Source organism: Streptomyces sp. WMMC940, from assembly GCF_027460265.1.
Lineage (GTDB): Bacteria > Actinomycetota > Actinomycetes > Streptomycetales > Streptomycetaceae > Streptomyces.
Genome location: NZ_JAPZBC010000001.1, coordinates 3,300,344 through 3,358,014 on the forward strand (window position 1 = coordinate 3,300,344; position 57,671 = coordinate 3,358,014).

Annotated in this window: 34 protein-coding genes, 1 tRNA gene and 3 pseudogenes (2 of these 38 running past the window's edge); 14 read left to right on the forward strand and 24 right to left on the reverse strand. The window is 71.6% G+C overall.

The window, feature by feature from the left end:
- The 5 genes and pseudogenes from O7595_RS14465 to O7595_RS14485 all read left to right on the forward strand — a co-directional run.
- Positions 1-2,371, forward strand: a pseudogene (locus O7595_RS14465) (SDR family NAD(P)-dependent oxidoreductase) (its annotated part extends 3,302 nt beyond the left edge of the window); the annotation flags it as partial.
- A gap of 69 nt (positions 2,372-2,440) precedes the next feature.
- Positions 2,441-8,989, forward strand: a complete 6,549-nt coding sequence (locus O7595_RS14470; protein WP_269729098.1) for a type I polyketide synthase — start codon at positions 2,441-2,443, stop codon at positions 8,987-8,989.
- Positions 8,990-9,043: 54 nt separating this feature from the next.
- Entirely contained in the window at positions 9,044-10,390 is a 1,347-nt protein-coding gene (locus O7595_RS14475; protein ID WP_269729099.1) for an NAD(P)/FAD-dependent oxidoreductase, read from the forward strand.
- A 60-nt stretch (positions 10,391-10,450) separates the two neighbouring features.
- On the forward strand, positions 10,451-11,296 hold the full coding sequence (locus O7595_RS14480) for an NAD(P)H-binding protein (RefSeq protein WP_269729100.1): 846 nt from the start codon (positions 10,451-10,453) through the stop codon (positions 11,294-11,296).
- Between the two features lie 176 nt (positions 11,297-11,472).
- A complete protein-coding gene (locus O7595_RS14485) occupies positions 11,473-11,901 on the forward strand; it encodes a YybH family protein (protein ID WP_269729101.1) in 429 nt (142 codons plus the stop codon).
- Positions 11,902-11,945: 44 nt separating this feature from the next.
- Here the strand turns inward: O7595_RS14485 and O7595_RS14490 are convergent, their stop codons facing one another.
- Positions 11,946-12,965 (reverse strand): helix-turn-helix domain-containing protein, encoded by a 1,020-nt coding sequence (locus O7595_RS14490; protein ID WP_269729102.1) that lies wholly within the window; start codon positions 12,963-12,965, stop codon positions 11,946-11,948.
- 151 nt (positions 12,966-13,116) lie between these two features.
- Between O7595_RS14490 and O7595_RS14495 the strand changes: the two are divergent.
- The 3 genes and pseudogenes from O7595_RS14495 (at position 13,117) to O7595_RS14505 (ending at position 17,166) form a co-directional block, all read left to right on the forward strand.
- Positions 13,117-14,011: pseudogene (locus O7595_RS14495) on the forward strand (NAD(P)-dependent oxidoreductase).
- 248 nt (positions 14,012-14,259) lie between these two features.
- Positions 14,260-15,798 (forward strand): flavin monoamine oxidase family protein, encoded by a 1,539-nt coding sequence (locus O7595_RS14500; protein ID WP_269729103.1) that lies wholly within the window; start codon positions 14,260-14,262, stop codon positions 15,796-15,798.
- A 180-nt stretch (positions 15,799-15,978) separates the two neighbouring features.
- Complete coding sequence (locus O7595_RS14505; RefSeq protein ID WP_269729104.1) at positions 15,979-17,166, forward strand: cytochrome P450; 1,188 nt, start codon at positions 15,979-15,981, stop codon at positions 17,164-17,166.
- Here O7595_RS14505 and O7595_RS14510 read toward each other — a convergent pair.
- The 3 genes from O7595_RS14510 to O7595_RS14520 form a co-directional block, all read right to left on the reverse strand.
- Complete coding sequence (locus O7595_RS14510; RefSeq protein ID WP_332328161.1) at positions 17,143-19,542, reverse strand: BTAD domain-containing putative transcriptional regulator; 2,400 nt, start codon at positions 19,540-19,542, stop codon at positions 17,143-17,145. The two genes, O7595_RS14505 and O7595_RS14510, sit on opposite strands and share 24 nt — an antisense overlap.
- Positions 19,543-19,985: 443 nt before the next feature.
- The gene (locus O7595_RS14515; RefSeq protein WP_269729106.1) at positions 19,986-20,765 is read right to left on the reverse strand and encodes a thioesterase II family protein; all 780 of its coding nucleotides are present in this window, start codon (positions 20,763-20,765) and stop codon (positions 19,986-19,988) included.
- 314 nt (positions 20,766-21,079) lie between these two features.
- Complete coding sequence (locus O7595_RS14520) at positions 21,080-21,700, reverse strand: SMI1/KNR4 family protein (RefSeq protein WP_269729107.1); 621 nt, start codon at positions 21,698-21,700, stop codon at positions 21,080-21,082.
- A gap of 489 nt (positions 21,701-22,189) precedes the next feature.
- Between O7595_RS14520 and O7595_RS14525 the strand changes: the two genes are divergently transcribed.
- Positions 22,190-23,020 (forward strand): hypothetical protein, encoded by an 831-nt coding sequence (locus O7595_RS14525; protein WP_269729108.1) that lies wholly within the window; start codon positions 22,190-22,192, stop codon positions 23,018-23,020.
- Between the two features lie 652 nt (positions 23,021-23,672).
- Here O7595_RS14525 and O7595_RS14530 read toward each other — a convergent pair.
- The 11 genes from O7595_RS14530 to O7595_RS14580 form a co-directional block, all read right to left on the reverse strand.
- Positions 23,673-23,749, reverse strand: a tRNA-Thr gene (locus tag O7595_RS14530).
- 141 nt (positions 23,750-23,890) lie between these two features.
- Positions 23,891-25,453 (reverse strand): alpha/beta hydrolase, encoded by a 1,563-nt coding sequence (locus tag O7595_RS14535; RefSeq protein ID WP_269729109.1) that lies wholly within the window; start codon positions 25,451-25,453, stop codon positions 23,891-23,893.
- 183 nt (positions 25,454-25,636) lie between these two features.
- On the reverse strand, positions 25,637-26,842 hold the full coding sequence (locus tag O7595_RS14540) for a DNA polymerase III subunit delta' (RefSeq protein WP_269729110.1): 1,206 nt from the start codon (positions 26,840-26,842) through the stop codon (positions 25,637-25,639).
- A gap of 430 nt (positions 26,843-27,272) precedes the next feature.
- Complete coding sequence (gene tmk, locus O7595_RS14545; protein WP_269729111.1) at positions 27,273-30,347, reverse strand: dTMP kinase; 3,075 nt, start codon at positions 30,345-30,347, stop codon at positions 27,273-27,275.
- 160 nt (positions 30,348-30,507) lie between these two features.
- Entirely contained in the window at positions 30,508-33,363 is a 2,856-nt protein-coding gene (topA, locus tag O7595_RS14550) for a type I DNA topoisomerase (RefSeq protein ID WP_269729112.1), read from the reverse strand.
- 235 nt (positions 33,364-33,598) lie between these two features.
- Positions 33,599-33,796: a hypothetical protein gene (locus tag O7595_RS14555; RefSeq protein ID WP_269729113.1), complete on the reverse strand. Its 198-nt coding sequence runs from the start codon at positions 33,794-33,796 to the stop codon at positions 33,599-33,601.
- Positions 33,797-34,353: 557 nt separating this feature from the next.
- Complete coding sequence (locus O7595_RS14560) at positions 34,354-35,871, reverse strand: class I SAM-dependent methyltransferase (RefSeq protein WP_269729114.1); 1,518 nt, start codon at positions 35,869-35,871, stop codon at positions 34,354-34,356.
- A 327-nt stretch (positions 35,872-36,198) separates the two neighbouring features.
- On the reverse strand, positions 36,199-36,879 hold the full coding sequence (locus tag O7595_RS14565; RefSeq protein ID WP_269729115.1) for a small secreted protein: 681 nt from the start codon (positions 36,877-36,879) through the stop codon (positions 36,199-36,201).
- Between the two features lie 230 nt (positions 36,880-37,109).
- Positions 37,110-39,506: a sodium-translocating pyrophosphatase gene (locus tag O7595_RS14570; protein WP_269729116.1), complete on the reverse strand. Its 2,397-nt coding sequence runs from the start codon at positions 39,504-39,506 to the stop codon at positions 37,110-37,112.
- Positions 39,507-39,778: 272 nt separating this feature from the next.
- Positions 39,779-40,228 (reverse strand): ATP-binding protein, encoded by a 450-nt coding sequence (locus O7595_RS14575; protein WP_269729117.1) that lies wholly within the window; start codon positions 40,226-40,228, stop codon positions 39,779-39,781.
- A gap of 135 nt (positions 40,229-40,363) precedes the next feature.
- The gene (locus O7595_RS14580) at positions 40,364-40,717 is read right to left on the reverse strand and encodes an STAS domain-containing protein (protein WP_003967428.1); all 354 of its coding nucleotides are present in this window, start codon (positions 40,715-40,717) and stop codon (positions 40,364-40,366) included.
- Positions 40,718-40,795: 78 nt separating this feature from the next.
- Between O7595_RS14580 and O7595_RS14585 the strand changes: the two genes are divergently transcribed.
- Complete coding sequence (locus O7595_RS14585) at positions 40,796-43,393, forward strand: DEAD/DEAH box helicase (RefSeq protein ID WP_269729122.1); 2,598 nt, start codon at positions 40,796-40,798, stop codon at positions 43,391-43,393.
- Between the two features lie 161 nt (positions 43,394-43,554).
- Here the strand turns inward: O7595_RS14585 and O7595_RS14590 are convergent, their stop codons facing one another.
- From O7595_RS14590 to ssd, 7 genes are all read right to left on the reverse strand, one after another.
- Positions 43,555-43,932, reverse strand: coding sequence for an Rv3654c family TadE-like protein (locus O7595_RS14590; RefSeq protein ID WP_269729123.1), 378 nt, complete (start codon positions 43,930-43,932; stop codon positions 43,555-43,557).
- Entirely contained in the window at positions 43,929-44,345 is a 417-nt protein-coding gene (locus tag O7595_RS14595; protein ID WP_269729124.1) for a TadE family type IV pilus minor pilin, read from the reverse strand. Before O7595_RS14595 ends, O7595_RS14590 begins: the two co-directional genes overlap by 4 nt.
- Positions 44,332-44,622 (reverse strand): DUF4244 domain-containing protein, encoded by a 291-nt coding sequence (locus tag O7595_RS14600; protein WP_269729125.1) that lies wholly within the window; start codon positions 44,620-44,622, stop codon positions 44,332-44,334. Before O7595_RS14600 ends, O7595_RS14595 begins: the two co-directional genes overlap by 14 nt.
- Before the next feature lie 195 nt (positions 44,623-44,817).
- Positions 44,818-45,606 carry a type II secretion system F family protein gene (locus O7595_RS14605; RefSeq protein WP_269729126.1) on the reverse strand — a complete coding sequence of 263 codons (789 nt, stop codon included), beginning with the start codon at positions 45,604-45,606 and terminating at the stop codon, positions 44,818-44,820.
- Positions 45,599-46,450, reverse strand: coding sequence for a type II secretion system F family protein (locus O7595_RS14610; RefSeq protein WP_269729127.1), 852 nt, complete (start codon positions 46,448-46,450; stop codon positions 45,599-45,601). Before O7595_RS14610 ends, O7595_RS14605 begins: the two co-directional genes overlap by 8 nt.
- A complete protein-coding gene (locus O7595_RS14615) occupies positions 46,447-47,595 on the reverse strand; it encodes a TadA family conjugal transfer-associated ATPase (RefSeq protein ID WP_269729128.1) in 1,149 nt (382 codons plus the stop codon). The genes O7595_RS14610 and O7595_RS14615 overlap by 4 nt, the downstream gene beginning before the upstream one ends.
- Complete coding sequence (gene ssd / locus O7595_RS14620) at positions 47,592-48,644, reverse strand: septum site-determining protein Ssd (RefSeq protein ID WP_269729129.1); 1,053 nt, start codon at positions 48,642-48,644, stop codon at positions 47,592-47,594. The genes O7595_RS14615 and ssd overlap by 4 nt, the downstream gene beginning before the upstream one ends.
- A gap of 645 nt (positions 48,645-49,289) precedes the next feature.
- Between ssd and O7595_RS14625 the strand changes: the two genes are divergently transcribed.
- Positions 49,290-50,135, forward strand: coding sequence for an HAD family hydrolase (locus O7595_RS14625; RefSeq protein ID WP_269729130.1), 846 nt, complete (start codon positions 49,290-49,292; stop codon positions 50,133-50,135).
- 368 nt (positions 50,136-50,503) lie between these two features.
- Here the strand turns inward: O7595_RS14625 and O7595_RS14630 are convergent, their stop codons facing one another.
- Entirely contained in the window at positions 50,504-51,328 is an 825-nt protein-coding gene (locus tag O7595_RS14630; RefSeq protein ID WP_269729131.1) for an oxidoreductase, read from the reverse strand.
- Between the two features lie 103 nt (positions 51,329-51,431).
- Here O7595_RS14630 and O7595_RS14635 point away from each other — a divergent pair, with 103 nt between their 5' ends.
- Positions 51,432-52,427, forward strand: coding sequence for an ATP-binding protein (locus O7595_RS14635; RefSeq protein ID WP_269729132.1), 996 nt, complete (start codon positions 51,432-51,434; stop codon positions 52,425-52,427).
- A 250-nt stretch (positions 52,428-52,677) separates the two neighbouring features.
- On the opposite strand, the pseudogene O7595_RS14640 reads toward O7595_RS14635, so the two are convergent.
- Positions 52,678-53,946, reverse strand: a pseudogene (locus tag O7595_RS14640) (hypothetical protein); the annotation flags it as partial.
- 507 nt (positions 53,947-54,453) lie between these two features.
- On the opposite strand from O7595_RS14640, the gene acs reads away from it, so the two are divergent.
- Both acs and nhaA read left to right on the forward strand, forming a co-directional pair.
- Positions 54,454-56,409, forward strand: coding sequence for an acetate--CoA ligase (acs, locus tag O7595_RS14645; protein WP_269729134.1), 1,956 nt, complete (start codon positions 54,454-54,456; stop codon positions 56,407-56,409).
- A gap of 216 nt (positions 56,410-56,625) precedes the next feature.
- Positions 56,626-57,671 carry the 5' portion of a Na+/H+ antiporter NhaA gene (nhaA, locus tag O7595_RS14650; RefSeq protein WP_269729135.1) on the forward strand. It continues 352 nt past the right edge of the window, so only the first 1,046 of its 1,398 coding nucleotides appear in the window; it begins with the start codon at positions 56,626-56,628; its stop codon lies beyond the right edge, outside the window.

A 57,671-nucleotide genomic window follows, 5' to 3' on the forward strand; every position in this document is an offset into this window, starting at 1 on the left:
GTGGGCGGAGCTGGCCTCCGGGACCGTGCGCGCCGAGGACGGCACGGCCACCGGCCCGGCCGGCGGCACCGACGGCGTCGAAGTGCGGCTCCCGGAGGAGTACGCCGCGGACGCCGGCCGCCACGCTCTGCACCCGGCGCTGCTGGAGGCCGCCCTTGCCACGGCCGAGGGCGAGCCGTTCGCGGTCCGCTGGCGTGGGGTTCGGCTGCACGCCTCCGGCGCGACGGTCGTACGCGCCCGGCTCGCCCCGGCCGGGGAGAGCGCCGGGGAGGCGGGGGCCGTGTCCGTCGTGCTGACCGGCCCGGACGGGACGCCGGTCGCCACCGTCGACTCCGTCGTCCGGCGTTCCTTCGAGCCGTCGGAACTCGTGGGCGGCCCCGGCCCGCTGCGCGCCCTGCACCACGTCATCTGGACACCGCTCACCACCCGGCAGCCGGACCGATCCGTTTCCTGGGCGGCGCTGCGGCGCCTCCCGGACGAGGAGCCCGGTGTGTCGTACGCGGCGCACACGGCGTACGAGGGCGAGTCCGGCGTGCCCTACTACGACGACCTCGCCGCCCTCGGCTGTGCCGTCGACTCCGGTACGGCCGTCGACGCCCTCCTCGTCCATCTCCCGGCGGCCGGCAACGACACCGAGGTCGTCGACGGTGTGCACTCAGCGACCGGGAGGACGCTGGCCCTGCTCCAGACCTGGCTGGCCGACGAGCGGTTCACCGCGACCCGGCTCGTGCTGGTCACCAGGGGAGCCGTGGCCGCCACGGCCGGCGAGGTGCCCCACCTCGACGCGGCTGCGGTCCGGGGCCTGGTGCGCTCGGCGCAGTCGGAGAACCCGGACCGGATCGTCCTCGTGGACGCCCCTGACACGGGCGCGGACGCCGCGCACGTCCCACCGGCGCTCCTGGCCGCCCTGCTCGCCACGGACGAGCCGCAGGCCGCCGTGCGCGACGGCCGGCTCCTGGTGCCCCGGCTGCACCGGGTCGCACCGGCCGACGCGGGCGACGGAACGGCCCTCCGCCGGCTCCCGGAAGGCACCGTCCTCATCACCGGCGGCACAGGGGCGCTGGGCGCCGCCGTGGCCCGGCATCTCGTCGTCGCGCACGGCGTCCGGCAGCTGCTGCTGGCCTCCCGCCGGGGTGAAACAGCCCCCGGGGCGGCGGAGTTGCGTGCAGAGCTCACCGGGCTGGGTGCCGAGGTGCGGATCGCCGCGTGCGATGTCGCCGACCGTGACGCACTCAAGGCGCTGCTCTCCGAGATACCGGCCGAGCACGCACTGACCGGGGTCGTGCACGCGGCCGGGGTCCTCGACAACGGTCTGCTCCCGGCACTGACACCCGATCAGCTGGCAGCGGTGCTGGGACCGAAGGCGGACGCCGCCTGGCATCTGCACGAGCTGACCCATGGGGACGAGCTGGCGGCGTTCGTGCTGTTCTCGTCGGTCGTGGGCGCGTTCGGCGGTCCGGGCCAGGCCAACTACGCGGCCGCCGGGGCCTTCCTCGACGCGCTGGCCGAACGACGCCGGGCCGAGGGCCTGCCCGCCGGCTCGCCGGCCTGGGGGCTGTGGGAGGTCGAGGGCGGGATCAACGCGGGACTGACCCCGGCCGACCGGTCCCGTTTCGCCCGCGACGGCTTCGTGCCGACGAGCACGGCGGAGGGCCTCGCACTGTTCGACTCCGTGCTGACGTCCCGTCATGCAGCGCTCGTCGTGGTGCCGTTCGACCTCGCGGCGGTACGGGCGTCCGGCGGTGCGGTTCCGCCGCTGTTGCGGGCCATGGTGCCGGTGGCCGACCGCCGCCCGGAGCGGGCCGGTGCCGACGTGGGCGTGCCCCTCGCCGACCGGCTCGCCGGGATGGACGCGGGCGAGCGGCAGGCGTTCGTGCTGGATCTGGTGCGCGGCGAGGTGGCCGTCGTGCTGGGCTTCCGCGACCCGGCCGCTGTCGAGGCCCAGCGGCCCTTCCAGGAGCTGGGGTTCGACTCGCTCACCGCCGTACAGCTGCGCAACCGGCTGGGCGCGGTCAGCGGCATCCGGCTCCCGGCGACCGTGGTGTTCGACCATCCGACCCCGGCGGCCCTGACCACGTTCCTGCTCGCCGGGCTCGGGGACGGACCGGAGCCCGCCGAGCGGACACCCCTCCTCGCCGAGCTCGACAAACTGGAGGAGATCCTCTCCACGGCCGTCGGCGCAGATCGCGCCGGAAGCGCCGACGCGGAGGAACACGCCGCCGTCACCGCCCGGTTGCAAACGATGTTGTCGCGCTGGATGGACGCGTCGGGCGGCACGCCCGGCCACGGTCCGGCGAACCCGCTGGAGTCGGCCACGACCGACGAGCTCCTCGACTTCATCGACAACGAACTCGGCCGCGCGGGCAGCTGATGCCCCGCACCGACCCGACGTCCCGCACTGCCGTCACTGCCGTCCCCGAGAAGATGGGTGAGTTGTCCCATGGCGGATGAGAAGAAGCTGGCCGACTACCTGAAATGGGTCACGGCCGACCTGCGGAAGGCACGCAACCGCATCGCCGAGCTGGAGTCCGGACGGCTGGAGCCGGTCGCGATCGTCGGCATGGCCTGTCGCTATCCCGGTGGGGTGGCCTCGGCCGACGATCTGTGGCGGCTGGTCTCCGAGGGCCGGGACGCCATCTCCCCGTTCCCGGCCGACCGGGGCTGGGACCTGGAGGGGCTGTACGACGCCGACCCTGACACGCCGGGCACGTCGTACACCCGCGAGGGCGGGTTCCTGGACGGCGCGGCCGACTTCGACGCCGCGTTCTTCGGGATCTCCCCACGTGAGGCTCTCTCGATGGACCCGCAGCAGCGGGTGCTGCTGGAGACCGCCTGGGAGACGTTCGAGCAGGCGGGCATCGACCCGGCGGGGCTGAAGGCGTCCAACGTGGGTGTCTTCGTCGGCGCGGTGGACCAGACGTACCTGGGGCTCGAAGGGCCCGAGGAGCTCGAGGGCTACCTGATGACCGGCAAGCTCAGCAGTGTGGTCTCCGGCCGGATCTCGTACTCGTTCGGGTTCGAGGGGCCCGCCGTCACCGTGGACACGGCGTGCTCGTCGTCGCTGGTCGCCCTGCACCTCGCGGCGCAGTCCGTGCGCAGCGGCGAGTCGGCGCTCGCCCTGGCCGGCGGAGTGACGATCAGCGGCACGCCGGGCGGGTTCGTCGACTTCTCCCGGCAGCGGGGTCTCGCCGCCGACGGCCGGTGCAAGTCGTTCGCGGCCGCCGCCGACGGGACCAGCTGGTCGGAGGGCGTGGGTCTGCTCCTCGTGGAACGGCTCTCCGACGCCGTACGCAACGGCCACCGCGTCCTGGCCGTGCTGCGGGCCACCGCCGTCAACCAGGACGGCGCCTCCAACGGTCTCACGGCGCCCAGCGGCCCCGCCCAGGAACGGGTCATCCGGCAGGCGCTCGCCGAGGCCCGGCTGGACGCGGCCGACGTGGACGCGGTCGAGGCGCACGGAACCGGCACCCGGCTCGGCGACCCCATCGAGGCGCAGGCGCTGCTGGGCACGTACGGCGCGGCCCACCCGGCGGAGCGCCCGCTGTACCTGGGGTCGCTGAAGTCCAACATCGGGCACGCGGTCGCCGCGGCCGGGGTGGGCGGCGTCATCAAGATGGTCCAGGCGATACGGCACGGGGTGCTCCCCAGGACCCTGCACGTGGATCGGCCGACGCCGCTGGTCGAGTGGTCCGAGGGCGCGGTGGAACTGCTGACCGAGGAGCGGCCCTGGCCCCGCACGGGCCGCCCGCGCCGGGCCGCCGTGTCCGCGTTCGGGGTGAGCGGCACCAACGCACACGTGATCATCGAGCAGGCTCCGGAGCCGGTGGACGGGCCGGTCGACGCGGCCGGACCTCCGGTGGACGCCTCGGCCGCCGCACCCTCCGGCGCTTCGGCGGACCCTTCCGCGGGCACGTCGCCGGACGGCGAGAACCCCGCTTTCCCCTCCCCCCTCTCCGCCATCCCCTGGGCCCTGTCCGCCCGGACGGCCGACGCCGTCCGGGCGCAGGCGGAGCGGCTGGCAGCATTCGTGGAGCGGCACCCTGAGGTATCGGCGGAGGACGTGGCGTACGCGCTGGCGACCACCCGGGCCGGGCTGGAACACCGGGACGTGGTGGTGGGCGGCGACCGTGCCGAACTGCTGGCCGCCCTGCGCGCTTTCACCCCGCAGGAGGGGGCTCGGCCCGTGCCGCGCGGCGAGACGGGCACGGGCAGGCTGGGCTTCCTGTTCACCGGGCAGGGGGCCCAGCGCGCCGCGATGGGCCTCGACCTGCACGCCGCGTTCCCGGCTTTCGCGGCGGCCTTCGACGAGGTGTGCGCGCACCTCGACCCGCTGCTGGACCTGCCGCTGCGCGAGGTGATCGCGTCGGGCGACCGGCTCGATGAGACGGGCTACGCACAGCCTGCGCTGTTCGCCGTCGAGGTGGCGCTGTTCCGGCTGTTCGAGTCGTGGGGCGTACGGCCCGACCTCCTCGCCGGGCATTCGATCGGCGAGCTGGCAGCCGCGCACGTGGCGGGCGTCTTCAGTCTCACGGACGCGGCGGCCGTGGTCGCCGCCCGGGGCCGGCTCATGCAGGCGCTGCCGCGGGGAGGGGCGATGGTGGCGCTGCAGGCCACTGCCGACGAGGTCGAACCGCTGCTCGCCGAGACCGACGGCCGCGCCGGCCTCGCTGCGCTCAACGGCCCCTCCTCCACGGTGGTGTCGGGCGACGCGGACGCGGTCGCGGCGGTCGCGTCCACGGTCCGCTCCTGGGGCCGCGCGACCAAGCGACTGGTGGTCAGCCACGCGTTCCACTCTCCGCTGATGGAGCCGATGCTGGAGGAGTTCGGCCGGGTCGTGCGGGGCGTGACCCTGAACCCGCCGGAGATCCCCCTGGTGTCCACGGTCACCGGACGCCTCGCCGGGGAGGAACTGCGCTCGCCCGACTACTGGACCCAACAGGTGCGACAGCCGGTCCGTTTCTTCGACGCGGTCCGCACCCTCGCCGAGCGGCAGGTGACCACCACACTGGAGCTGGGCCCGGCCGGGGTGCTCACCGCGATGGTCGACGACTGCGTGTCCGGTCTCGGTCCCGTGAGTGCCGTGGCCGCCGTACGGTCCGGCTCGTCCGAGCGGATGGCGGTGGTGTCGGCGCTGGGGCGGCTGTGGAGCGCGGGGGTACCCGTCCACTGGCCGGCCTTCTTCGCCCCGGCCGGTCCCCGACGGCGGGTGGATCTTCCGAGCTACGCGTTCCAGCGGAAGCGGTACTGGCTGGAGCCGGCCATCGCCCAGCCGTCCGGGCGCTCCGCGGGCGCGGCCGGGCATCCGCTGGTGGACACGGTGGTCGAGATCGCCGGCCGCGACGAACTGGTCCTCACCTCCCGGCTCACGGCCCACTCCGCGCCGTGGCCGGCCGGCCACAGCCGGGGCGGCGACGTCGCGCTGCCCGTGTCCGCCCTGCTGGACATGGTGGTCCGGGCGGCCGACCAGGTCGGCTGCACGGTCGTGGACGAGCTGACGGTACGCCACCCGATCCTCCTGCCCGAACGGGCCCGTGTACGCGTCCAGCTCACCGTCGGTGCGCCGCACGCCAAGGGCACTCGCGCCTTCACCGTCCACACGGGCACCGACGAGGACCGTCCGGCGTGGACCGTCGCGGCCTCGGGCACCCTGAGCCCCGCCGGCCCCGAGACCCCGTACGAACTGGAGGCGTGGCCGCCGGTGGGCGCGCAGGCGATCGACCCGGCACACGGGGACCGGGCGTCGTACCCGGGCGTCCTGGCGGCGTGGCACCGCGACGGGGAGCTGTTCGCCGAGGTGGCTCTGTCCGAGGACACCGACGTCGACGGATACGGGCTTCACCCTGCGCTGCTGGAGGCCGCCCTGCACGGCACGCTGCGCACGGCCGGGCGGGGCGGGGTCGTCACACAGGCTCGCGGAGCCCGGCTGCACGCGGTCGGTGCCTCGGTGCTGCGGGTGCAGCTGACCCCCGGCGCCGAGGGCGGCTGGGGGGTCCGGCTGGCCGACCCGTCCGGGCGGCCGGTCGCCTCGATCGCCTCGGTCGTCGTCCGCCCGGTCGACGAGGCCGATGTCGCCAGAGTCCGGTCACGGTCCCGGGACTCCCTGTTCCGGGTCGCGTGGAACCCGGTCGTTCCGGCGGATCGGGACGGCGCCGCGCTGGCCGTGCTGGAGACGGGCAGCGGGGACCTCGGGTTGGAGGACGTCCGCAGGTTCGCCGATGTGGAGGCGGCACTGGACTCGCCGGACCCCTTCGACGCGCTGCTCGCCGCGTTCGTCTTCGCGCCGGGGGGTGACGTGGCGGCGCGGGCGCAGGAGGCGACGCGGCGAGCGCTGGCCCTCGTGCAGTCGTGGCCGTCGGACGAGCGGTCCGCCGACACCCCGCTGGTCGTGGTGACCCGGGGCGCGGTCGCCACCGACCGGGGCGCTGATCGGCGGACCGGGGTGTCCGACCTGGTCGCCGCACCGGTGTGGGGTCTGCTGCGCTCGGCCCAGTCGGAGATGCCCGGCCGGATCGTCCTGGTCGACCTGGACGACGACCCGGCGTCGGCGAAGGCCCTGCCCTCGATCGTCGCCTCCGGCGAACCCCAGGTCGCGGTGCGCGGCGGCACGGTGCTGGTCCCGCGTGTGGCCCGGCTGTCGCCGGCCGACGACGAACCGGCGACCTCTCCTTGGCGGCGCGACGGCACCGTCCTGATCACCGGCGGTACCGGTGCGCTCGGCGCCCTCTTCGCCCGGCATCTCGTCCGCGAGCACCAGGTGACCCGGCTGCTGCTGGTCAGCCGCAGCGGCCCGGCGGCTCCCGGTGCGGACGAACTCGCCGACGAGCTCGCCGGCCTGGGCGCCAAGGTGATGATCACGGCGTGTGATCTGGCCGACCGGGAGGCTCTCGGCGCCCTCCTCGCGGCCGTTCCCGCGGAGCATCCGCTGACCGGGGTCGTGCACACGGCCGGGGTGAACGACGACGGGATGATCGCGGCTTTGACCCCACAGCGGCTGGCAGCCGTGCTGCGCCCCAAGGTGGACGCGGCCTGGAACCTGCACGAGCTGACGCTCGAACACGACCTGTCGGCATTCGTGCTGTTCTCGTCGGTGGCGGGTCTCGTGGGCGGCCCGGGCCAGGCCAACTACGCGGCCGCGAACACCTTCCTGGACGCGCTCGCCGAGCAGCGTGCCGCGAGCGGTCTGCCCGCTATGTCGCTGGCGTGGGGCCTGTGGGACACGGAGGGCGGCATGGGTGGCGCCCTGAGCGAGGCGGACCGGAAGCGGATCGCCCGCACCGGTCTGCTGCCGGTGGCCGAGGAGCACGGCCCCGGTCTCCTGGACGCCGCGATGCGACTGGGCCGGTCGGCGCTGGTGGCCACGCCCCTCGACGTGGCCGCCCTGCGCGCCCGACCCGCTCAGGTGCCGCTCGTCCTCGCCGGTCTTGCGGGGACACCGGCCCGCCCCTCCGCCCGGTCCGGCGGAGCGGGCACCTGGTCGCCGGCGCACCGGTTCGACCAACTGCCCGAGGAAGGGCGGCAGGAGGCCGTGGCGGAGTTCGTGCGCGGCGAGATCGCCCTGGTGCTCGGGCACCGTGACGCGGCAGCCGTCGGCGCCGACCGGCTCTTCACCGAACTCGGCTTCGATTCGCTGATGTCGGTGGAGCTGTGCAACCGGCTCAGCGCCGCGACGGGCGTCCGCCTTCCCGCCTCCGTGGTCTACGAGCACCCCACCCCGGCCGCACTGACGAAGCACCTGTGCGCGGCATTGCTCAGGACCGCGCCCGACACCGCCCCGGCCCCCACCTCCGTGGACTTCGCGGCGGAGGTGCGGCTCGACGACGACGTACGGCCGGCGAGCGATATCAGCCGGGTCGCCGTCGACCCCCGGGAGATCCTGCTGACCGGCGCCACCGGGTTCCTCGGGGCGTTCCTCCTGCGCGATCTGATGCGCTCGACGCGTGCCCGTGTGCACTGCCTGGTGCGCGGTGCCGACCGGGCCGACGCCGAGCGGCGTCTGCGCGCGAACCTGGACTGGTACGAGCTCCTCGACGAGATCGACCCGGACCGCGTCTCCGTGGTCGTCGGCGACCTCGCCGAGCCCCGGCTGGGCCTGACCGAGGACGAGTTCGACGATCTGGCGCGATTCGTCGATGTCGTCTACCACGCGGGCGCCACAGTGAGCTGGCTGCGGCCGTACACCGAGCTTCGGCGGCCCAATGTGGACGGGACCCGGGAGGTGCTGCGGCTCGCCGCCCGGCACCGCACCGTGCCGGTGCACCACGTGTCGACGAGCGGTGTCTTCCCTCCGCCTGCACCCGGCGCCGAGGGCGTCCCGGCGAAGGTGACCGACCCGACCGGTCCCGCCGAGGCGCTGTGGAACGGGTACCTCCAGAGCAAGTGGGTCGCCGAGCAGGTCATCGGGATAGCGCGGGAGCGCGGTCTGCCGGTCTCCGTGTACCGGGTGGACGTGGTCTGTGGCGACCAGCGGGCCGGTGCCTGCCAGACCAAGGACTTCGTCTGGCTGAGCCTCAAAGGCCTGCTCCAGGCGGGCGCGGTGCCCGACCGGCTGGCCGGGTCCTTCCACATGGTGCCGGTGGACTACGTCAGCGGGACGATCACCACGCTGGCGACGAGCGACGAGGCCGCGGGCGGCACCTTCCACCTGTTCAACGAACAGGAGCAGGCCTTCGCCGACTTCATCGGGTATCTGCGGTCCTACGGCTACGAGCTGCCCGTCGTGGACTGGGACAGCTGGCGGGAGCGGGTGCGGGCCGACCGCGACAACGCGCTGGTACCGCTGCTCGACGCCTTCGAGGCCCTCATGGCGGGCGACGACCGGGCGACGTACCCGCCTCTGGACGTGTCGGAGACGGAGCGGGCACTGGCCGGCACCGGCATCGAGTGCCCGCGGATCGGACCCGAACTGTTCGACACGTACGTGAAGTTCTTCGTGCGCGCCGGCTACTTCCCGAAGGCCGGCGCCCACCTGGTGCCGGTGGCCGGCGCATGAGCCGCGCCCGCTTCGCGCGGCTTCGGATCTCTACACCTTGGAGGAGCGAAAACCGTGGGGACATCTGATCGAAACCGCGCGATCGTCCTGGGCGCGAGCATGGCCGGGCTGCTGGCGGCGCGCGTGCTGGCGGACGCGTACGACGACGTGGTCGTGGTGGACCGGGACGAGCTGAGGGACGACGACCTCCCGCGCAAGGGCGTGCCGCAGGGCAACCACGTCCACGCCCTGCTGGCCCGCGGCCGGCACATCATCGAGGAAATGCTGCCCGGCATCACCGACGAGCTGGTCTCCACCGGGGCCGTGACGGGCGACGTCACCGGCAATGTGCGCTGGGTCATGGAGGGGCGGCGGATGCCGCGGCCCCACTCGGACATGCTGCTGCTGTCGATGAGCCGACCGTATCTGGAGCAGCGGGTGCGGACCCGGGTACGGGCGCTGCCGAACGTGTCGTTCCTGCACCGGCACGACATCACCGGGCTGCTGACGTCGGACGACCGGCGGACCGTCGTCGGGGTGTCGGTGGTGGAGGGTGGCCGGTCGCACCGGCTGGACGCCGACCTGGTGGTGGACGCCACCGGTCGGCGCTCGCGGACCCCGGCGTGGCTGACGGAGCTGGGCTTCCCGGAGGTCGAGGAGGACCAGCAGCGGATCGGGGTCGGCTACACGACGCAGTACTTCCGGCTGCCGCCCGAGCTGATGGGCGACGACATCTCCATCGACGTGGTCGCGTCGCCCGAGACCGGGCGCGGCGCGATCTGCGCCGGCATCGAGTGCGGCCGCACCGTGGTGACGGCGTACGGCTTCGTCGGCGACTACCCGCCCCATGACTCGGAGGGGTTCCTCGCGTTCCTGAAGTCGCTGTCCGCGCCGGACATCTACGACACGGTGAAGGACCACGAGCCGCTGGGTGATCCGGTCGCGTACCGCTTCCCGGCGAATCTGCGCCGCCGCTACGAGCTGATGCCCTCGTTCCCGGCCGGTCTGCTCGTCCTCGGCGACGCGGTGTGCAGCTTCAACCCGGTGTACGGGCAGGGCATGACCGTCGCCGCCCTTGGTGCCGTGGTCCTGCGCGACCATGTGTCCCGGCCGGGCGCGCCGAGTGCCGAGGAGTACTTCGCCGACCTCGCCGAGAGGGCCGTGGACGCGGTGTGGTCGATGACGACCGGCGCCGACCTCGCCTTCCCGGGCGTCGAGGGCGAGCGCACCGAGGAGTGGCGGGCGGAGCAGGCGTACGTGGAGCAGCTCCTGGAGGCCGCCACCCGCGATCCCTCGCTGCTGACCGCGTACGCCCGCGTGGTCTTCCTGGTCGATCCGCCGGAGGCGCTCGTCGCCCCGGAGATCCAGGCGGCCGTCCGCGCGGCGTCCCCGGACGCGCCCCTGGTGGCCGAGGCCCGCTGACCCTTCTCCCCGAATCTCCCCGACCTTCTCCGTGACGATTTCTCTCTGATGGCAGGTGACATGAACGACACGACCGACACTCCCGTTCTGGTGCTCGGCGGTACGGGCAAGACGGGCCGCCGGGTCGCACGGCAGCTGGCCGAGCGCGGGCGTCGGGCCAGAGTGGCGTCCCGCTCGGGCAGCCGGCGTTTCGAGTGGCGGGACAAGGAGACGTGGGCGGCGGCCGTCGAGGGCGTCGAGGCGGTCTACGTGGTGGACGAGCAGGGGCCGCACGCGGCCGAACTCCTCGCGGACTTCGCCGCGTTCGCCACGCGGCGAGGCGTGGGGCGACTGGTGTTCCTGTCTGCGCGGACGCTGGAGCAGTGGGCCCACGACGAGAGCAGGTTCGCCGCCGAGCGGGCGGTGCGGGAGTCGGGGGCGGAGTGGACGATCCTGCGGCCGACCTGGTTCTCGCAGAACTTCAGCGAGGATCGCCTGCTGGCGCCGGACATCGCTGCCGGCGAGGTGATCCTGCCGGACGGCGAGGGCGTCGAACCGTTCATCGACGCCGAGGACATCGCGGCCGTCGCCGTAGCCGCGCTGACCGAGGAGGGGCACGCGGGCGAGCTGTACGTCCTGTCCGGCCCGCGGCTGATGAGGTTCGCCGAGTGCGTGGACCTGATCGCCGAAGCGGCGGGCCGAAAGATCCGTTCGGTCGTGGTGAGCCCGGAGGAATACGCCCGGCATCTTGTCGAGCGGGGTTATGCGCGGGATTTCGCGGACTTCATGAACGAGATCTTCGACACCGTTCGTGACGGTCGGACGGCATATCTCTCCGACGGTGTGCAGCGGGCTCTCGGTCGAGAGCCTCGCGACTTCCGCGTATACGCCGCCGAGACCGATTGGGGCGCGGTCTCGGTCCAGTAACCGTCAGCTCTTCGCCACTGGTCGGGGGTGGTTACCGGAGTGCGGCCCGGTCGTTCCGGACGGCCAGTAGCGTTCAACGGGTCCACTTGCGCGGCGCGATGCCCAATCCGCCCGATGTCCAACTGTCATCACTCGTCCGGACTCCCTCTCGGGGGAATGAATGGAGCGGCTCAACCATGGCCAGCGGAAGGTACGACAAGTATTTGTCCAGCGACATCGAGACGCATCAGGAGATGTTCGGCGAGGCGTTCAACTCCGGTGACGCGGACGCCGTCAACTCGATGTACACCGAGGACGCCGTCGGCGTCTGGGAACCGGGTGTGCCGCTGACGGGCCAGGCCCGTCGGGACCGGGTCAAGGAGTTCATGTCCTACGGCCCGACCGTGGACGCCAAGGTGCTCCAGACCCTGGTGACGGGTAACACGGCGATGCTCATCGTCGAGTGGTCGATGGAGACCAGGGACGCCGACGGCGAGCCGGAGCACCTGGAGGGTGTCGCGGTGGACGTCCTCCAGCGCGGCGAGGACGGCAACTGGCGTTACGTCATCGACAACCCCTACGGCGCCAGCGGTCCCCGCACCGCCGAGGAGGTCGCCGGGACGTAGCCTCCCGGGGCCCGGGCGCGACAGGGTGTCCGGGCCCCGTCGGCTCAACGTCGCCCGCCGGACAGGGCGTTGCGGCGGACCGGTGCGGATCCGAAGGACTGGCGGTAGTCCGTCGGCGTCACCCCCACGTGCAGGGTGAAGTGGCGGCGCAGATTGGCCGCCGTGCCGAGACCGCTGAACTCGCTGACCCGGTCGATCGACAGGTCGGTGGTCTCCAGCAGGGTCTGCGCGTGCGCCAGGCGCTGGTTGAGCAGCCACTTGAGCGGGGTCATTCCGGTGGCGGCCTGGAGGCGCCGGAAGAAGGTCCGGGTGCTCACCCCGGCCTGCTTGGCCATGCCGTCGACGGTGAGGGGCCGGTCGAGATGGCGGGCGACCCAGTCCATGACGGGAGCGAGGCTGTCGTCGTCGGTGACCGGGACGGAGAGGTCCACGAACTGGGCCTGGCCGCCGGGGCGGTGGCCGGAGACCACCAGCCGGCGGGCGAGTTGGTTGGCGACATGGGCGCCGAGGTCGCTGCGCACGATGTGCAGGCACAGATCGAGTCCGGCGGTCATCCCGGCGCTGGTGAGGACCCGGCCCTCGTCGACGTAGAGGACCGAGTCGTCCACTTCCACCTCGGGGTAGCGCTTCGCCAGATCGGCCGTGTTCAGCCAGTGCGCCGCGGCCCGGCGGCCGTTCAGGAGCCCGGCCTCCGCGAGTGCGAACGCCCCGGTGCACAGGGACACCATGCGGGCGCCCGCGTCGTAGGCGCGGCGCAGCGCGTCGACGAACTCGGCGGGAAGGGACTCGCCCCGGTTGACGACCGCGTCCGGTACCGAGGGCACGATCACGGTGCCGGAGGTGACCAGGTCCTCGACGCCGAGGGTGGTGCGGACGGAGAACCCCCGTGCCGGACCGGCGGCGGAGGGCGGGGTCACGGAGCACACCCGCAGGTCGTACCAGGGGTCGGCGAGATCCGGCTGGGGATCACCGAAGACCGCGTAGGCGATGGCCGTCTCGTAGACCTCGCACACCTGCATGTCCGTGTCGTTGACCAGAGCGATGGCGACAGACCCAGGATTCATACCGGCAAGCCTACGGCAGGAATTTTGCGAAGGTCGGCACTTCTGCCACTGTCCGTCGCCGCACCGCGGTGCGAGGGTGTTGGCAGCGGGTTGACCATCGCCGAGATGCAAACCATGCAAACCACAGTGCGAATTGGAACGGGAGTACGCAATGTCGAACACCAAAGCAGCCCAAGCTCCGGTGTCGGTCATCGGCCTGGGTCTGATGGGCCAGGCGTTGGCCGCTGCCTTCCTCAAGGCGGGGCACCCGACCACCGTGTGGAACCGGACGGCCGCCAAAGCCGACCAGCTCGTCGCCGGGGGTGCCACGCGCGCCGGTTCGGTCGGGGACGCGATCGCGGCGAGCCCGCTGGTCGTCCTCTGCGTCACGGACTACTCCGCCGTGCGCGAGTTGCTCGACCCGCTGGCCGGCTCGCTCGAGGGCAAGGTCGTGGTCAACCTGACGACCGGCACGTCGACGCAGGCCCCGCGAGACCGCCGAGTGGGCGGCGGGCGTGGGGACCACCTACCTCGACGGCGCCATCATGGCGATCCCGCCGGACATCGCCACCGACGCCGCCGTGCTGCTGTACAGCGGCCCGAAGGCGGCGTTCGACGAGCACGAGGCGACCCTGCGCGCGCTGGGCGCCGCGGGCACCACGTACCTGGACACCGACCACGGGCTGTCCGCGCTCTACGACATGTCGCTGCTGGGCATCATGTGGGGCATCCTCAACGGCTTCCTCCAGGGCGCCGCCCTGCTGGGCACCGCCAAGGTGAAGGCCACCACCTTCGCCCCGCTGGCCAACACGATGATCAACGTGGTCACCGAGTACGTGACCGCGTACGCCCCGCAGATCGACGAGGGCAAGTACCCGGCGGGCGATGCCACCATGACGGTCCACCAGGACGCGCTGGAGCACCTCGCCGAGGAGAGCGAGACGCTCGGCATCAGCGCCGAACTGCCCCGCTTCTTCAAGGCGCTCGTCGACCGAGCGGTGGCCGACGGCCACGCCGACAGCGGCTACGCGGCCCTGATCGAGCAGTTCCGCAAGCCCTCCGCCTGACCGACGCGTTCCACCCGGCCTCCGGGGTACGGCCCAGACGCCGTGCCCCGGAGGTTTTTTTGCATTCCACCTGCACGTAATTCTCACATTTCAATCCCCGACAATCCCCCTGCCGCCTCTCAAACGGAATTACTCGGGGAAGACCGAAAATCGCCGCTGCTTGACTAGGTTGGCAGCGTTTTCCGGACACAGTCCGAGGATCCGGGGGAGTGCCCGGCATTCACGCCGGCGACACATCGAGGAGAAATGTGAGTACAGCCAACGAGTACGGCGCGATATCGGCCAACGAGAAGACGGCGTCCGGTTCCGGCCGGACCGCGACGCGGCTGCCACGGCGCACCCTGCTGAAGGCTGCCGGGGCCACCACGCTCGTCGCCGCGGCGGGCGCGGCCGTCGCGCAGCCGACCGCGGCAGCGGCGGCGGTGAAGAAGGACTTCGACGTCATCGTCGTCGGCGCCGGCCTCGCCGGGGTCACCGCCGCGCGCGAGCTGAAGGCCCAGGGCAAGCGCGTCCTGCTGCTCGAGGCGCGCAACCGCATCGGAGGACGGACCTGGACCGACGTCTATCAGGGGCAGCAGATCGAGCGCGGCGGCGCCTGGGTCGACCCACTGCAGCCGTACGTGTGGCGGGAGCTGAACCGCTACAAGCTGCCGATCGTCGCCGACGCAGGTGTCGAGCGAAGCATCCTGCCCACCCTCGACGGGTTCCAGGAGTACGACCCGGCCGAGGCGTACGCCCGTCAGAAGGAGTTGTTCACCCCGTTCTTCGAGGACGGCAACCGTGAGTACTTCGAGCGCCCCTACGAGCCGCTCTACCGGGAGGACCTGGTGCGCAAGCACGACGGGTTCTCCCTTCGCGACCGGCTCGACCAGCTGAAGTACCCCCCGGAGGACGAGATCCGGCTCACCAGCACGACCTCGCTGTACGGCGGTTCCAGCAAGCGCGGCGCGCTGACCCACCTCACCCAGTGGTGGGCGTTGTCCGGCTGGAACTTCGACAGCTTCCACGGCGTCAACACCTACCGACCGAAGTACGGCACGGTCTCCCTGCTCCAGGCCATCCTGGCGGAGGCGGCACCCACACTGTGCCTGAACTCCCCCGTGGCCGCGGTCGAGCAGGACGGCAGACGGGTCCGCGTCGTCACCCGCGCCGGGAACAAGTTCGTCGCCCCCGAGGTCATCATGGCCGTACCGGTCAACGTATGGAAGACGATCAAGTTCAGTCCGGGGCTGCCGAAGGCGCACCGCACGGCCTCCACCGCGGGCATCGGCGTGCCCCACGAGAAGAAGCTGTGGCTGGACCTGAAGCAGCCTGCCGACCGCTTCGTCGCGGAGGCCCCGGAGGGGCACCCGATCTGCATCATGGGCCGTTTCGACGTGGGCCAGCCGGTGGTCGCGTTCAGCGTCAAGGACACCTTCGACGTGCGGGACCGCAAGCAGGTCGAGGCCGCGGTGAAGGACATCCTCCCGGACGCCCAACTGCGCGGCTACACGGCGCACGACTGGCACGCGGACGAGTTCGCGCTGGGAGTCGGCGCCTTCCGCCAACCGTTCCAGCTGACCAGGCTGCACCGTGACATCCAGAAGCCGCACGGCCGCGTCAAGTTCGCCGGCGGCGACATCGCCGACGGCTGGAGCGGCTACATGGACGGCGCCGTCGAGTCCGGCATCCGCGTGGCCGGCGGCAAGCTCCTGACCACCCACGAGATCGAGCGCCTGACGAGCGCGGCGGCCCTGCGGGCCCCGCAGGTCGACCGCCGACTGTACCGCTCGATGTCGGCGTTCTGACCCGCTTCCCCGCCCGGTCTCCCCATGATCTGCCGACGGTCTACGGACGGTCTTCGGTGACCGGCGCCGCACCACCGGCAGCGGGCTTCGGTCCGCTGCCGGTTTCAGATCTCTCACGCATTCCTTTTATGCCCGATGAATTCACCGTGCACCTGGAAACCCGAGGATAAGGTCAGGACCATGAGCATAACTTCGGACACTCTCGCAAAAGATCCGGCGGAGTCGCTGTTCGCCTGGTTCCGTTCGATGCTCGACACCCAGCCGGTGCACCGGGACCCGGAAAACGGTTGGCAGGTGTTCGGCCACGCCGACATCTCCCGGATCCTCGCCGACACGACGACCTTCTCCTCCGACACCGCGCACGCCTTCAATCCACCGCAGCCCGATCTCGACTTCTTCGACATGGGCAATCTGGTGACGACGGACCCGCCCCGGCACCGCCAGCTCCGCTCGGTGATCAGCTCGGTGTTCACCGCGCGGGCCGTGACCGGGCTGACGCCCCGGATCGAGAAGATCACCAACGCCCTGCTCGACGGGGTGGCCGGCGCCGACCGCTTCGACTTGATCGACTCGCTCGCCTACTCGCTGCCCATCAACGTGATCCTGGAGCTGCTGGGCCTGCCGGTCGAGGACGAGCCGCTGTTCCGGGTGTGGGGCGAGGCCCTCGGCACCGTGGACGCCGCGACCGTCCCCCAGGAACAGTTGGAGAACGAAGTCGTCCCGGCGGTGCGGGAGATGAACGCGTATCTTCTGGAGCACGTACGACGGCTGCGCAAGAACCCCACCGACGACGTGCTCAGCAGGCTCGCGGCCGCCGAGGTCGACGGAAAGTACCTGGACGACGGCGAGATCGTCGGGGTCACCGGCCTGACCATGTTCGCCGGGCACGCCACCACGATGGCCCTCATCGGCAACGCCGTCCTCCTCTTCGACCGGCACCCGGAGGTCGGAGCCGCCGTGCGCTCGGACCGCTCGCTGCTGCCGGGCGCGCTGGAGGAGGTGCTGCGGCTGCGGCCGCCGTTCCCGAGGCTCGCCCGGATCACCACGGCCGACACCGAGCTGGGCGGTCACACCGTCCCCGCCGGGTCGCTGGTGACGCCGTGGATCGGGGCCGCGAACCGGGACGGCTCCCGGTTCCCCGACCCCGACCGGTTCGACATCCACCGCACCACCAGCCACCTGGTGTTCGGGCAGGGCATCCATTTCTGCCTCGGCGCGCCGCTGGCCCGGCTGGAGGCGAAGATCGCCCTGAACATCCTGATGGATCGATACCGGGACATCGCGGTGGACAGGACCGGCTCTCTGGAGTTCGAGAACCCCCGGCAGCTGATCTCGCCCACCCGGCTACCGGTACGGGTGTCCGGCTGACCTCGGCAGACACAGGTCCGGCGCGGCGGTCTGCGGGCCGCCCGCGCCGGGACCGCACCGCTCGTCCCTGAGGGAGGCCGAGCCGGAGGCCAGGATGCGGCGCAACTGGGCACGCCGGGCGGCCGGATCGTCACCCGCTCCCTCCAGCAGCGCCTCCAGCAGTCCCCCGGCGGAGTTGTTCAGGCCACCGGCCGTGGCGGACATCAGGAACTCCAGCAGCCGGTCGATGGCCGCGTCGGAGATCGGCTCCAGCGTGAGCGTGAGGCCGTGCCGGATGCCGCTGCCCCACTCCCGGCGCCGCTTGAGCAGCTCCGGCCGGGCGGTGGCGATCACCAGCAGGGGCAGCGAGCCCACCGACGGCACGAGGTCCTCGACGAAGTCCACCAGGACGTCATCGGCCCAGTGCAGGTCCTCGAAGACCACCACGAGCGGGCCGTGCCCCGCGATCTCCGCCAGCAGCCGCCGTGACGCCGCGAGGACGTCGACGACCGCGACCCGCGTGCTCGCGCAGACCTCGGCGTCGAGGAGGGGGAGCAGACACTCCAGCATCCACTGCCGCTCCTCCCCGGCCTCGAACAGCCGCTCGACGGTGGCGGTGAGCTTGGCCCGCGTCGTCTCGGCCGAGTCGCCCCGCAGGATCCCGCAACAGGACGCCACCAGGTCGTACAGGACGGCCAGCGGCTCCTCGCCGATGACGGGCGGGCTGCGCACCACCAGCAGCCGTACGGCCTCCGGGTTGGCCGCGACCCGCCGCTCGAACTCCATGATGAACCGGGTCTTGCCGATACCCGGCTCCCCCAGCACCGTCACCAGGTGTGGCGTCGCCTGGTGCCGGGTGCGCTGCAACAAGCCGCGCAGCACGTCCAGGTCGTACTCGCGGTCGATCACGGGTACGCCGTGCAGGGCGACGTACTCCTGGCGGAAACCCCCGACCTGCCAGCCGGGGGCCGCGTCGCCCCGGTGATAGGTGACCGCGAACTCGGTGGCGCGGCGGGTGTCGTCGCAGACCCGGATCTCCCCGGCGGGCGTGAGGGACAGCAGGGTGTGGCACTCGTCGAGGAGGGCGCCGTTGACCGACGGCGGAACCTCGCCGTGGTCGGGCTGGTAGCGGACGAGCGCCTCGCCGGTCGCGACCGCGGCTTGCACGGAGAGCCCGGGGGCGGCGGGAGTGGCCGCTCCGGCGGGGCCCGCCGCGACACCGAGGCGGTCGCGGATCGTCATCGCCGCGTGTACCGCCCGCTCGGCATCGTCCTCACCGGTGCGGGGCACCCCGAACAGGGCGAGCCAGATGGGGGTGATCGAGGCCGTGACCGTACCGCCGAGGCACTCGACCTCCTCGCGGATGACCGTCGCCGCGTTCTCGGCGGCCTCGTCGATCAGCTCGGGGTCGATGGCGCCGTCCTCCGGGCCGAGCTGGGCGCGCACGATGAGGACGCTGACGTCCTTGCGCTCGGCCACCATGGTCCGCAGCACCGGCAACACGGGCGCCGCCGCGGCCGGCAGTTCGGCGGTGGGCGGCGGGGGGGCGGGCGTCTCGGGTGTCGCGCGGTCGGCGACCCGGCGGTCGAGGGGTTCGGCCGGTGCGGCGGATGCGTTGGGCTGCGCGGGGACGGGCTCCAGATCGCCCGGTGCGCCCTGGGGGCCCGGTTCGGCGCGGTCCCGGGAGGCCCCCGTCATGAGCAGGTCGATCTGCTGGCGGACGGCGGCCGGGACCAGTGCCGGGTCGTGGACGAGAATGGCCTGCTGCAATGCCTTGAGGGCGTGGCCCGGTTCGAGTCCGAGTTTTTCCACCATTTCGGTCCGGGCGCCGTGATAGGCGTCCAAGGCGTCCGCCTGCCGCCCCGACCGGTAGAGCGTCAGCATGAGTTGGCCCAGGAGCCGTTCCCGCAGCGGCTCGGCGGCAACCGTCCTCTCCAACTCGGCCAGGATGCGGTGATGACGACCGCACGCCAACTCCGCTTCGAAGTAGTCCTCCAGAGCGTCGAGCCGGGTGTTCCGGACGGAGGTCAGTTCGGGCCAGTCAATTCCTGCTTCAACAAGATCCGCCAACACCGGGCCCCGCCACAGGGCCAGTGCGTCGCGCAACAGCAGCGAGGCGCTCTCCGGTGATCCCGCCGCGAGCTCCGCGCGGCCCTTCTCGACGAGCCCCCGGAAGTTGTGGAGGTCCGTCCGGTCCGGCTCGACCCGCAGCATGTAGCCCGGGGCCTGGCTCAACAGCTCCATACAGCCGGCGTCGCGCTCATCGGGGGTGAGCGCCCTGCGCAGTCTCCACACGGAGTTCTGCAGTATTTTCCGGGCGGACTGGGGCGTTTTGCCGACCGGCCACAACGCCTCTATCAGCTGACTGCTCGCCACTACCCGGTTGGCGTTGAGCAACAGAAAACCAAGTGTCGCACGCTGTCTCGTTCCGCCCAGTCCGACCAACTGGTCGCTGCAAACGACCTCTAATGGGCCCAGCATTCGAAACCGCATCGCTTTCCCCCATCACAAGATTTCTCAAGATTGCTCAAGTTCTTGCCAGCGATCGCCTTCGAGGTTCGCTTGCACAGGCGTCCCCAGATGTCAACCGTCCCCCGTGCCCGCCCGTGCCCCTCTGCTTCCCCCCGCCTCCGCCCGTCTCCGCAAGTCGACCTGCCGAGTCGACCACGAATACCTCTTCTCAAGTGACACACGATCGGTGTGTTCCGGTCAAGTTTTCTTAGGAAGCGGGCTGTTTTATGGCTGGATTCAGGCACCCCACAGGCCATGCGCACCCGGGGTCGGTGATGGGGACAGGCCGGTGCGACCGGCCCACCCGACCGACCGCGGTCCGCCCACGGTCAGCCGGCACGGCTCGGCAGCAGCCCGCGAACCAGGTCGGTGACGTCACTCGCGTGGTCGTTGAGGAAGAAGTGACCGCCCTCGAACACCCGGGTGCGGAAGTCGCCCGAGGTCTGCTCGCCCCAGGCCCGGACCTCCTCGACGGTCGCCTCGGGATCCCGGTCACCGGCCAGGGCGACGACGTGACAGGACAGCGGCCGGCCGGGGGTGTCCGTGTAGGAGGCGAGGGCCCGGTGGTCCGCGCGGAGAGCGGGCAGGATCAGGTCCAGCACTTCCGGGTCGTCGAGGACCGTGGCGTCCATGCCGCCCAGCCCGCCTACTCGCCGGACCAGTTCGGCGTCGTCCAACGGCCAGTCCCGGTTCCGCCCCCGCGCCGCGGCCGGCGCGCGACGGCCCGACACGATGAGCAGCTGGGGCTCCCCGCCGGGCTGCCGGGCGAGGCGTACGGCCACCTCGTACGCCAGTGAGGCCCCCATGCTGTGCCCGAGCAGCGCCCGGGGCCGGTCGCCCGGCGGGCCCAGCGCGTCGGCGATCAGGTCGGCCAGCAGATGCAGATCCTCGACCGGTGCCTCACGCAGCCGGTCGAGCCGTCCCGGGTACTGCACGGCCACCACATCCACGGTCGGGGAGAGTGCGACGGCCAAGGGCCGCCAGTAGGAGGCGGAGCCGCCCGCATGCGGGAAACAGACCAGTGCGCACTCCGCGTCGCTGTCGGCACCGGTAGGCCCGTTCCCCAGCGGCGGGAAGCGTCGAAACCAGACGTTCCGTTGTTGGCTCACGCCGACCAGCCCCACGTTCCCGCTTCCAACATCTGCCCACCGGCACCCACTTCGCGACGCCTCCGCACCTCACCGGACATCCAGGGACCTCTCAAACAGGAGTTCGCTTATCGCGCAGTCACCCGCATCGTCGCATCCCCGCGTCACATCCCGTCCGGTATTTCTCCGCAACGTCGCCGGGTGTTCGTCCACGCAGCCGACGGCGTAGGGAAGCGCCGGCTGCAGCCGTCTGCCGCGCGCGGCCGAGCCGTCGCCGTCCTCTCCGGCGCCCCGACGAACGACGGGCAGGCCGCTCAGCATGGTCTGGTGGCCGGTCAGTCGCCGTACATTCCCGCGTAAGGATCCGGCTCGCCCGTCCACGGATCCAGACCTTGCTCCAGACGGCGCCCCTCCTCACGTTCGTTCAGGAAGGTGGCGGGTTGTGCACCCCAGGGAGCGAGATCACCCAGCGGGTTCTGGTCCAAGTCCGCCCGGAGCACGCACGCGAGGAACTCGACCATCCCACAGTCGTAACGGCGCCACAGGTTGCTGTCCCTGCCGCGCACCAAGACGGGCCATGTGCCGGGGTCGTCGCCCGAGGCGTCCCAGCACAGGATGTCCGAGCCGGCGTCGGCCCCCCACGCGATGAGTTCGGGCGCTGTCCCCGCCAGCTCGGGCGACTTGGGTTCCCTGGCCCAGGCGCTCTCGGCGTTCGCGGTCTCGTGGAGCATGCCGCTCAGCTCTGCCTTCGGTCGTCCCCCCTTGGGTTCCGGGTGGAGAACGACCAGATAGTCCTCCAACGTCCCGGCTCCGTATTCCCCGATGAACCGACGGTAGTCCGGTGGGAATTCCTTGTCCCATGCGTCACGCATCTGATCCCAGTCAACCAACGTATCGCTCGCGGCTGTAGGCGGCATGAGCCGGAGCAGGGTCTCCCATGCGGTTTCCTCGGACATTGATGCCTCTTCTCGTCGATCGATGTGTTGGTCCACCCCGTCACGGCAGGAGCCGTCCATCCCGTCCCCCGTGACGCTGACCGTCTGTGCGCCGCTGCTCTCGCCAAGTCGCCAGTTGGCAGGGGACCGTGCCATGACGGCATCCTGGTAGGCGGCCGACCCCGACGAGTACGAGGGTTCGAGACCTTCCGTGTTCCGCCGTTCGCATCGGTCGTGCTGGTCACCCGACCGCTTGCGGCGTCGTAGGCGACCGTGGCGTCCGTGTCCGAGGGAAGGGCGGCGCGCCGCCCAGGCTGCCGCGGGGCGCCGAGGACCAGGACGAGCCGTAGCCGGGGGCAGGCGGATCCGACGGACAGGAGGTGCCCGACCCCGGTCTCGCCGGATGGCCCCACATCCCGCCCACCTTTGCCGAATGCAAGAATGCGGCCCTTGGACGGAGAAGTGCATCGGCTCGGAGCGGGCTCGAACACTGTGGGAACGGGGGTAGCCATGGCGTTGGCCATGTGTCCACTGTGCAGCGACGACGAGGACATCGAGGTGATCCGCACGCTCGACGGCGGACGTCGTCTCGTGAAGCACCGGTGCGGCTACGAATGGGAGCACAAGGAACCCCCCGTCCCGCAGAGGAATCCGCTCCGCGCCTTCGACGACCTCAAGGCCCGTTTCCCGAAACCCGAGGACGTCGGTCCCGAGCAGTTGGAGCGCGTGGCCCGGCTGAAGGAGCAGTACCTCGCCGTCAAGCCGGACTTCGACCCCGACGTGGCGGACTACTGGTCGAAGTACCAGCAGATCTTCTCGCCCGACGGGCTGTGGACGTGCGACCCCCGAGTCCTCAAGGACTTCGCCAACTCCGAGGTCGGAGCCCGCCCCGGCAACCAGGCCACCTTCAACTCCGCGTGGAACGACATGGGAGACGCCGCAGCCGGGGAGGCGACCCGCAAGACGATCGAGTATCTGCTGTACGGCCCTGACGACGTGCCGCTCGAAGACCGGCTCCAGCATCTGCTGGACGGCACCAAGCCGTTCGCCATGACCGGTTTCAAGGAGGCCCTTCTCACGAGGGTTCTCTGCGTGATGCACCCCGACCGGTTCCTGACGATCCTCAAGTACACGACGGAGGCGGGCGGCAAGCGCGAGATCGCGCGAATGGTCTACGGACTGGAGCTGCCGGCACCCGAGTCGGTCAACTGGACCCTCGGCCGGCTCATCCTCTGGAGCAACGACCTCCTGAATGACCTCGACGGCCAGGGCTTCGCCAACCAGCAGCACGCCGCCGCGTTCCTGTGGTGGGCAAAGGATCAGGTCGAGGGACTTCAGTAGGTTGCCGTACATCGCCTGGGGCCCCTCGTAGCCCCGATGGGCTCTGCATGGCCGAACGCGAGCACGTCACCGATGTTCAGCCGCTTCGCGATGAGCTCGCTGCGCCCGCGAAGGCGTGCACGACCGCCAGCGGGCTGTCCCGGGTCGCCCCACAGAAGTCCGGCTCACCTTCGCGCAAGTCTCCCTGCTCCCGTCTGCACGACGGCTCCGCGCCATGAACGCGGAGGGCACGGTCGTCGCCCTCCGACGCTGAGCGCCACCCCGAGGCCGTTCCCCCTGTGTATCGCGGGACCGCCGATTCCGCCCACGGCTGTCGGAACGACACAAGACCGAGACCGCTCATCGGCAGCACCCGGACCGCCCGACCTGCGCCAGACCCCGGACTCGGCGAGACGACTCCTGACTGTCCATCACGCACAGCTGTCCACCGGCTGTCCACCGGCTGTCCAGCGAAGATGTCGAGATCTGACGGGCCCCATGGTTCAGCCGAGCAAAACAGCAGGTCACAGCCTCGCGGCAGCCTATCGGCCACAGCATGCGAACCGGCGACCTACGCATTGCGACGCACAGACGGACGGTGCCGATTCGCCGAGATTCCCAGGTCAACGAAAACAAGAAACCCCAGGTCAGAGACCTGACCTGGGGTTCACCATGGAGCCGCCTTCGGGATTCGAACCCGAGACCTACGCATTACGAGTGCGTTGCTCTGGCCAACTGAGCTAAGGCGGCAAGCTGCGGATATGGCTGTTCCGGCAGGAGCAGGCTCGCATCAGCAGCGGCGCTAAGTCTACAGGGTTATTCGGGGTGCCCCTGACCGGCCAGGCGGTCACCTCCTCCGGGCCGGTCGTACGGGACGCAGTGGCCCTCAGGTCACCTGCAGCGGGTGCCGTCCGCCGGCGGAGTCCCGGTGAGCAGGTACTTGTTGATCGCCCTGTCGATGCATTCGCTGCCGCGACCGTACGCCGTGTGACCGTCGCCGTCGTACGTGAGCAGGGTCCCCGACTCCAGCTGGCCGGCGAGGGCCTGCGCCCACTTGTAAGGGGTGGCCGGATCGCGGGTGGTGCCGACCACGAGGATCGGTGCGGCGCCCTTGGCGTCGATGCGGTGCGGGGAGCCGGTGGCGGGCGTGGGCCAGTAGGCACAGCTCAGGGAGGCCCAGGCGAAATTCCTGCCGAAGACGGGGGACGCCTTCTCGAAGTCGGCGGCGGAGGCCGTGACCTCGTCGGGCGTGGTGAATGCGGGCGGCAGGTCGAGGCAGCTGACCGCGGAGTAGGCGGACATCAGATTGGAGTACGAGCCGTCGCTCTCGCGCTCGTAGTAGCTGTCGGAGAGGGCCAGCAGTCCCGCACCGTCGCCGTTCATGGCCTCGGTGAGCCCGTCCCGGAGCTGCGGCCAGGCGCCCTCGTCGTACATCGCGGCGATCACACCCGTGGTGGCGAGCGACTCGGTGAGGTCGCGGCTCTCCCCGGTGGACACCGGCTGGGCGTCCAGCTTGGCGAAGAACGCCTTCATCCGGGCCGCCGCGTCCGAGGTCGACTTCGTCCCGAGCGGACAGTCCGAGCGCTTTGTGCAGTCGGCGGCGAAGGACTTGAAGGCCGTCTCGAAACCCTCGGTCTGGTCGCGGTTCATCTGTCGGGCCGGGAGGGACGGGTCCATCGCCCCGTCGAGCACGAGCCGGCCCGCCCGTTCCGGGAAGAGCTCGGCGTAGGTCGCGCCGAGGAACGTGCCGTAGGAGGCGCCGACGTACGACAGCCTCTCGTCGCCCAGCGCGGACCGGAAGATGTCCATGTCCCGGGCCGCCTCGACGGTGGAGACGTGCGGGAGGACCGCGGACGACCGCTCCTTGCAGCCTGCCGCGAAGCCCTTGAAGGCCGTGCTCAGCTTGTCGACCTCGGCCGGGTCGTCGGGAGTCTGGTCGCTCTGGGTGTACGCGTCCATCTCCTTGCCGTCGAGGCAGGTGACGGGCTCGCTGCGGGCTACTCCTCGCGGGTCGATGGCCACCATGTCGTACCGGGCCCGCACCGGAGCGGGATAGCCGACGCCCGCGTACGCCTGGAGGTAGCCGACGGCCGAGCCGCCCGGACCCCCCGGATTGACCTGGAGCGAACCGATCCGCTTGCCGGGGCCGGTTGCCTTCACCCGGGCGACGGCCAGCTCGACCGAGGGCCCGTCGGGCTTGGAGTAGTCGAGCGGGGCCTTGAGCGTGGCGCACTGGAAGCCCGGGGCGCCGCAGTTGCGCCAGTCCAGTTTCTGCTCGTAGTACGGCTTCAGCGCGGCGGTCGACACCGGGGAGGGCGCTGCCGCTCCCGGCACCGACCCCGAGGGGTCGGGCGCCTCCGAGGCCGGGCCGCTGCCGCTGCAACCCGAAATCAGCAGCCCCAGGGCTGTGGTGAACGCGATGGCGGAGGTCCTGAGGAACTGCCTGGTGTCCATCCTGGGAGCCTATAGGCACGAAGACGGATCATGCCCCTTCGTTCCCGTATAGGTGATTCGCCCAGAAAAAAGCTTCAGCGGCAGCCAGGTGGGCCTGCGCGGAGGATCTCCGACGCCGGGAGCCCGGCCACCACGCCGCTCGTCGGCTGCTTCTGCGCCGGCGGCTCCGGAGCGGTCGGGGAGTCACCCCGTGCGCAGCGCCATCGTCATCGCCTCCACCGCCAGCAGCGGGGCCACATTCGTGTCCAGAGCCGCTCGGCAGGCGAGGACCGCTTCCATCCGGCGAAGGGTCCCCTCCGGGCTGGAGCCGCGCGCCACCCGGTCGAGGGCGTCCCGCACATCCTCGTTGGCGAGGGGGACCGTCGAGCCGAGCTGGAGCGCGAGCACGTCCCGGTAGAAGCCGCTGAGGTCCGTGAGCGCGAGATCGAGGCTGTCCCGCTGGGTACGGGTGCGACGGCGCTTCTGCCTGTCCTCCAGCTCCTTCATCGCCCCCGCCGTGCCCCGCGGCATCCGCCCTCCCGCCGCCGCGCCCAGGGCGGCCTTGAGGTCCTCGGTCTCCCTGGCGTCGATCTCCTCCGAGACCTGTCTGGCGTCCTCCGCCGCCGCGTCGATCAGCTCCTGCGCCGCTCTCAGGCAGCCGCCGACGTCCTCGACTCTCAGCGGGAGCCTGAGCACGGTCGCCCGACGGGCCCGGGCAGCCTCGTCGGTGGCGAGTCGGCGGGCCCGGCCGATGTGCCCCTGGGTCGCCCGGGCGGCGGACGCGGCGGCCTCGGGCTCGATGCCGTCCCGCCTCATCAGCACGTCGGCGACGGCGTCGACGGAAGGCGTGCGGAGGGAGAGGTGGCGGCAGCGGGAGCGGATCGTGGGCAGCACGTCCTCCAGGGAGGGCGCGCACAGCAGCCACACCGTGCGCGGAGCGGGCTCCTCCACGGCCTTCAGCAGCACGTTTCCCGCGCCCTCGGTGAGGCGGTCGGCGTCCTCCAGGACGATGGCCTGCCAGCGGCCGACCGCGGGCGACAGCTGGGCGCGGCGGACGAGGTCGCGGGTCTCCTTCACACCGATGGACAGCAAGTCGGTCCGGACCACCTCGACATCGGCGTGCGTGCCCACCAGGCTGGTGTGACAGCCGTCGCAGAAGCCGCAGCCCGGTGCGCCGCCCAGCGCCCGGTCGGGGCTTGTGCACTGCAGGGCCGCGGCGAAGGCGCGGGCCGCGGTGGAACGGCCCGAGCCCGGCGGTCCGGTGAAGAGCCAGGCGTGCGTCATCCTCGACACGGCGGGAGGCGGCTCCCCCGCCGCCTCGGCCGTGACGAGCGCGTCGGCGTCCCGTGCGGCGGCGGCGAGCTGCTCCTGGACACGCTCCTGGCCGACCAGGTCGTCCCACACGGCCATCTGCCGCCACCGCCCTACTCCGTCGTACGAACTGCGGGCTCCGGACCACGTGTCACGAACCGCGCCAGGTGCCGCGAGGTGCTGCACCGGCCTCCCATTGTGGGGCAGGGGTCGGACACCTCTCATCGCCTGTGGACAACCGGGTCCGGCGGCGCCCGGCCCGCGGTCCGGCGGTGGCCCGAGCGCGGCCGGACCGGCGCGGGTCCGCCGGTGCCGTGACCGTAAGGTGCAAGCGGCTCGCGGCACCCCGCACGGCACCCCGCACGGCACCCCGCACGGCACCCCACTGTGCTGCCGCACCACCCGAGTGCGTCCGGTACGAGGACGAGGCTCCGCGACCTCCGCCACGAGGACGACGCCCCGCTCCCGGCGTACCGCACCGGCCGCCGCGAGGCTCCCGGTGGGCCTTCCCCGGCACAGCGCACACCGGCTAGCTCCCCCGGCGCCGGTCGTCCCCGTCGTCGTGCGGCCCCAGCAGTTCGTCCGCCAGGGTCGGCAGGTCGTCGAGCGGGGTCTCCTCCGCCCAGTCGGAACGGCGGCGCGACCGGCCCTCCTCGTCGACCTGGGGCAGCTCGCGCGTTCGCTCCTCCTCCGCGGGGGCGGACGACTCGTGCCGGAAGAGGCCCGGCGGCACGCGGTCCGCGGGGCTCTCGCCCCGCACCGGCGGCAGCACCGCGGTCTCGTCCGCGGGATCCCGGGACACCGTCGCGTTCCCCGGAGCCGCACCCCGCGTGCTGCCCGTGTTTCCCTCCGGGGGCTGCGGCACCTGAGGGAGGACCGTCGTCTCCGCGTCCTCCTTCGTCATGTCGATGCGCGGGCGCGGGGTCTCGGCCGTCTGCGTGACGTCGTTCGCCCCCACCACGGGAGTCGGCACCGTCGTCTCGGTGGCCGAGGACCCAGCGGCGGCCGCGGCCGCCTCCGCCGCCCGGCGTGCCTCCTCCGCCCGCAGCAGGGCCTCCTCGGCCTTGCGCTGCTTCTCGCGACGGCGCTCCTCGGCCTCGGCCCGCAGCCGGGCCTCCTCCTCGGCCTGCCGACGGCGGCGTTCCGCCTCCTCCCGGCGGGTCCTCTCCTCGGCCTCGCGCCGGCGCCGTTCCTCCTCGGCCAGCCGCCGGGCCTCCTCGGCACGCTGCCTGGCCTCCTCCGCCTGCCGCTCGGCCTCCCGGCGACGCGCTTCCTCCAACTCGCGGCGCTTGCGCTCCTCCTCCTCGGCGCGCAGCCTCGCGAGCTGCTCCTGGCGCTCACGCTCCAGGCGCTCCTCCTCGGCCTTGCGGGCGGCCTCCTCCTCGGCCCTGCGCCGGGCCTCCTCCTCGGCGGCCTTCCGCGCCTCCTCCCGGGCCTTCACCTCGGCCTCGGAGAGCGGCAGCATCTGGTCGAGCCGATGCCGTACGACCGTGGTGACGGCCTCGGGCTCCTGGCCCGCGTCCACGACGAGGTAGCGGCCGGGGTCGGCGGCGGCCAGGGTGAGGAACCCGGCCCGGACCCGGCGGTGGAACTCGGCCGGCTCGGACTCCAGCCGGTCCGGTGCCTCCGTGAACCGCTCGCGCGCGGTCTCCGGGGAGACGTCGAGCAGCACGGTCAGATGCGGTACGAGCCCGTCCGTCGCCCAGCGCGAGATCCGGGCGATCTCGGTCGGGGAGAGGTCGCGGCCCGCTCCCTGGTAGGCCACGGACGAGTCGATGTAGCGGTCCGAAACGACGACCGCTCCGCGCTCGAGCGCGGGGCGGACGACGGTGTCGACGTGCTCGGCGCGGTCGGCGGCGTACAGGAGGGCCTCGGCCCGGTGGGACAGCCCGGCCGACGAGACGTCGAGCAGGATGGAGCGCAGCCGCTTGCCGACGGGCGTGGCGCCGGGTTCACGTGTGACGACGACCTCGTGGCCCTTGGCGCGGATCCACTCCGCGAGCGCCTCGACCTGCGTGGATTTTCCGGCACCGTCGCCGCCCTCGACGGCGAGGAAGAAACCGGTGGCCGCGGGTGCCTGGGCGGGGTCCGCGCCGCGGCGGACCGCGTCGGCCAGATCGCGGCGCAGCGGCACGCCGGCCCGGTCGTCGGTCCTGGCGAGGACGATCACGGCCACGGGCAGCAGCAGCGCGCCGACCAGCATCAGTGTGAAGGCGGCGCCGCCGTGCGCGAACACGAACTCTCCGCTGGCCAGGCGGTGCGGGCCGATGGCGGCGGCGAGCAGCGGGGCGCCGACGGCGCCGAGCCCGATGGCGACCCGGACGACGGCCTGCAGGTGCTCGGTGATCCTCGGCCGCCGGAACTCCTCGGTCTCCAGGTCGATCAGCGCGTGCCCGGTGTGCGCGGCGACGCCTGCCGAACCGCCGGCGAGGACCGCGAGGAACACCACCGTCGCCGTGTCCGGGACGAGCCCCATCGCCAGCAGCGCCACGCCGCTGACGGCGATCACCAGCGCGAGGAGCCTGCGGCGGGACAGCGCGGGCAGCACGCCCGGGGCACCCCGGACACCCAGCACCGTGCCCCCGGTCAGGGCGAGCACGAACAGGGCGAACGCGGCCGGGCCGCCGCCCAGGTCGCGTGCGTGCAGGACGGACACGGCGGCTGCGGAGGCGACGGCCCCGGCGATCGCGGCGCAGGCCAGGACCAGCAGCGGGACGGCACCGGTACGGCCCTTGTCGAGGCCGTTGCCGGTGGACGGGCGGCGCAATCCCTCCAGCGGGGAACGGGGGCGCGGCGTCGGGGTGCCCGGGAGTTCGACGGCGGCCAGGACGGACAGCGAAGCGGCGAAGAGGCCCGCCGCCACGTACGACCCGAGCGCGGCCTGGTGCACGGTGAACCACTCGACGCCGGTGCCGAGCAGATTGCCGATCAGCGTCGCCGCGAGCAGTGCGGCGGCGCCGGCGGGAATGACCGCGAAGGAGGTGCGGAGGGACAGCCTCCGCAGGGCGTCCTGATGGTCCGGCAGCGGGCGTACGGCCGCGCCCTCCAGCGGCGGCGGAGGCAGCAGTGCGGGAGCGGCGCTCTCCCGGGCGACGGTCCAGAAGCGTTCGGCGACGCCGACGACGAAGACCGTGGCGAGCACGTACGCCACGGCACTGTCCGGGGTCCAGTCGATCCACAGCGGGGCGATGACGAGCAGGGCGATGCGGATGCCATCGGCACCGATCATGGTCCAGCGGCGGTCCAGCGGTCCGCCCGGCGCGGTCAGCGCGATGAGCGGGCCGAGGAGTACGGCCCCGAAGAGGAACGTGGCGAGTATGCGGACCCCGAACACGGCTGCGACGGCGAAGGCGGCGCCCCGGTATCCGCCGCCGAAGGCTCCTTCGGCGACCGCCGTCTGGAGCGCCAGGAGGACCAGCACCAGGAGGGCGAGGGCGTCACCGATTCCGCCGACGACTTGCGCACTCCACAACCGGCGCAGCGCGGGTACACGCAGGAGCGACCGTACGGCGCGCTCGCGTGAGTCCGCGGCCAGTGCGTCGGCGGCACGTGCTTCGGGTTCAGAGGTGGGGCTCTGGGCCGTTGGCTGCTCGGCTCGCGTCATCCGCCCAGCCTATCCGGAGGTGATTGCTCCCCGGAGGCCCAGCCCGAACAAACGGGCGGCGCGTCCGTGAAACGAGGGAGGGCCGCCCCGTGGTCCTCCACGGGGCGCCCCTTGCCGGACGCGTTCGTGACGCCGGAGCCGCAGCCGCTCTCGCTGTTCGTTACTCGTCCGAGGACGACGTCTTCGCCGCCGCGGCGGTCTTCCTGGCCGTCGTCTTCTTGGCGGCCGACTTCGCCGTGGTCGTCTTCTTCGCGGCGGTCGTCTTGGCAGCCGTCGTCTTCTTGGCGGCCGTGGTCTTCTTCGCCGCGGTCTTCTTGGCCGTCGCCTTCTTCGCGGGAGCCTTCTTGGCGGCCTTCTTCGCCGGGCCCTTGGCGCGCTTCTCGGCGAGCAGCTCGTAGCCGCGCTCCGGGGTGATCGTCTCGACGCTGTCGCCCGTCCGCAGGGTCGCGTTGGTCTCGCCGTCGGTGACGTACGGGCCGAAGCGGCCGTCCTTCACCACGACGGGACGCTCGCTCACCGGGTCGGTGCCCAGCTCCTTCAGCGGCGGCTTGGCGGCCGCGCGGCCACGCTGCTTCGGCTGGGCGTAGATCGCCAGCGCCTCGTCGAGCGTGATGTTGAAGATCTGGTCCTCGGTCTCCAGGGAGCGGGAGTCCGTGCCCTTCTTCAGGTACGGACCGTAGCGGCCGTTCTGGGCGGTGATCTCGACGCCCTCGGTGTCCTTGCCGACGACGCGCGGCAGCGACATCAGCCTGAGCGCGTCCTCGAGGGTCACCGTGTCGAGGGCCATCGACTTGAAGAGGGAGGCGGTCCGCGGCTTGACCGCGTTCTTGCCGGTCTTCGGCGTGCCCTCGGGCAGGATCTCGGTGACGTAAGGGCCGTAGCGGCCGTCCTTGGCGACGATCTCGTGGCCGGTCTCGGGGTCCTTGCCCAGCTCGAAGTCACCGCTCGGCTTGGCCAGCAGTTCCTCGGCGAGCTCGACGGTCAGCTCGTCCGGCGCGAGGTCGGTCGGCACGTCGGCGCGCTGGTGGCCCTCCGCGTCCTTCTCCCCTCGCTCCACGTACGGGCCGTAGCGGCCGACGCGCAGCACGATGCCGCTGCCGACCGGGAAGGACGAGATCTCCCGGGCGTCGATCGCGCCGAGGTCGGTGACGAGCTCCTTGAGTCCGCCGAGGTGGTCGCCGTCGCCGTTCCCGGCCTCGGCGGCCTCGCCGGTCCCCGTGCCCTCGCCGAAGTAGAAGCGCCTCAGCCACGGCACCGCCTGGGCCTCGCCCCGCGCGATGCGGTCGAGGTCGTCCTCCATCTTGGCGGTGAAGTCGTAGTCGACGAGCCGGCCGAAGTGCTTCTCCAGCAGGTTGACCACGGCGAAGGAGAGGAAGGACGGCACGAGTGCCGTGCCCTTCTTGAACACGTAGCCGCGGTCGAGGATGGTGCCGATGATCGACGCGTACGTCGACGGGCGGCCGATCTCTCGCTCTTCCAGCTCCTTGACCAGGCTGGCCTCGGTGTAGCGGGCCGGGGGCTTGGTCGCGTGCCCGTCCGCCGTGATCTCCTCGGCGGCGAGCCGGTCGCCCTCGGCGACCTGCGGCAGCCGTCGCTCGCGGTCGTCCAGCTCCGCGTTCGGGTCGTCGGCACCCTCGACGTACGCCTTCATGAAGCCGTGGAACGTGATGGTCTTGCCCGACGCCGAGAACTCGGCGTCCCGGCCGTCGGAGCCGGTGCCGCCGATCCTGACGGTGACGGAGTTGCCGACCGCGTCCTTCATCTGGGAGGCGACGGTCCGCTTCCAGATCAGCTCGTAGAGACGGAACTGGTCACCGGTCAGACCGGTCTCGGCCGGGGTGCGGAAGCGATCGCCCGAGGGGCGGATGGCCTCGTGCGCCTCCTGGGCGTTCTTGACCTTCCCGGCGTACGTGCGCGGCTTCTCGGGCAGGTAGTCGCCGCCGTACAGCTGGGTGACCTGCGCCCGGGCCGCCGCGACCGCGGTGTCGGAGAGCGTGGTCGAGTCCGTGCGCATATAGGTGATGAAGCCGTTCTCGTACAGCTTCTGCGCGATCTGCATCGTCGCCTTCGCACCGAAGCCGAGCTTGCGCGAGGCCTCCTGCTGGAGCGTCGTCGTACGGAACGGGGCGTACGGAGAGCGGCGGTACGGCTTCGACTCGACCGAGCGGACCGAGAACGCGGCGTTCTCGAGAGCCGCCTTCAGGGCGCGCGCGTTGGCCTCGTCGAGGTGGAGGACCTGGTCCGACTTGAGCCGTCCGTCCGGACCGAAGTCGCGACCCTGGGCGACGCGCCGTCCGTCGACGGCGGTCAGTCGCGCGGTGAAGGCCGCGGGGTCGGAGGGGTCGCCGGCGCGGCCGGTGGAGAACGTGCCGGTCAGGTCCCAGTACTCGGCGGAGCGGAACGCGATGCGCTCGCGCTCCCGCTCGACGACGAGACGGGTGGCCACGGACTGGACACGGCCCGCGGAGAGCCGCGGCATGACCTTCTTCCACAGGACCGGCGAGACCTCGTAGCCGTAGAGGCGGTCGAGGATGCGTCGGGTCTCCTGGGCGTCGACCATGCGCTTGTTGAGCTCGCGCGGGTTGGCGACGGCCTCCTGGATCGCGGCCTTGGTGATCTCGTGGAAGACCATCCGCTTGACCGGGACCTTGGGTTTGAGGACCTCCAGCAGGTGCCAGGCGATCGCCTCGCCCTCGCGGTCCTCATCGGTGGCGAGATAGAGCTCGTCGGATCCGGCCAGCTGCTCCTTGAGCTTTCTGACCTGGGCCTTCTTGTCGGCGTTGACGACGTAGATCGGCTGGAAGTCGTGCTCGACGTCCACACCGAGCCGCCGCACCTCACCGGTGTACTTCTCGGGGACCTCGGCGGCACCGTTCGGGAGGTCGCGGATGTGCCCGACGCTCGCCTCGACGACGTAGCCGGGGCCGAGGTAGCCCTTGATCGTCTTCGCCTTGGCAGGCGACTCGACGATGACGAGTCGGCGGCCGCCCTGTGCGGTCTCGCTGGTCGGGGACAACTTCGCTCTTCTCTCCGGTCGACGCTCGGTGGGCTCGTACGGCGTACAACGTACGGCGTACGGCCGTACTGCACTTTGCTGTCGCTGCGGAGTGTGACGGTACAACCCGCCCCCGTGTCAAACGGCAAAAGCTCGCAACGGCCACTCGAACGGTAACCCGACTCCGGGCATTCCTGCCGCCCGGACTCCCATGGCGGACCCCGGGAAGCGGCGGCCCGACGTGGGCGCGAGGTGGTCAGAACCGGCTGAAGCACCAGACGCCGGCGAGCAGGAAGCCCGCGCCGAAGATCGTGGTGAGGGCGGCGGCCGTGGCGGGATTCACGCCGTGCGCCACCGGGGCCCGGTGCCGGACCCGCGCTCCCGTCCATATCAGCAGTGCGGCTCCGAACAGCGCGAATACCGTTCCCGCGAAGATCGCCGGACCGCTCTCCATGCCCGTCTCCCATTTCTCGGCCTGCCCCGGGAAGCCCCGTGGCCGAGGCTGGCACCTCCGGGCGTCTCCCACCCGAATTCCAGGTGAACGCGACACGGGTTCACCCGGGCGGCGCCGCTGGGGGCGTTTTCCGGAGCATTGGCTTCCGGGAGGCGGGCGGGCAGCCGCACGCGGACGGCCGGACAGCGGAGCGACGCATTCGCCGGCTCCGCAGCGGACTCAGCCGGAGCCCGTATGAACATGCGCACAATGGCCGGTTTCATGCGGGAGCGATGGCCGACAGGCGCAGTCCGGCCGGACGGAGGGGGCCGTTCCGATCCTGCGGACGGCGCGGGCTGCGTCGCCGGCCGAGCGCCGGCGGGAAGGAGCCCTGCCGGGTCGACGGCGAGAGCGGATCGGTCCGGCTGCCGCCCGGGGATCACGCGGAGATGGGAAAGGAGCCGTTCCGCCGGTGGGGCGGCCACGATGGGCGGCCGGGCGGCGCACGGGCGACCCCGGTGGGCACCACCTCGTGCGCCGGCACGGGACCGTGGGGACGTCCGCGCCCGGCACGTGGTTCAGCCGCGCGGAACGGCAGGCTCCAGGAAGCCCTCCTGCACCAGCACCCTGATCGCCTCGGGCGTGCGGTCCCGCAGCAGCACCGGATCCTCGCCGACCAGCTGGGCGATGGCGTCGAGGATCCTGCCGGCGCTCAGCGTGCCGTCGCAGACGCCGGCGAAACCGGCACCGACCGTGTCCACCTTCGTGGCCCGCCGCATACCACGGCTCTGACGCAGCACGACGTGCTCGGGGTCCTCGGCGCCGGGCAGCCCGACCTGCTCCTGCACCACCTCGTCCACGAGTACGAAGTGGTCGGCGAGCAGCGCCGCGTCGTCGTGCGTGCGCAGATAGTCCTGCCGGGCGAAGTGGCCGCGTACGGCTTCGCCGAGCGGCTGCTCGACCGGGTGGGGCCACTCCTCGACGACGATCGACGGCCGGTCCGAGTCCGTCTTCCGGAGGGTGATCCAGCCGAAGCCGACCGCCTTGGTCCCGCGCGCCTCGAACTCGTCGAGCCACTCCGCGTAGCGCGCCGCGTACGCGTCGGGGGCAGTGCGGTGGTCACCGCTGTCCCTGAGCCACAGCTCGGCGTACTGCGTCACGTCCTGCACCTCGCGCTGCACGATCCAGGCGTCGCAGCCACGCGGCACCCAGGAGCGCACCCGCTCCTGCCAGTCCTCCCCCTCCACGTGCTGCCAGTTGGCGAGGAACTGCGCGAACCCCCCCTCGTTCAAACGGTCCCCGGCCTGCTGAACGAGCGAGCGGCACAGATCGTCCCCGCCCATTCCGCCGTCCCGGTACGTGAGCCGGGCGCCCGGCGAGATGACGAACGGCGGGTTCGACACGATCAGGTCGTACCTCTCCGACCCGACCGGCGCGAAGAGGGAGCCCTCGCGCAGATCAGCCTCGGGGGCTGCGGACAGCGCCAGGGTGAGGCGGGTGAAGGCCAGGGCCCGTGGATTGAGGTCGGTGGCCGTGACCCGGGTGGCGTGCTGAGTGGCGTGGAGGGCCTGGATGCCGGAGCCCGTACCGAGGTCGAGGGCGGAGGACACCGGAGTGCGGACCGTGATACCGGCGAGGGTGGTGGACGCGCCGCCGACACCGAGGACGACGCCCTCGTCACGGCCGCTCGCGCCACCGGCCCCGCCCACCGCGCAGCCGAGGTCGGAGACGATGTACCAGTCCTGCCCCTCGGGCCCGCCGTACGGGCGGACGTCCACCGTCGCCCGGATGCCGTCGGAGGACTCGGCCACCCAGCCGTCCTCGAGCGCCACGTCCAGGGGCAGCGCCTCCCGGGCACGCTCGGGTGACACCGGGCACTGCAGCAGGAAGAGCCGCACCAGCGTCTCCAGTGGGGACGCGCCGCGCGTGGCGCGCAGGGCCGGGACGGTCTCGCTGCGGGCGAGTGCGCTGTAGGCGGGCGCGCCGAGCAGTTCGAGCAGCCCGTCGGCGGTGAAGTCGGCGGCGAGCAGGGCGTCGCGCAGCCGGGCGGACTGGTCGGGAACGGGAAGGCCTGCGGCAAGGCTGGTCGTACTCACCCGCCCATTCTCACCCGCGGCAGTCCGCCTTCGCCGCCGCTGCCACGCCCATCGGGGCGACCGCGCGCCCCATCCGGTGCAGCACACGGTCCCGTTGAAGCGGTCGGCTTCGCGGAGTGGAGTGCGGGGAGAGGAGTGCCCGGAACCGGTTCGCGGAACCCGGTTCACCCGGGGGAAGCCCCCGAGGACCACGGCGCCCCGCCCCCGCGGGACCGCGTCGGAGCCGGCCCCGACGCGGTGGGCCGACCGGAACACGAGCCGCCCGGCATGGCGGAGCACCCGAAACACCCCCGGGCGGTTCGTCCGTCCGCCGTGGCACCGGCTCGACTACTCGGAGGTCCCCTTCGACGCCTCGGGCTCGGCGGATCCGGCCGACTTCGACGGGCCGGCGGCATTCGACGGCTTGCTGCCGGGCTCGGAGGCACCGCCGCCCGTGCCGGTGGAAGCGGTCGCCGACGGCTTCGTCCGCTGGCAGCCCTTCTGCTTCCCCATCGCCCTGCCCAGATCGCCGGACTGCAGCTTGCCGAGCGCGACCTGGTCCATCTTCTGGATCTTCTTCAGCCCGTTCGCGACGTCCTGCAGGCCGTCCGCGAACTTCTGCTGGTTCTTCGGGTCGAGCGCGTCGACCTTCTTCTTGAGGTCGAGGTACGCCGTCGCGGTCGCGTTGAGCTCCTTGACCGCGTCCTGCCGGAGCTGCTCCTGGCCCTCACCGGGTGGGGAGCCGGCGGCCTGCACCGCGGAGGCCAGCGCCTTGTTGGCGTCGGCGATGTCCTGGAAGGCCTTGGAGTCGGCCGCCTGTATGTCGGCGGGCTTGCCGTCGACGGCGGTCGAGATGATCGCCTGCTGGGCGTCGGCCCGCTTCTGGATCTGCGGCTGTGCCTTGTCGCAGACGCTCTTCGCCCAGGCGTCCACCTTGCCGCTGTCGTCTTCGTCGCTGCAGCCCGTCAGCGCGAGCACCAGCACCGCACCGCCGGACACGGCGGCCGCGAGCTTCTTGTTCACCTTCACCGGATCGGTCCCTTCCAAGGCTCTCGGCCCCGGAACATACACGCCCTCCGCACAACAATCCCGTGCTGAATGTCCAGCTTGTTGGGTTGTATAGGTATTTGCCCCAGGAGAGACAAGGCTCACCGCCGCCTCCGCTCCCGGCCTGCCCCCGGGCGGACGAACGGGCGGGCATCGTGGTCGACCACGATGCCCGCCCCTCGTGTGAGCAGGCGTTTCGTCCAGGTGAAGCGCTACTGCGAAACGACCGCCGGGTCCGGTGACTTCGACGACCGCTCGGCGGCGTTGCCTTCGTCACCCACCGCGACCGACCGCCTCTTTGAGATGTACACCGCACCGACGATGACCACGATCGCCAGGGCCGCGATCACCGCCCGCACGCCGGCGTTGGCGTCGTCGCCGTAACTGAACTGCACCACCGCGGGCGCGATGAGGAGCGCCACGAGGTTCATCACCTTCAGCAACGGGTTGATCGCCGGGCCCGCGGTGTCCTTGAACGGGTCGCCGACCGTGTCACCGATCACCGTCGCCGCGTGCGCCTCGCTGCCCTTTCCGCCGTGGTGCCCGTCCTCGACGAGCTTCTTGGCGTTGTCCCACGCGCCACCGGAGTTGGCGAGGAAGACGGCCATGAGGGTGCCCGTGCCGATCGCGCCGGCGAGATACGAGCCGAGGGCGCCGACGCCGAGCGTGAAGCCGACCGCGATGGGCGCCATGACGGCGAGCAGACCCGGTGTGGCCAGCTCACGCAGGGCGTCCTTGGTGCAGATGTCGACGACGCGTCCGTACTCCGGCTTCTCGCTGTAGTCCATGATCCCGGGGTGCTCACGGAACTGCCGCCGCACCTCGAAGACCACGGAACCGGCGGACCGGGACACGGCGTTGATCGCCAGCCCGGAGAACAGGAAGACAACGGCCGCGCCGAGGACCAGACCCACCAGGTTGTTGGGCTGGGAGATGTCCAGACTCAGGCCCATCTCCCCGGCCTTGGCGCTCACCTCCGCGACCGCGGTGGCGATCGCGTCCCGGTACGAGCCGAAGAGCGCAGCCGCCGCGAGGACGGCCGTCGCGATGGCGATGCCCTTGGTGATCGCCTTGGTGGTGTTGCCGACGGCGTCCAGGTCGGTGAGGACCTGGGCGCCCGCGCCCTCGACGTCGCCGGACATCTCCGCGATGCCCTGGGCGTTGTCCGAGACCGGCCCGAAGGTGTCCATGGCGACGATGACACCGACGGTGGTGAGGAGTCCGGTGCCGGCGAGGGCCACGGCGAACAGCGCGAGCATGATCGACGTACCGCCGAGCAGGAACGCCCCGTACACGCCGAGACCGATCAACAGCGCGGTGTAGACGGCGGATTCCAGCCCGATGGAGATACCGGCGAGGACGACGGTGGCCGGACCGGTGAGCGAGGACTTGCCGATGTCGCGGACCGGGCGGCGGGTGGTCTCGGTGAAGTACCCGGTCAGCTGCTGGATCAGGGCGGCCAGCACGATGCCGATGGCGACGGCGACCAGCGCGAGGATGCGCGGGTCTCCCTCGTGGCCCCTGATCGCGGGCTCGGTGACTCCGCTCAGCTCGGCGTACGACGACGGCAGGTAGGCGAACACCGCCGCGGCCACCAGGGCCAGCGAGATCACCGCGGAGATGAAGAAGCCGCGGTTGATGGCGGACATCCCGCTGCGGTCGGCGCGCCGCGGGGCGACCGCGAAGATACCGATCATCGCGGTGACCACGCCGATCGCCGGGACGATCAGCGGGAAGGCCAGCCCCAGATCGCCGAAGGCGGCCTTGCCCAGGATGAGGGCGGCGACGAGCGTGACGGCGTACGACTCGAAGAGGTCGGCTGCCATGCCGGCGCAGTCGCCCACGTTGTCACCGACGTTGTCCGCGATGGTCGCGGCGTTGCGCGGGTCGTCCTCGGGGATGCCCTGCTCGACCTTGCCGACGAGGTCCGCTCCGACGTCCGCGGCCTTGGTGAAGATGCCACCGCCGACACGCATGAACATGGCGATCAGCGCGGCGCCGAGGCCGAAGCCCTCCAGGACCTTGGGGGCGTCCGCCGCGTAGACGAGGACGACGCAGGAGGCACCGAGCAGGCCGAGGCCCACCGTGAACATGCCCACCACACCACCGGTGCGGAAAGCGATCTTCATTGCCTTGTGCGCGACGGCCGTCAGATCCTTCGCCGGCTCGCCTTCGGCCGGGGTCGCCTCACGAGCCGCCGCGGCCACGCGCACATTCGCGCGCACCGCGAGGCGCATGCCGATGTATCCGGTGGCGGCCGAGAACAGCGCACCGACCAGGAAGAAGACCGAACGTCCCAGTCTCTGCGACCAGTCGTCCGCCGGCAGCAGCATCAACAGGAAGAAAACGATCACGGCGAAGATGCCGAGAGTGCGCAACTGCCGGGCCAGATAGGCGTTTGCGCCTTCCTGGACGGCTGCCGCGATCTTCTTCATGGACTCGGTGCCTTCACCGGCCGCCAGCACTTGACGCACCAGCAACTGGGCGACGACCAGCGCCGCGATCGCGACGACCGCGATGACAATTACGATCATTCTGTTGTCATCGGTGAGTACCGCGGCCGCAAGGGAAGTGGGTTCGGTCAGGGTTGGGTTGAAGAGCCCCGCCATTCGTCCTCCTTGACGTTCAGAGCTCAAGATGTGGACGGATTGTAGGGAGCGGAACCTGATCAAAACAGTGCGCGACAAATGGAATTGACCTTCGTTCGCTCCTCAGCAAATGATCGCGCCTCAGGATTGCCCCCGAAAGCGGTAATGGGGCAAAAGCATTGACGCTTGATCAATGATCTAGGGAAATGAAAAAGGCCCTGCTCAGCAGGGCCTCTCAAAAAGGTGGGCGCGGGTGCCGCCGTCAGCGCGGCGCGCCAGGGGCGGTCATCGGGTCATGACACGATCGTGGCCGGATTCGTCGGCCAGGTCATCCGGATGACACCTCCGTGCTCACCCGTCGTCACCTCCACGTCGTCGACGAGACCGCTGATCACCGCGAGCCCCATCTGGTCCCGCCCGTCGGCGTCCTCGTGGTCGTCACCGGAACCGGAGCCGTGCTTCCCTGCCCCGGCGCCCGCGGGGACACCGGAAACCGGCACCTCGTCGCCGACCTCGATCGAGAAGGACTTCTCCTCCTCGGTGAGCAGGACGCGCACGGGAGCCGTGACGCCATGACTGCGGTGCAGCCCGACGGCACGGCTGCACGCCTCGCCGACGGCGAGCCTGACCTCGTCCAGCACCGCCTCGTCCACCCGTGCGCGCCGCGCCACGGCGGCCGCCACGAGGCGGGCCGTCCTGACGTGCTCGGGCTGAGCACTGAAGCGGAGTTCAACGGTGGCCATGCGGTCCCCCTCGACGTACGAGCGTGCGAGCGTGCTTCTCAGGGGCACCGGGCTGACGCCCGGCACCCTGGCCCTCCTCCGGACTCCCCGGATCCTCCGAACGCGCCGGAGTCCCCGGGGAACCCCCGCGGCGACTCAGTCGGTCGCCGCGACGGCCTCGTCGACCGTGGTGTGAATGGGGAACACCTTGGTCAGACCAGTGATCCGGAAGATCTTGAGAATGCGCTCCTGGTTGCAGACCAGGCGCAGCGAGCCTTCATGCGCGCGTACGCGCTTCAGACCGCCCACGAGCACGCCGAGGCCGGTCGAGTCGAGGAAGTCCACGCCCTCCATGTCGACAACCAGGTGGTAGCTGCCGTCGTTCACCAACTCGACCAACTGCTCGCGCAGCTTGGGCGCGGTATACACATCAATCTCGCCACCGACCTCGACGACCGTGCGGTCGCCGCCAGGGCCGGACACATTGCGAGTCGACAGGGACAGGTCCACGGATCCTCCAGCACCTTGCTATCGAGCGGTCGCCCCTCGGTCTCCCCGGCGGAGCCAGGGGACGGATCGCCAGCCGCGATGGCATTCAATCACTTACCAGCAGCCATGCACGACGCCTTGGGACCATTGTCCGTCACGCCGGTGACACACTCGGTCCCGATGGCCATGAATCACCGACCCAGACGACCCGCCGAGAGCGGGGAAACCCGCCCCTCCCCGGGTACGGTCCTCGACCGGCTCACCGCGGGGGCGGGCCGGGCTGCGCGCATCACTCATACGGAGCACTTGCCCCCCAGGCCGGGCCGCCATGCAGTCTGGCCGCACCGTATCCGGGCGGAAGTGATCAACGCCATCCAGCAGGCCGGGATCGAACACCCCTGGGCCCACCAGGCAGCCGCCGCCGAGCACGCCCTGGACGGCGAGTCGGTCGTGATCGCCACCGGAACCGCCTCCGGCAAGTCCCTCGCCTACCTCGCGCCGGTCCTCAGCGCCCTGCTGGACGGCTCGGAGGCGCCCAACGGACGGGGCACCACCGCCCTCTACCTGGCCCCGACGAAGGCCCTCGCCGCCGACCAGCGCCGCGCGGTGAAGGAGCTCGCGTCGCCGCTGGGCAACCGTGTGCGACCGGCCGTGTACGACGGTGACACCCCCGTCGAGGAGCGGGAGTGGGTCCGCCAGTACGCGAACTACGTCCTGACCAACCCGGACATGCTGCACCGGGGCATCCTCCCGTCACATCCCCGCTGGTCCTCCTTCCTGCGTTCCCTGCGCTACGTCGTGATCGACGAGTGCCACACCTACCGCGGGGTCTTCGGGTCCCACGTCGCCCAGGTGCTCCGCCGGCTGCGCCGGGTGTGCGCCCGCTACGACGCGCATCCGGTGTTCCTCCTGGCCTCGGCGACGGCCGCCGACCCCGCCGTCGCCGCCGGCCGTCTGACCGGTCTGCCCGTCACCGAGGTCTCGGACGACGCCTCGCCCCGGGGTGAGCTGGTCTTCGCGCTCTGGGAGCCACCGCTCACCGAGCTGCACGGCGAGAAGGGGGCCCCGGTGCGCCGTACGGCCACCGCGGAGACGGCGGACCTCCTGACCGACCTGACCGTCCAGGGCGTCCGCACGGTCGCCTTCGTGCGCTCACGGCGGGGCGCCGAGCTGATCTCGGTCATCAGCCAGGAGCGCCTGGCCGAGGTGGACCGGGCCCTCGCACGGCGTGTCGCCGCGTACCGGGGCGGTTACCTGCCCGAGGAACGTCGCGCCCTGGAGCGTGCCCTGCACTCGGGCGAACTGCTCGGGCTGGCCGCCACCACCGCGTTGGAACTGGGCGTCGACGTGTCCGGCCTGGACGCGGTCCTGATCTCCGGCTACCCCGGTACCCGCGCCTCGCTCTGGCAGCAGGCGGGCCGGGCCGGCCGCTCGGGACAGGGTGCCCTCGCGGTGCTGGTCGCCCGCGACGACCCGCTGGACACCTTCCTCGTCCACCATCCCGAGGCGCTGTTCCGGCAGCCCGTGGAGTCCACGGTCCTCGACCCGGACAACCCCTACGTCCTGGCACCGCACCTCTGCGCGGCCGCTGCGGAGCTGCCCCTGACGGAGCGGGACCTGGAACTGTTCGGCCCGGCCGCCCCCGGGTTGCTGCCGCAGCTGGAGAGCGCGGGGCTGCTGCGCAGGCGCACCGCCGGCTGGTACTGGACCCGCCGGGAGCGGGCAGCCGACCTCGCGGACATCCGCGGCGAGGGCGGGCGGCCCGTCCAGATCGTCGAGGCCGCCACCGGCCGGCTGCTCGGCACGGTCGACGAACCGGCGGCCCACACCGCCGTCCACGACGGCGCCGTGCATCTCCACCAGGGTCGTACGTACCTGGTGAAGCGGCTGGACCTGGAGGACTCCGTCGCCCTCGTCGAGGAGGCGAACCCGCCCTACTCCACCACCGCCCGGGACACCACCTCCATCTCCGTCCTCGAGACCGACACCGAGATCCCGTGGGGCGCCGGCCGTCTCTGCTACGGCTCCGTCGAGGTCACCAACCAGGTCGTCTCCTTCCTGCGCCGGAGGCTGATCACCGGTGAGGTGCTCGGCGAGACCAAGCTCGACCTGCCGCCGCGCACCCTGCGCACCCGTGCCGTGTGGTGGACCGTGACCGAGGACCAGCTGGACGCCGCCCGGGTGAACCCGGAGCAGCTGGGCGGGGCACTCCACGCCGCCGAGCACGCCTCCATCGGGCTCCTCCCGCTCTTCGCCACCTGCGACCGCTGGGACATCGGCGGGGTCTCCGTACCGCTGCACCCGGACACCCTGCTGCCGACCGTGTTCGTCTACGACGGGCACCCCGGTGGTGCGGGTTTCGCCGAGCGGGCCTTCCACACGGCCCGTGAGTGGCTCGGCGCGACCCTGGAGGCCATCGCCTCCTGCGAGTGCGAGGCGGGCTGTCCGTCCTGCATCCAGTCCCCCAAGTGCGGCAACGGCAACGACCCGCTCCACAAGCGCGCCGCCGTCCGCCTGCTCACCGTCCTCCTGAGGGATGCCCCGGGCGCTCCCGGTGCCGGCCCCCCTGACCCGCGAAGCGCCTCGGACGCCTCGGACGCCTCGGGCCGGAAAGCGGAGACGACCGGGGAGCCATTGGGCCGCCAGGGGGATCCGGCAGCCACGCAGGACCCGACCCCGGGCGCCCCCGAGGCCTGACGGATCTCGCCGGCCCCGGCGGAGCGCGCCGACTGCCCGAAGCGAGCCCACCGATCAGGCGGGTCCGGCCGGGCCGCCCCCGACGCCTCCAGACGGGCGGGACGGATCAGGCGGGCTTGGCGAGTCCGACGGACGGGACGGGTCCTGCAGACTGCGAGGGCCTACGAGCGGGCGGTGTCCGGCGGCGCGGGCACCGGCGGGCTGGACGGGGCCGGCGGGCCGGCGCGGGATCTGACCTCCGGCCGGTACGGGCCGAGGGCGGCGCCGGCCGTCACGTCGGCGATCTCACCGGCCACCGCGCACCGCACGACCACCGCCCCTTGTGCCCGGGCCACATGTACCGCCCAGGCACATGCCGGTCCGGCGCCTTCCAGCGCCCGGTCGGCCGCGGCGAGCGCAGCGAGGTCGGCGGCGGCACCCGCACGGTGACGGGCGACGACCGCCTGCCCCATGGCGAGCACCACGGCGAAGACCGCGCACATCGCGCACGCCGCCATGGCCACCCATACGGTCGCCGAGCCCCTGTCGCGGCTCCTCATGGTTCGCCGCCCCCCACCGCGTCCTCCGCCAGAGCGACGGCTTCGGCCGTCAGAGTGAGGGCCGCTGCCGCGGGACCGGGGCTCGCCGACTCGACCCGCACCCGCCAGAGGTCCCCGTCCCTGCCCAAGGAGATCTTCGAACCGGCCGGTGCCGCCGAACGGGCGGCCGAGAGGGCCGCGGCCTCCGGCTCCGAACGGGCGGCCGCCCGCGCGCCCGCCCTGGCGGCGTCCACGCACTGGATCTGCGCCGACGCCGCCATCAGCGCCCAGACGAGCGCCATCGTGAACACCACCAGCGCGGGCACTGCCACCGCGGCCTCTGCCGTGACGGATCCCCGGTCGGCTCCACGGCAGGAGCCCCGGAGCACGGACGCCGCGGTGCCGGAGACCTCGGAGGTGTCAGAACTGCCCATTGAGCGCCTTCCCAATGATCGATTCGAGTGCCGTGGAGACCGTGTCGCTGGTGATCACCTGATAGAGAGCCGCTGCGAAGGCGCATGCCGCGATCGTGCCCATCGCGTACTCCGAGGTCGTCATTCCGGCATCGCCCCGCGGGAGCCGGCCCGAGAGCCGGTCACGCGCCCTGGTGAGGACGTCCCTGGTCCGGGACGCGGCCCTGGTGCGTGCGAAGTCCGCAGACCTCGCCCCGGTGGATACCGCTCCCTGGGTGTTCACATCGGTCACGCTCATGTCGATCCCCTCGATGCCGAGTGCCGTTGGTGGCCTTGGTGTTTTTGATGCTGTTGACCCTGGTGGTGCTCTTGGTGCTCTTGGTGCTCTTGGTGCTGTTGGTGCTGGTGGTGCTTCGATTGGCACCGGTGCTGCTGGTGCCGCTGACGAACGCCGTCGATGCCCCGGCCATGCGCTGCTCCCTTGCGCCGCCGGTCAGTCGCCGCCGTTGCCGTGCAGCAGCCCCGTGGCCAGGCCGATCACGACGGGGGCCACCCCGATCGCGAGGAAGGCGGGCAGAAAGCAGAGCCCCACCGGTGCCGTGATCAGCACCTGGGCGCGCTGCGCCCGGGAGGCCGCGATGCGGACCTTCTCCGCCCGGAGCCCCGCAGCCAGCCGGGCGACCGGCTCCGCGGCGGGTGCTCCCGTCGCGGCTGCCTGCTCAAGACAGCGGGCGAGTCCCGACGCCCCCGGAATCTCCCCGAACCTCCCCCAGGCCCGCGCCGGTTCGCTTCCCAGCCGAAGCTCGGCCGCCGTCTGCTCCAGTCGCTCCCCGACCGGTCCGCCGAGCGACTGGCCGACCGCGAGCGCCGCCTCGCCTGGCCCGGCTCCCGCAGAGAGGCAGGCGGCCAGCAGCTCCGCGGCGAGCGGCAGTTGGTCGGAAACCCTCCTCTCCGAGGCGCCCGCCGCCCTGTCCCGTGCGCGGCCCCGCTGCCACCTCCGCAGGCCGTACGCTCCGGCAAGCCCCAGCAGACACCCGGTGATGCCCCCGGCTACGACCCAGCCGGTGAACACCGCCACGACCGGGGCCGCCCACGGCCCCACCCATGCCGGCGCGCGTACAGGCCGCCGACGGCGCAAAGTCCCGTGCCGCGCGGCGCCCGGCCCAAGGAGTGCGTGGAGCCGCCTGCGTGCCTGCCGACGACGGAGCCGCCGCACCGTCCAGGCCGCCGCCGCGGCCGGCGGAACAGCGATGCCCAGGATCCTGAGGAACTCGTCACCCACGGCCGCCCCCCGCCCGTACGATGCGCGTCGCCCAGTACAGTCCGACGGCTTCCAGCAGTCCGCCGACCAGCAGACAGCCCAGCCCTGCGGGGCTGTGCAGCAGGACGCGCACGGGATCGGCGCCGAGCGCCCAGCCCAGTGCCAGTCCGATCCCCGGGAGCAACGCCAGCACCACGACCGTCGACCATGCCCCGGCCAACTGTGCCCTCAGCGACTCCCGTTGCTCCTGCTCGGCTCTGAGAGCGGCCTCGAGCCGGTCGATTCCCGCCGCCAGACCCGCCCCACTGTCCACGGCGACGAGCCAGCAGGCGGCCAACCCGGCCAGCCCCTCTGCACCCGGTTCACCGGACGCACGCCTCAGCTCCGTCGGCACGTCCCCGCCGAACCGGGCGGCCGCCAGCACCGCCGCCTCCGCGGCACCCAGCGCCCCGGTGATCCGGCCCGCGGTCCGCAGTGCCTGTCCCGGCTGGCTGCCGGCCCTCAACTCCCCCGCGACAACGCCGCACAGAGCGATCACCGCACCGGCTCTGCCGTCCCTCGTCCTTCCGTGCTCGGACGCCCTCAGCCGCCGCCCCACCAGGGGAACCGCCACCGCACCCGCGATGAGCGGCAGCACCGACTCGCCGAGCACAGCCAGGAAAGCGCCCGCCGGCAGGCACAGCCATTCGCGCCGAAACCGACCCACGGATCGCCGCCAGCGCTCCCAGGGCCAGCGGGCGTCCGGTCGCACGGCGACGCCGGACGCCAGCACCAGCCGCGCCCTTCGCAGTCCTTCGTCCCGGCCGACCGTCAGACAGGCGGCAGCCCCCGCGCACACGACCGCATACATCGCCGCGGTCGTCATCGAGACCCCCCGATCAGGGACCGCAGTCGCTCCCAGCCTCGTTCACGGACGAAGTGCGCCGCACCCCACCGCAGCGCCGGCACGGTGACCACGAGCCCGGCCGCGTCCCGCTCCAGCACGTGGATCTCGGCAACCCGGCGCCCGCCGTCCCGCCGCCGTACGAGATGCACCACGACCGACAGTGCGGCTGCCAACTGGCTGTGCAGTGCCGCCCGGTCGAGCCCGGCCGCCGTCCCGAGGGCCTCGAGCCGCGCCGGGACGTCCGCGGCCGTGTTGGCGTGGACGGTCCCGCAGCCGCCGTCGTGACCGGTGTTCAACGCCGCCAGCAGGTCGGTCACTTCGGAACCGCGCACCTCCCCGACGACCAGCCGGTCCGGACGCATTCGAAGCGCCTGGCGCACGAGGTCGCGAAGGGTGACCAGACCCGCGCCCTCCTGGTTGGCCGGACGGGATTCGAGGCGCACGACGTGCGGATGGTCGGGACGCAGTTCCGCGGAGTCCTCCGCGAGCACGATGCGCTCGTGCTCGCCCACCAGTCCCAACAGGGTGGACAGCAGCGTCGTCTTGCCTGAGCCGGTGCCACCGCTGATCAGATACGAGACCCTGGCCTCGATCAATGCAGTGAACAGCCGGTCGCCGCCCGGCGGTACCGTGCCGGCCGCCATCAGCTCGTGCAGCGAGAAGGCCCTCGGCCGGACCACCCGCAGCGACAGACAGGTGGATCCGACCGCCACGGGAGGCAGCACCGCGTGCATCCGCGTGCCGTCGGGCAGCCTGGCGTCCACCCAGGGACGGGCGTCGTCCAGCCGCCTTCCCGCCACCGCCGCGAGCCGCTGCGCCAGCCGACGCACCGCTGCCGCGTCGGGGAAGCACACCTCGGTGAGCCGGAGTCCGCAACCCCGGTCGACCCACACCCGGTCGGGCGCCGAGACCAGCACATCGGTCACGGCGGGGTCGGCGAGGAGTGGCTCCAGGGGCCCGGTGCCGACCAGTTCGCATCGCAGTTCCTCGGCGGCGCCGAGGACCTCCGCGTCGCCGAGCAGCCGTCCCTGCGCCCGCAGCGCCGCGGCCACCCTGGCCGGAGTGGGCTCGGCCCCGCTCTCGGCGAGCCGTTGCCGTACCGCTTCCAGAAGGACCGACGTCACGCCGCACCTCCACCGGTGAGCGCCCGTGCCCAGAAGGCGGAACAGAACCTGGCCAGCGGGTCCCGCTCCCCCGCGCCCGGCGGAACTCCCGCGTCGAGATCGGCGGACAGTCCGGCCTCCAGCGGGATTTCACCGGCCAGTTGCAGTTCCAGCGCCTCCGCCACCCACCGCTCGTCCAGCCCCGGGCCCCACGGCCCTCGGACGACGAGCCGCAGATCCCCCAGCACCATGCGGACGGCCGACGCGACCCGACGTGCGGCGGAGACCGCACGCAGGTCGCCCGGCACCACGAGGAGCCCGACGTCCAACTGCGCCAGCGCCTCAGCCGTCCCTTCGTCGACTCGGCGGGGCAGGTCCACGACGACGACTCCACCGCGTCTGCGTGCCGCTGCCAGCACCGACCGCATGGCCTCCGGCGGAATCGTCACCGAGTCCCCTCGGTCCCAGCTGAGCACCCGCAGTCCGTGCACCGATGGCAGCGACTCCTCAAGCGCGCCGCCCGCGACCCGGCCTCTGGAGGCCGCGAAGTCGGGCCAGCGCCGGCCCTCCTGCTGCTCCCCGCCGAGAAGGACGTCGAGGCCGCCGCCGAGCGGATCCCCGTCGACGAGCATCGTGCGCCTGCCCTCACGGGCCGCGGTCACGGCGAGCGCGCAGGCCAGCGTGGACGCACCGGCCCCGCCACGCCCGCCGATCACACCGACGGTCAGTGCGGGCCGCCCCACGCCCTCCGCGACATCGGCGATCCTGTCGACGAGCCAGCCCTCGGCGTCGGGAAGCCGCAGCACACACTCGGCGCCGATCTCCACCGCCCGGCGCCACACCTGTGGATCGTCCTGGTCGCGCCCGACGAGGAGCACACCGCGTCTGCGAGTGGCCCCCAGACACCGGGCGGCCGCGTCATCGCCGACCAGGACCAGTGGGGCCGCTTCCCAGCCGCCCGCGTCCTCCGGCACCGCGTGATGGACCTGCGGCTCGGCGCCGGCGGCGGCGCACAGTCTCAGCAGGTCGTCCAGGAGCGCCGGATCCTCCGTAATGATCAAGGGTCCCAACCGGCGCTCGGCAGGCCCCCCGTCCCCGCCGGCGGCCCCGGCCGTGCCCCGTGGGGCGGTCCTGCCGATGGCACCGGACGTCCCGTGTCGCACCACGATGTCTCCCCCTCTCGCCGCGCTGTGGCGGCGCCTCCCGCGGAAGCCGGCCGACCGGCCCCGCGTGCGTTCCCGCACCGCTCCCACCGGAGGCGGGATCGATGCGGGATCAGTGATTCCTTCGGCCCGCGAAGTTCGCGGACGTAATCACCGTGCAGGGCAGCGGAAAATCGTGTGGATCTTGCTCCAAAAACTGTGGACGACTCACCGCTTGTGAATATCCCGTTAGCCCGTACCGGTGACTTCCGGCATGACTTCCGCAGCGCAGCGCATCAATCACGCAGAGTGACGCAAGGCGGGGAACAGCGGAGTGACGCGTTCCAGGCGTACGGAGGTGAGGACGATCAGCAGCGGAAGGCGAAAATGCGTCCGGACATGCGACGACCCCCGCCGGGGGGGAGAGCGGGGGTCGTCCCCACGGCCGACTCGGGGGGGGAGGAGTCGGACCGGGTTAGCACGGTCGCGAACGATCCGTGACTTCCATGGTGTACCCGAGAGCCTTCTCAGGCAAACCCACGCGCCCCACCTTACGCCGAATGGAGGGCGCATATGCTCTGCGTCGTGGAAAACCACTCCTTGCCGCGCACAGCAGCCTTCTTTGACCTGGACAAGACGGTCATTGCGAAGTCGTCGGCGCTGACCTTCAGCAAGTCCTTCTACCACGGTGGGCTGATCAACCGCCGCGCCGTGCTCAGAACGGCGTACACCCAGTTCGTCTTCCTCGCGGGCGGGGCCGACCACGACCAGATGGAGCGGATGCGGAAGTACCTCTCCGCGCTCTGCAAAGGCTGGAACGTGCAGCAGGTGAAGGAGATCGTCGCCGAGACCCTGCACGATCTGATCGACCCGATCATCTACGACGAGGCGGCCTCCCTGATCGAGGAGCACCACACCGCCGGCCGCGACGTCGTCATCGTCTCGAGTTCGGGCGCCGAGGTCGTCGAGCCGATCGGCGAGCTGCTGGGCGCCGACCGCGTGGTGGCCACGCGGATGGTGGTCGGCGAGGACGGCTGCTTCACCGGAGAGGTGGAGTACTACGCGTACGGACCCACCAAGGCCGAGGCGGTCAAGGAGCTCGCCGCGGCCGAGGGGTACGACCTCGAACGCTGCTACGCCTACAGCGACTCCATCACCGACGTCCCGATGCTGGAGGCCGTGGGTCATCCGTACGCGGTCAACCCCGACCGGGCACTGCGCCGTGAGGCCTCCTCACGCGGCTGGCCGACGCTCGTCTTCGTCCGCCCGGTGCGACTGAAGCAGCGCATTCCGGGCTTCACGATGCCCGCGCGCCCCGCACTCCTCGCGGCTGCGGCGGTGGGAGCGGCAGCGGCCACCGCCGGCCTCGTCTGGTACACCAACCGGCGCCGCAGCGCCGCTGCCTTTGCCCGGATTTGAGATTGAAAGTAAAAAGTGCGGTCAGGGGTTCCGCTTGTCGTACCGCTGGAGTACAAAGGAATTAACGGCCCGCGAGACCTGGGACATCCGAGAGGATCACCTTCTACGCAACAAAGGCCCCACGGACCGAGCATGGACGCTGAGCACCCACGCGACGTCGACCCGTCGATTACGGGCCAGCCGCACCAGGTGACGGGCAAAGTTCCCGACCTGATGGGCAACATCTCGAGGACGCTTGGTAACTCGGCCGACATGCCAGCGGCGGTACCAACCGGTACCGCCGCAACCCTTGCGCCCGGCGATTGGCCGCGCTCAACGCACTTTGCGAACAGTGCCCTTGGCCCGGCCGGACGATGCCCCGCCCATGGTCACGCCGCTCCTCGCTGGAGCGCCTCGCACACGGCCGTCGACTCCCGCACCCCGAGTTCGACGGCGCGGCCGCAGTGGGTGATCCAGGCGCCCATGCCCTCCGGGGTCCCGGACAGATAGCCGTCGAACGCCTCGAGGTACTCCGTACGGCCCAGCTCGGCGTGACCCACCTCGGCGGGGCAGATCGACTTGGGGTCCAGTCCGCTGCCGATGAGGACGATGCGCTCCGCCGCCCGGGCGACCAGCCCGTTGGCCGAGGAGAAGGGGCGCAGGGCGAGCAGCTCGCCGTGCACCACGGCGGCCATGACCAGTGCGGGGGCGGAACTTCCCGCGATGACCAGCCCCGAAAGCCCGTCGAGTCGCCCGGCGACCTCGTCCGCGTCCGGCAGCGGCGCCTCGATCAGGGGCTCGTCGACCTTCTCCCCCGCCAGCCGCGGCCGGCCGACCGACTCGTCGGGGGCGACGCCGCCCTCCGCGACCAGATGGAGCCGGGCCAGGACGCGCAGCGGGGACTGCCGCCAGATGGACAACAGCTGTCCCGCCTCGGCGGTCAGCCGGAGGGCGGCCCCCACGGTACGAGCCTCCGCCTCGCTCCCGAAGTCGGTGCGCCGGCGCACCTCCTCCAGCGCCCAGTCCGCGCCCGAGAGCGCGGCGGACGCCCGGGCCCCGCGGAGCGCCGCCTCGGAGGTGACCTCATTGCTGCGGCGGCGCATGACGCGGTGCCCGTAGACCCGGTCGACGGCCTTGCGCACCGAGTCCACGGCATCCGCGACCCCGGGAAGATCACCCAGTGCGGCCAAGGGGTCAGAGGCGTTCGTACTCATAGGTAGGGAGGCTACGCGCACCGGGCCCGCACCCCCACGTTGGAGTGGTCTTCTTCACGCACACCGGGCACCGTGGGCGACAATGCCGCTACCTTAGGTGAACATGAAGATCGCTTTCGTGGGAAAGGGCGGTAGCGGCAAGACGACGCTGTCCTCGCTCTTCATCCGTCACCTCGCCGCACAGCAGGCCCATGTCGTCGCGGTGGACGCCGACATCAACCAGCACCTGGGCGCGGCGCTCGGGCTCGACGAGCAGGAGGCAGCGGCGCTGCCCGCGATGGGCGCGCACCTGCCGCTCATCAAGGAGTACCTGCGCGGCACCAACCCGCGGATCACCTCCGCGGAGACCATGATCAAAACAACGCCTCCGGGAGGAGGCTCGCGGCTGCTGCGCGTCCGTGAGAACAATCCGGTCTACGACGCCTGTGCCAGGACGGTACGACTCGACGACGGGCAGATCCGGCTGATGGCGACCGGCCCGTTCACCGAGTCGGACCTCGGGGTCGCCTGCTACCACTCCAAGGTCGGGGCGGTGGAGCTGTGCCTGAACCATCTCGTCGACGGCCCGGACGAATACGTCGTGGTCGACATGACGGCGGGCTCCGACTCCTTCGCCTCCGGCATGTTCACCCGGTTCGACATGACGTTCCTCGTGGCCGAACCCACCCGCAAGGGCGTCTCGGTGTACCGGCAGTACAAGGAGTACGCCCGGGACTTCGGAGTCGCGCTCCAGGTCGTCGGCAACAAGGTGCAGGGACCGGACGATCTCGAGTTCCTGCGTGACGAGGTGGGCGACGACCTTCTCGTGACCGTCGGGCATTCGGACTGGGTGCGGTCGATGGAGAAGGGCCGTCCGCCGCGGTTCGCCCGACTGGAGGAGCCCAACCGGGCCGCGCTGCGCACGCTGCGGCAGTCGGCGGACGCGTCCTGTGCGCGGCGCGACTGGGCGCGGTACACGCGGCAGATGGTGCACTTCCATCTGAAGAACGCGGAGAGCTGGGGCAATGCGAAGACCGGGGCCGACCTGGCAGCCCAGGTCGATCCCGACTTCGTGCTCGGCGAGCAGGCAGCGCAGTTCAGCGCGCCGCAACCGGCCTGATCGCCGCGGGTCCGTCGTGCGCCAACCGGTCCGGTACGGGCCCGCGGCCGCTCGCGGCCGGCCAGACCAGACTCGTCCGGCCCGCGGCGGGAACGCCGTCCGCGATGGAGGCACCGGTGGCTGCCCCCGCGCCGGGGGCGGAGTTCGCCTCCGACGCGGTCCCTCCCCCGCCGGCGCGGGATGCGGCCGTACCGGATTCGGCCGTGCCGGATGCTGCCGTACCGGATGCTGCCGTACCGGATGCGGAAGCGCCGGATCGGGCCGGAGCCGGTACGGCCTTCGTGCCGGACCGGCCGGACGTGCTCCCGCCCGGTTTGTCGGACCCCGAGGAGGTGGCGGTCAGGAAGTCCTTCCAGCCGCTCCTCGGCGCCCGGCCGACGGGCAGGGTACGCAGTCGCCTCAGCACCTCGGGGTCCTGCGCGTCCAGCCAGTCGACGAGCTGACGGAACGACACGCATCGCACGTCACGTTGCACACAGACGAAACCGATGGTCTGCTCGACGGCGCGCACATAGGCGCCGCCGTTCCACGACTCGAAGTGGTTGCCGATGACGAGCGGCGCACGGTTGCCCATGTAGGCCCGGGTGAAGCCCTTGATCAACCCGTCGCGCATCTGGTTTCCCCAGAAGGTGTGCATGCTGGGGGCGCCCTTCGCGGTGCCCGACTGATTGATCATGAAGTTGTAGTCCGTGGACAACGTCTCGAAGGATCGGCCGGGCACGGGGACCAGCTGCAGGGAGAGGTCCCACAGTCCGTGCTTCTTGTCCGGCCAGATCTGCTCGCTGATGCCGCTGCTGTCGTAGCGGAAGCCCTGCTTCGCGGCGACCCGCAGGAAGTTGTCACGCCCCTCCAGGCAGGGCGTACGGGCGCCGATGAGCTCCCGGTCGTAGTCGAACGGCAGCGACTGCTCGTGCGGCAGGCCCGCATTGGTCCGCCACTTCTTCACGAACGACCTGGCCTGGGCGAGCTCGCTCTTCCACTCCTCGGGCGTCCAGGTGGCACCACCGCCCAGGGGACCGCAGAAGTGGCCGTTGAAGTGGGTGCCGATCTCGTTCCCGTCCAGCCAGGCGCCCCGCAGTTCGCGAACGGTGGCCTTGATGCCCTTGGTGTCGTTGAAGCCGATGTCGGAGCGGCCCCGTTCGTGCCGGGGCGGGTCGTACAACTCGGCCTTCGACTCCGGGAGCAGGTACACGCCGCTGAGGAAGTAGGTCATCGTGATGCCGTGCTTCCTGCCCACTTCCCGGAAGTGGGAGAAGAGCTTCATGTCGTCCTCGCCGGCCCCGTCCCAGGAGAACACCACGAACTGCGGCGGTTTCTGCCCCGGCTTCAGCCGCTCCGGGCGCGCCTGCCCCGGTTGTGCCCCGGTGTACGAGGTCGAGCCGTCGCCGATCTGACCGAGCTGGTTTCCCAGGGCGCCGGAGAGCCCCGACCCCCCGTCACCGCCGGAACATGCGGCGAGGCCCATGACGAGCGCGGTGGCCACGGCACCGAGAACGGCTCTCCGTGCGGCGGGCAGCATCCGTCCACCCTCTTTCGTCGTGTGCGGTGAAGTGCGATCGATACGCCCGTACGATCGCGGACCAGAACAAGGTCGCACCAAGGATCACGGAGCAGGGGAGACAGGCCGAACCGGGATGATTAATCACCGGATCGGACGCATGCGTGCCGCCGCTCACCGAGCCTGCCGGACGAGCGGGAGACCGCCTCCGGGGCCCCGCCCACCACTCGGCCACCCGCCATTCCGCAAGGGACGGGAAGCCCCGGGGTACACCCCTCACCCGAGCCGCTCACCGGGAGTGAACCGACCCGGTGTGGCATACGTGAGTACGAGTGGCCCCTTCCCCCCACCGCCCGGGGAGAAGGGGCCGCTCGCCCGGGACGGCGGACCGGGAGTCCCACAGGCCACTCCACCGCCCTAATAGGTCTAAACCAATTTCTTGAAGACCCTTGTCACCCGGCCATCCGCCTGATGAGCTATGGCCTGGGACACATAGGCACATAGGACGCCCTGGGAAAGGGAGATGTCGTGAGCAACGAGAGCCTGGCCAACCTCTTGAAGGAAGAGCGGCGGTTCGCACCGCCGGCCGAGCTGGCCGCGCACGCCAACGTGACGGCGGAGGCGTACGAGCAGGCCGCGGCGGACAGGCTTGGCTTCTGGGCCGAGCAGGCGCGGCGGCTCAGCTGGGCCGAGGAGCCGACCGAGACCCTGGACTGGTCGAACCCGCCCTTCGCCAAGTGGTTCGCCGACGGCAAGCTCAACGTCGCGTACAACTGCGTGGACCGCCATGTCGAGGCCGGTCACGGGGACCGCGTCGCCATCCACTTCGAGGGCGAACCGGGAGACAGCCGGTCCCTCACCTACGCGGAACTCAAGGACGAGGTCTCCCGGGCCGCCAACGCCCTGACGGAGCTCGGCGTCCGCAAGGGCGACCGGGTCGCGGTCTACCTGCCCATGATCCCCGAGGCCGCCGTGGCGATGCTGGCCTGCGCCCGGATCGGCGCCGCGCACTCGGTCGTCTTCGGCGGATTCTCGGCGGACGCGGTCGCGTCCCGCATCCAGGACGCCGACGCCAAGCTGGTGATCACCGCCGACGGTGGCCACCGCCGCGGCAAGCCCAGCGCCCTCAAGCCCGCCATCGACGAGGCGGTCGCCAAGTGCCCGCAGGTCGAGCACGTGCTGGTGGTCCGCCGCACCGGCCAGGACACCGCGATCACCGAGGGCCGGGACGTGTGGTGGCACGACGTCGTCGGCCGCCAGTCGGCGGAGCACACCCCCGAGGCGTTCGACGCGGAGCACCCGCTGTTCATCCTGTACACGTCCGGCACGACGGGTAAGCCCAAGGGGATCCTGCACACCTCCGGCGGCTACCTCACCCAGGCGGCCTACACCCACCACGCCGTCTTCGACCTCAAGCCGGACACCGACGTCTACTGGTGCACGGCCGACGTCGGCTGGGTGACCGGCCACTCGTACATCGTGTACGGGCCCCTCGCCAACGGCGCGACGCAGGTGATGTACGAGGGCACGCCCGACACCCCGCACCAGGGCCGCTTCTGGGAGATCGTCCAGAAGTACGGCGTCACGATCCTCTACACGGCCCCGACGGCGATCCGCACGTTCATGAAGTGGGGCGACGACATCCCCGCCAAGTTCGACCTGTCGAGCCTGCGCGTCCTGGGCTCGGTCGGCGAGCCGATCAACCCCGAGGCGTGGATCTGGTACCGGGAGCACATCGGCGGCGGAACCGCGCCCATCGTGGACACCTGGTGGCAGACCGAGACCGGGGCCATGATGATCTCGCCGCTGCCCGGCGTCACCGAGACCAAGCCCGGATCGGCCCAGCGCCCGCTGCCCGGCATCGCCGCGACCGTCGTCGACGACGAGGGCCGCGAGGTGCCCGACGGCGGCGGTGGCTATCTGGTCCTCACCGAGCCGTGGCCGTCGATGCTCCGCACCATCTGGGGCGACGACCAGCGCTTCATCGACACCTACTGGTCGCGCTTCGAGAGCCGGTACTTCGCGGGCGACGGCGCGAAGAAGGACGACGACGGCGACATCTGGCTGCTGGGCCGCGTCGACGACGTGATGCTGGTCTCCGGCCACAACATCTCGACGACCGAGGTCGAGTCGGCCCTGGTCTCGCACCCCAAGGTCGCCGAAGCCGCCGTCGTCGGCGCGGCCGACGAGACGACCGGCCAGGCCATCGTGGCGTTCGTGATCCTGCGCGGGACCGCGAGCGAGGACGAGGGCCTCGTCGCCGAGCTCCGCAACCACGTCGGGGCGACGCTCGGGCCGATCGCCAAGCCCAAGCGCGTCCTGCCGGTGGCCGAGCTGCCCAAGACCCGGTCCGGCAAGATCATGCGCCGGCTGCTCCGGGACGTGGCGGAGAACCGCCAGCTCGGTGACGTCACGACCCTCACGGATTCCTCCGTGATGGAGCTCATCCAGTCCAAGCTGCCGACGGCGGCCTCGGAGGACTGAGTCCGCAGGTCACCGCCAGGGGCACCCGGAGCGAACGCGCCGGGTGCCCCTTTTGCACCTAAGGTGAAGATCGACGATGGTACCGACGCATCCCCCACCGAGGTCATTAGGTAGGGTAAGGAATCGCGTCAACGACGCGACAGGAAAACCGAGGTGCGCCGGGAAGTCTGGTCGGCATGTGCTTTGCCGTGCCTATCCGACCGGAGGTCCCCACTCGTGGCAGCGCCGACCCCCACCCCCCGCAAGTTCCTCGGACGCCTCTCCCTCCCCGAGCGGAACTTCGTGGCGGACGCCCTGCGCACCGAGACCGTCGGCGGGATCCTGCTGCTGGCCGCAGCAGTCGCCGCACTCCTCTGGGCGAACACCCCCCTCGGCCGCAGCTACGAGGCCGTGGCCGACTTCCATCTGGGCCCGGCGTCCCTCGGGCTCGACCTGTCCATCCAGCACTGGGCGGCCGACGGGCTTCTGGCGATCTTCTTCTTCGTCGCCGGTATCGAGCTCAAGCGGGAGCTCGTCGCGGGCGAACTGCGCGACCCCAAGGCCGCGGCGCTCCCCGTCATCGCCGCCGTGTGCGGTATGGCGGCCCCCGCACTCGTCTACACGCTGGTCAGCAGCGCCGGCGGCGGCTCTCTGGCGGGCTGGGCGGTGCCCACGGCCACCGATATCGCCTTCGCCCTCGCGGTGCTGGCGGTGATCGGCACATCGCTCCCGTCCGCGATCCGCGCCTTCCTCCTCACCCTCGCCGTCGTCGACGACCTCTTCGCGATCCTGATCATCGCGATCTTCTTCACCAGCGATCTGAACTTCGCCGCGCTCGGCGGGGCCCTGGCCGGCCTCGCGGTCTTCTGGCTGCTGCTGCGCAAGGGCGTGCGCGGCTGGTACGTCTACGTCCCGCTGGCCCTGGTCATCTGGGGACTCATGTACAACAGCGGCGTCCACGCCACCATCGCCGGCGTCGCCATGGGCCTGATGCTGCGCTGCACCCGGCGCGAGGGCGAGGAGCAGTCCCCCGGCGAGCACATCGAGCACCTCGTGCGGCCGATCTCGGCCGGCCTCGCCGTACCGCTGTTCGCGCTGTTCTCCGCCGGGGTCAGCGTCTCGGGCGGCGCACTGCACGCCGTCTTCACGCGCCCCGAGCCCCTCGGGGTCGTGCTCGGCCTCGTGGTCGGCAAGACCATCGGCATCTTCGGCGGCACCTGGCTCGCCGCCCGCTTCACCAGGGCAGAGCTCAACGAGGACCTTGCCTGGCCGGACGTCTTCGC

Coding starts and splice junctions, on each gene's coding strand:
- O7595_RS14525 (WP_269729108.1), top strand. CDS start 22,190: ATGGCGTTGGCCATGTGTCCACTGTGCAGCGACGACGAGGACATCGAG.
- O7595_RS14480 (WP_269729100.1), top strand. CDS start 10,451: ATGAACGACACGACCGACACTCCCGTTCTGGTGCTCGGCGGTACGGGC.
- O7595_RS14625 (WP_269729130.1), top strand. CDS start 49,290: ATGCTCTGCGTCGTGGAAAACCACTCCTTGCCGCGCACAGCAGCCTTC.
- O7595_RS14555 (WP_269729113.1), bottom strand. CDS start 33,796: ATGGAGAGCGGTCCGGCGATCTTCGCGGGAACGGTATTCGCGCTGTTC.
- O7595_RS14635 (WP_269729132.1), top strand. CDS start 51,432: ATGAAGATCGCTTTCGTGGGAAAGGGCGGTAGCGGCAAGACGACGCTG.
- O7595_RS14630 (WP_269729131.1), bottom strand. CDS start 51,328: ATGAGTACGAACGCCTCTGACCCCTTGGCCGCACTGGGTGATCTTCCC.
- O7595_RS14600 (WP_269729125.1), bottom strand. CDS start 44,622: ATGAGCGTGACCGATGTGAACACCCAGGGAGCGGTATCCACCGGGGCG.
- O7595_RS14575 (WP_269729117.1), bottom strand. CDS start 40,228: ATGGCCACCGTTGAACTCCGCTTCAGTGCTCAGCCCGAGCACGTCAGG.
- O7595_RS14585 (WP_269729122.1), top strand. CDS start 40,796: ATGGCATTCAATCACTTACCAGCAGCCATGCACGACGCCTTGGGACCA.
- O7595_RS14610 (WP_269729127.1), bottom strand. CDS start 46,450: ATGACGACCGCGGCGATGTATGCGGTCGTGTGCGCGGGGGCTGCCGCC.
- O7595_RS14570 (WP_269729116.1), bottom strand. CDS start 39,506: ATGGCGGGGCTCTTCAACCCAACCCTGACCGAACCCACTTCCCTTGCG.
- O7595_RS14520 (WP_269729107.1), bottom strand. CDS start 21,700: ATGTCCGAGGAAACCGCATGGGAGACCCTGCTCCGGCTCATGCCGCCT.
- O7595_RS14485 (WP_269729101.1), top strand. CDS start 11,473: ATGGCCAGCGGAAGGTACGACAAGTATTTGTCCAGCGACATCGAGACG.
- O7595_RS14540 (WP_269729110.1), bottom strand. CDS start 26,842: ATGGCCGTGTGGGACGACCTGGTCGGCCAGGAGCGTGTCCAGGAGCAG.
- O7595_RS14470 (WP_269729098.1), top strand. CDS start 2,441: ATGGCGGATGAGAAGAAGCTGGCCGACTACCTGAAATGGGTCACGGCC.
- O7595_RS14535 (WP_269729109.1), bottom strand. CDS start 25,453: ATGGACACCAGGCAGTTCCTCAGGACCTCCGCCATCGCGTTCACCACA.
- O7595_RS14595 (WP_269729124.1), bottom strand. CDS start 44,345: ATGGGCAGTTCTGACACCTCCGAGGTCTCCGGCACCGCGGCGTCCGTG.
- O7595_RS14505 (WP_269729104.1), top strand. CDS start 15,979: ATGAGCATAACTTCGGACACTCTCGCAAAAGATCCGGCGGAGTCGCTG.
- O7595_RS14490 (WP_269729102.1), bottom strand. CDS start 12,965: ATGAATCCTGGGTCTGTCGCCATCGCTCTGGTCAACGACACGGACATG.
- O7595_RS14590 (WP_269729123.1), bottom strand. CDS start 43,932: ATGAGGAGCCGCGACAGGGGCTCGGCGACCGTATGGGTGGCCATGGCG.
- tmk (WP_269729111.1), bottom strand. CDS start 30,347: ATGACGCGAGCCGAGCAGCCAACGGCCCAGAGCCCCACCTCTGAACCC.